This window comes from Aggregatibacter sp. HMT-949, assembly GCF_041734645.1.
GTDB lineage: Bacteria > Pseudomonadota > Gammaproteobacteria > Enterobacterales > Pasteurellaceae > Rodentibacter.
In genome coordinates this window covers 1,723,115-1,780,508 of the sequence record NZ_CP162010.1, presented here as the reverse complement: position 1 = coordinate 1,780,508, position 57,394 = coordinate 1,723,115, and the positions used below count along the sequence as shown (strand labels likewise).

Below are 57,394 nucleotides of genomic sequence, written 5' to 3'. Positions count from 1 at the left end.
TCGACAAAGCAGTAAGTGCGGTGGTTGCCGAACTTAAATCTCTTTCCAAACCTTGTGAAACCTCTAAAGAAATCGAACAGGTGGGTACCATTTCGGCAAACTCTGATAGCATTGTAGGTCAGTTGATCGCACAAGCCATGGAAAAAGTAGGTAAGGAAGGCGTGATTACCGTAGAAGACGGTACCGGTTTGGAAGACGAATTGGATGTGGTTGAAGGGATGCAATTCGATCGTGGTTACCTTTCTCCGTATTTCATCAATAAACCTGAAACAGCTACCGTGGAATTGGATAATCCGTTTATCTTGTTAGTAGATAAAAAAATCTCTAACATCCGCGAATTGTTGCCTGTGTTGGAAGGTGTGGCCAAAGCGGGCAAACCGTTATTAATTATTGCCGAAGATGTTGAAGGCGAAGCTTTGGCAACATTGGTCGTGAACACTATGCGCGGTATCGTAAAAGTGGCTGCGGTGAAAGCACCGGGTTTTGGCGATCGCCGTAAAGCAATGTTGCAAGATATTGCCATTTTAACTGCCGGTACAGTGATTTCCGAAGAAATTGGTATGGAATTGGAAAAAGCGACATTGGAAGATTTAGGTCAAGCGAAACGTGTTGTGATCAATAAAGACAACACCACAATTATTGACGGTATCGGCGATGAAGCACAAATTCAAGGTCGCGTGGCGCAAATTCGCCAACAAATCGAAGAATCCACTTCCGACTATGACAAAGAAAAATTGCAAGAGCGCGTGGCTAAATTAGCCGGCGGTGTTGCTGTGATTAAAGTCGGTGCGGCAACTGAAGTGGAAATGAAAGAGAAAAAAGCCCGCGTGGAAGACGCCTTACATGCAACCCGTGCTGCGGTGGAAGAAGGTATCGTTGCCGGCGGTGGCGTGGCATTAATTCGTGCGGCAAACAAAGTAGCTGGGTTACAAGGCGATAACGAAGAACAAAATGTGGGTATTAAACTAGCACTTCGTGCAATGGAAGCACCGTTACGTCAAATTGTGGCAAATGCCGGTGAAGAAGCTTCTGTAGTCGCTAATGCAGTGAAAAACGGCGAAGGTAACTTTGGTTATAATGCCGGCACTGAACAATACGGTGATATGATCGCAATGGGTATTTTGGATCCGACTAAAGTGACCCGTTCTGCTTTACAATTTGCAGCGTCCGTTGCAGGCTTAATGATCACCACTGAGTGTATGGTCACTGAATTACCAAAAGATGACAAAGCTGACCTAGGCGCCGCCGGCATGGGTGGTATGGGAGGCATGGGCGGAATGATGTAATTTCCCCCCTTATGAAATAAAAGTGCGGTCGTTTTTTCGAAAGGAAAAGCGATCGCTTTTTTATTTTTAAAGGATTACACTAAGGCTCACTTTTACTCTGGAAACAAATAATGGCGATTTCTCAAATTGAATTAAATCAACAACTTAAAACAGCCGGTGTAGGTATTAATGCTAGCGAGCTGCACGGTTTTTTAAGCGGCTTAATTTGTGGTGGCATAAAAGATCAAAGTTGGCAACCGTTACTTTATCAATTGACTCACGATAACCACGCTTATCCAACCGCACTTTTGGCGCAGGTTAGCGAGCTTTACCAACAAATTTCAGTGGAACTTGCTAATGTCAAAAGTTTTGCTTTTGAACTGGGTTTAACGGGAAATGAAAGTGTGTTTGCGCGCGCTGACAGCCTTTCCGAATGGGCGAATCATTTTTTATTAGGCTTGGGCCTGGCGCAACCACATTTAGAACAAGAAAAAGGCGAAATCGGTGAGGCCGTGCAGGATTTGCATGAGATTTGTCAACTTGGTTACGACGAAGATGATGACGAAGAAGAAATGAATGAAGCGTTGGAAGAGATTATCGAATATGTGCGTACGATTGTCGCGTTGTTTTATATTCGGTTTAACCAAACGTCGAATACAGTAAAGCCGATGTTGCATTAATTAAGAGGAAAAAGGGAAATGGATCTGGCTTATAGTGCAGCATTACCGCAAGAAGAATTTATTGAACGCCGTCGACGCGTTTGGGCGCAAATGCAGCCGAATTCGGCGTTATTGGTATTTTCTGAAATTGAAAAACGTCGTAATAACGATTGCGAATTTCCTTTCCGGCAAGACAGTTATTTTTGGTATCTCACCGGTTTTCATGAGCCCAATGCGGTGCTGTTATTGATAAACACCGAGCAAGCGAAAAAGGCGATAATGTTTCTTCGTCCGCGCGATCCGTTACTGGAAACATGGCACGGGCGTCGTTTAGGCGTGGAGCGCGCGCCACAGCAATTGGCACTCGACGATGCTTACTCCATTGATGATTTCAATGCGGTGCTCTCCGAAGAGTGCAACAATTTGAGCGTACTTTATCACGCGGCGGGGCTTCATCCTTGGGCGGATGAATTGCTTGCCGGTAGTGCCATTGATTTTGCAGAAGTGCTTGATTGGCGCCCATTTGTAAACGAAATGCGTTTAATTAAATCGCTCAACGAAATTCGTTTAATTCAACAAGCGGCTCAAATTAGCGCATTAGCGCATCTCAAGGCGATGCAGGAAACGCGCCCGAATCGCCTTGAGTACGAAATCGAAAGCGAAATTTTGCACGAATTCAATCGTCATGGCGCGCGCTTTGCGGCTTATAACTCAATTGTCGCTAGCGGTGAAAATGCTTGTATTTTGCATTACACGGAAAATGATCAAGTGTTGAAAGACGGTGATTTGGTATTAATTGATGCTGGCTGTGAATTTGCGCTGTATGCCGGTGATATTACTCGCACGTTCCCGGTAAACGGCAAGTTTACCCAAGCGCAACGTGAGGTTTATGCGTTGGTATTAAGTGCGCAAAAACGAGCCATAGAATTGTTAGTACCGGGCGCTTCCATCAAAAAAGCAAATGATGAAGTGATTCGCATTAAAGTGCAAGGTTTGATCGAACTTGGGATTTTGCAGGGTGATGTAGATGAACTTATCGAACAAAAAGCGTATCGTCGATTTTATATGCACGGGCTCGGGCATTGGTTGGGATTGGATGTGCATGATGTCGGCGAATATGGTGAGGAACGCGGGCGTACTCTGGAAATCGGTATGGTACTTACCGTAGAACCGGGGCTTTATATTCCAAAAGACGCGGACATCCCGACAGAGTATCAAGGTATTGGTGTGCGTATTGAAGATAATCTTTTGATAACGGAGTATGGCAATAAAATTTTGACGGCAGCGGTACCAAAAGAGATAGACGAAATAGAGTATTTAATGCAAAAAAACCAAGAATTTTCCAAAATGTGATCTAGTGCAAGTTTTTCCGATCTTTGGAGTGTTACTATACTGGCGGAAAAAGGGTAAACCAATCAGATAAGGAGTCGATTATGTATAAACACGTTTTAGTCGCAGTGGATCTTTCCGAGGAAAGTGAGTTTTTGCTAAAAAAAGCAGTTGGCGTTGCAAAACGTAATGATGCGAAACTTTCGATTATCCATGTAGATGTAAATTTTTCGGATCTTTATACTGGATTGATTGATGTGAATATGTCTTCTATGCAAGACCGCATTTCAAGTGAAACTCAAAAGGCTTTATTAGATCTCGCAGAAAATGCCGGTTATCCGATTCAGGAAAAATTGAGTGGTAGCGGCGATTTAGGTCAGGTGCTTACCGATGCGATAGAGCAATATGATGTAGATTTATTGGTGACAGGTCACCATCAGGATTTTTGGAGTAAATTAATGTCTTCAACACGTCAGGTGATGAATACGATTAAAGTTGATATGTTAGTTGTTCCGCTTCGTGACGAATAAGTAACATTTATTTATTAGAAGTTTAAAAGATAAATAAATTTTAACCGCACTTTCTCAATCGTGTAGTGAAGTGCGGTTTTTATTTTGTAGTACATTTCTTAATAAGGAAGTTATTTTCTCCAAATAAAGACTGGTTTAAAGAATAAACAAAGGTGGGCGCTCATCAGTAAAAAGCCTTTCTCTAAATAAGGAAAATATGTGAGAATAGGGCGGTTTATTTTAAGTAATTTTTTTAACAACAGGTTTATGATGAAAACAACAGCAGAAATTAGACAATCGTTCCTTGATTTTTTTCACAGCAAAGGGCATCAAGTCGTCGCAAGTAGCTCGCTTGTGCCTGAAAATGATCCGACATTACTTTTCACTAATGCGGGGATGAATCAGTTTAAAGATGTGTTTCTCGGTTTAGATAAGCGCGCTTATTCACGTGCTACAACGGCTCAGCGTTGTGTACGTGCCGGCGGCAAACATAATGATTTAGAAAACGTGGGCTATACCGCGCGTCATCATACATTCTTTGAAATGTTGGGTAATTTTAGTTTTGGCGATTATTTCAAACATGATGCCATTAATTTTGCATGGGAGTATTTAACTTCTCCGCAATGGCTTGGTTTACCGAAAGAAAAATTGTGGGTAACGGTGTATGAAACGGATGATGAAGCCTACAACATTTGGAACAAAGAAGTCGGTGTTCCGGTAGAGCGTATTATTCGTATTGGTGATAATAAGGGCGCGCCTTATGCTTCGGATAACTTCTGGGCAATGGGGGATACTGGTCCTTGTGGACCTTGTACCGAGATTTTCTACGATCACGGTGAGCATATTTGGGGGGGACCTCCGGGCTCACCAGAAGAAGACGGCGATCGCTATATTGAAATCTGGAACGTTGTATTTATGCAATACAATCGTCTTGCCGACGGTACTATGGAAAAATTACCGCGTCCGTCTGTTGATACCGGTATGGGCTTAGAGCGCATCTCTGCCGTATTGCAGCACGTAAACTCAAACTATGATATCGATATTTTCAAAATACTTATCGCGAAAACCGCAGAAATTGTGGGTTCTACCGATTTAACTAATAAATCGTTACGCGTAATTGCCGATCACATTCGTTCTTGCGCTTATTTAATTGCTGATGGCGTGATTCCGTCAAACGAGGGGCGAGGCTATGTTTTACGTCGTATTATTCGTCGAGCGGTACGTCATGGTCATTTGTTAGGGGCGAAAGAGGCGTTTTTCTATAAACTGGTTCCAACACTTATTGAGGTGATGGCGGACGCCGGTAAAGACGTAAAAAACAAACAAGCGGATGTTGAGAGATTGCTACGTTTAGAAGAAGAACAATTCGCTCGCACGCTTGAGCGAGGTTTAACACTTTTAGACGAGGCGCTTTCCGAAGTGAAAGATGGCATTCTTTCCGGCGAAGTTGCGTTCAAGCTTTACGATACTTATGGCTTTCCATTAGATTTAACTGCCGACGTGTGTCGCGAACGTAATATAGCAATAGATGAAGAAGGTTTTGAGCGTGAAATGGAAGCGCAACGTTTGCGTGCGCAAGCTGCCAGCCAATTTGGCGTGGATTACAACAATGTGGTTCGCGTCGAAGGTGAAACCAAATTTGAAGGCTACGGCGAATCGGAGTCTTTAGCGAAAATTATTGCACTTTTTTATGATGGTAAATCGGTAGAACAAATTTCTGCGGGGCAAAGTGCAGTGGTTGTGTTAGAAAACACACCATTTTATGCCGAGTCTGGCGGTCAAATCGGTGACCATGGCTACTTAACCGCGCAAGGCGTGATATTTAACGTAAAAGATACGCAAAAATATGGTCGAGTATTTGGGCATATCGGTGAGTTAGAACAAGGGACATTGTCCGTAGGGCAAACTTTGAATGCGGTGGTGGATAGCGAGCGCCGCAACCGAATTTCGCTTAACCACTCCGCAACCCACTTACTACACGCGGCATTGCGTCAATTACTTGGTACCCACGTTGTGCAAAAAGGCTCTTTGGTTTCAGATTCCGCATTGCGTTTCGATTTCGCGCATCCTGAAGCGATTAGTAAAGAACAACTTACTGACATTGAACGCCTCGTAAATCAAAAAGTGCGCGCCAATTTCTTGATTCAAACGGATATTATGGATGTTGAAGCCGCAAAAGCGAAAGGCGCTATGGCTTTATTTGGTGAAAAATATGCGGATCAAGTACGCGTGTTGACCATGGGGGATTTTTCCATTGAGCTTTGCGGCGGGATTCATGCAAAACGTACCGGTGATATAGGACTGTTCAAAATTATTTCGGAAACTGCAGTAGCGGCGGGAGTTCGTCGAATTGAAGCGGTGACCGGCGAAAATGCGATTGATTGGATGCTTAATCAACAACACGTTTTGGAACAATGTGCAGAATTATTGAAATCGGATGTAAATGTGCTCACTGATAAAATCCAGCAACTTCAAGATAAAGCGAAGAAAGCGGAAAAAGAACTTCAGGGCTTGAAAGAAAAAGCGGCAATGCAGGCCGGTTCTGATTTAGTCAAAAGTGCGATAAAAATCAACGGCGTTTCGATCATTGCACATCAATTTAATGGAATCGAAACAAAATCGCTCCGTGTTATGGTTGATGACTTAAAAAATCAACTTGGCTCGGGCATCATTGTATTCACATCGATTTTAGATGAAAAAGTCAACCTTGTCGTTGGCGTGACAAGTGATTTGACCGCCAAAGTAAAAGCCGGCGAACTGGTGAATTTAATGGCTCAACAGGTAGGCGGTAAAGGCGGTGGTCGCCCGGATATGGCAATGGCAGGAGGTTCCCGACCGGAAAATGCGGCGCAAGCAATTAAAGCGGCGCAAGACTGGTTAAATGAAAATCTGTAGTACAAGCCTTGGTCGGTGGGATGCCGACCGTTCCTTGATTGATAGGGATATCTAATAAATGCAAACTAAGGAGATAAAAGATGTTAATCTTGACTCGTAAAGTTGGCGAAAGTGTACTTATTGGAGATGATATTTCTATCGCGGTTTTGAGTGTACGTGGAAACCAAGTAAAGCTCGGTGTACAAGCGCCTAAAGAAGTATCCGTTCACCGAGAAGAAATTTACCAACGAATTAAACAGACACAAGATGAACCTGCAAATGGTTCAACTTAGTACAAATTAAATAATGGATTTTTAATTATGAAAGCAATTATTCCTGTTGCCGGTTTAGGCACACGTATGTTACCTGCTACCAAAGCAATTCCTAAAGAAATGCTCACTTTGGTAGATAAACCATTGATTCAATATGTGGTAAACGAGTGTATTTCCGCCGGTATCAAAGAAATCGTGCTAGTAACTCACTCCTCAAAAAACGCTATCGAAAACCATTTTGACACTTCTTTCGAACTTGAAACGATGTTGGAAAAACGTGTTAAACGTCAACTTCTTGAAGAAGTCCGTTCTATTTGTCCGAAAGACGTGACGATTATGCATGTTCGTCAAGGTAATGCCAAAGGATTAGGTCATGCCGTTTTATGCGGTCGTCCGCTTGTCGGCGATGAACCTTTTGCCGTGGTGTTGCCGGACGTATTACTGGCCGACTTCAGTGCGGATCAGAAAAAAGAAAATCTAGCGGCGATGATTCAACGCTTTAACCAAACTCAAACCAGCCAGATTATGGTGGCGCCGGTCGCCCAAGAAAGTGTGAGCAGTTACGGTATTGCTGATTGTGGCGGTGTGCAATTACATGATGGCGAAAGCGCTAAAATTGAAAGTATTGTTGAAAAACCCGCAGTAGATAAGGCGCCCTCTAATCTTGCCGTGGTCGGTCGTTATATTTTCTCCGCTGCAATTTGGGATTTATTAGAAAAAACGCCTGTTGGCGTAGGCGATGAAATTCAATTAACCGACGCCATTGATATGTTGATTGAAAAAGAAACCGTGGAAGCGTTCCATATGACCGGCGAATCGTTTGATTGCGGTGATAAGATCGGCTATATGGAGGCCTTTGTCGAGTACGGTATCCGTCACGCTAAACTTGGTAAGGAATTTAAAACCTTCATTAAGAATCTGGCGAAAACTTTATAAGGTCGGCGTTTTATATTAAAGAGCGGTTAATTTCCGCTCTTATCGTATTTAATGGTGAATGTATAAAACGACGGTCGAATCGTTACGGCTTTGCCATTGTCCTCGGAAAATAGCACCGCATTGGAGATTTCAATGCGGTGCTATTTTCGTTATACGATGTCGTCGTTTACTTATTACAAAAATGCCGCAACATTATGGAAACGGCATTTTTACTCTTAATTTGTTATTTGCGTCGTTTGTTTTAAGACGTAATAGCCTGCAAGCGCGGAAATCGTCGAGCCGAGCAAAATACCTAAACGCGAAAGAGCGTTGACGCTTTCTCCGGCAGCCGCATCAAAGGCGAGACTAGCGAGAAACATGGACATTGTGAAACCGATGCCGCATAACATCGCGACGGCAAAAATTTGTTTGAAGTTGATGCCTTGCGGCAATTTGGCGATACCTAGTTTTACTGCAAGGTAACTGAAGCCGAATACGCCGAGCGGTTTGCCGATGAGTAATCCCAACGTAATCGCAAACAATAGCGGCGAGGAAAGCATAGAGAAATCCAAACCATCGAAACTAACGCCGGCATTGGCGAAAGCAAACAGTGGCAAAATGAAGAAAGAGGCCCAAGGTGCGAGCATATGTTCAAATTCTTCCAATAGTTTTTTACCGTTTGCGGCTTTTAATGGAATACAAAAGCCAATAATCACGCCGGCAAGCGTGGCGTGTACGCCGGATTTTAATACGGAGGCCCATAAAATCGTACCGACCAGCATATAGGCGCCGAGTGAGGCGACTTTAAAGCGGTTTAATGCGAACAGTAAGATGATGGCAACGACAGCAGCAATGAGAGCCGGCACGCTTAACCCCTGCGAGAAGAAAAGGGCGATCACCACAATGGCGCCTAAGTCATCAATAATAGCGAGCGCAAGTAAAAAAACTTTTAACGACAACGGTACTTGTTTGCTGAGTAACGCCATAACGCCTAGCGCGAAGGCGATGTCTGTGGCCATTGGGATTGCCCAACCGTCGGCGAGCGTCGGATCTTGGCGGGCAATGAATAAGTAAACCAACGCAGGAATCAGCATCCCGCCGATTGCGGCGATAGCGGGAAAAATCGCTTGTTGGTAGTCGGAAAGGGAACCTTCAAGCAATTCACGTTTGACTTCTAAACCGACTAATACGAAAAATACCGCCATAAAACCGTCATTGATCCAGTGAATTAACGTTTTATCGATGGAAAATAGACCTACTCGTACGCTCACTGGTAAGTTGAGAAAATCATGGTACGCACCGTTTAAAGGCGAATTGGCGAATACCATGGCGATAAATGCGGAACAAAGCAGCGCGATGCCGCCGGCGGATTCAAGTTGAAAAAATCGTTTTATGCGCTGTAACACTAAAATCTCTCCAAAAAATTAAAAATAAAATAACAAAAATTTAATGAAGGCCGGATATTACCATAAATCTTCTACTGTGCAGAAAATATCGATTAGAAAGTTGAGGTGTCGGATCAGCACCGCATTGGAAGCCTGCATTGAAGGAATCGGCGAATGTTAAACGCGACAACGCATAAGTCTTGTTGAAATTTTGAAAAACCTATCTGATTAATTCTGCATTTTCGTAATGGGTCGGCGTGGAATTTGTAGTAAAATGGCGCACCTTTTTGTGACTAGAGAAAATTATGTTTACCGGTAAAGATATTGTCATTTTGGGCATGATGATTTTTGCGCTGTTTTTAGGTGCGGGGAATATTATTTTCCCGCCGATGGAAGGTTTTACTGCCGGCACGCACTGGGCAACAGCTTCTTTGGGGTTTGTGCTCACCGGCGTGTTAATGCCGTTTATTACGTTGGTCGTTGTTGCAGTGCTCGGGCGTGGGGAAGCGCTAACGCGAGATTTGCCGAAATGGGCTGAGGTGTTGTTTCTTGCCACCTTATATTTCGTCATCGGCTCTTTATTCGCGATGCCGCGGGTAACCAATGTTGCTTACGAAATGGCGTGGCAGCCGCTAAATTTAACGGAAGACAGCGCGACCGCGCATTTTGTTTTCTCCGTATTGTTTAACATTATTGGCATGCTTTTTATGCTACGTCCGAATACCATTATTTCCACAGTGGGCAAATTTATGACGCCGGCGTTGCTGGTATTGTTACTTATCGTGGCGACGACCGTATTAATTTTTCCGCTTTCTGATATCGTCGAACCGAGTAAAAGTTATGCCGCCGGTCCGGCGATTACGGCAGGACTTATCAGCGGTTATCAAACGATGGACGTATTGGCGGCGATTGCTTTCGGCGGCATTGTGGCGCGCGCATTGGCAGTGCGTAATGTGTCTTCCGTACAAAAAGTGATGAAATATACCATTTCCGCCGGTTTTATTTCGGTGTTGTTATTGGCTGCATTGTATTTTGCTCTGTTTTATTTGGGAGCGACCAGTGCGCAAGTCGCGCAAGATGCCTCTAACGGCGGACAAATTTTCGCCCGTTATGTAAATGCGTTGTTCGGTTCAGACGGCACTTGGATTATGGCCGGCATCATTATTCTGGCGAATCTTACTACGTTGGTCGGCGTCACTAGCGCCTGTGCGGATTATTTCTCGAAATTCCACGTGCGGTTATCCTATCCGTTTTGGGTGGTGCTCTTTACTGTTTTAACCACAACAGTGGCGCAAACCGGTTTAACGGAGCTCTTGCGCATCACTATTCCGGCGTTGTTATTGATTTACCCAGTAGCGATTATGCTGGTATTTCTACAAATCATTCGTCATAAACTGCCGAATATTAAAGCGAGCTATTACTTCACGTTATCCATAACCGTTTGCTTTAGCGCTTGCGACAGCTTGAAAAATATCGATTTACTGCCGCAGTTTCTGGAGAATTGGCTCACTCACTTACCACTGTATGCCGATGGTATGGCTTGGCTAATTCCGTCCTTGGCAGTATTGATTTTGTCTTTCTTGTTGAGAAGAAAAGCGCACCAAACAAAATAAAAAATACCGAGCGTTGGCTCGGTATTTTGTTTTATCCGAAGGTGATGCCTGCGTTTTCGGCGGATTTCTTATGCTTTTAGGGGCACGAGTAACAAGCATTGATCTTCCGCAATGACTTTAAACAGCAAATCAATATTCGGATGTTTGCCCGGATGGGCTTTCGCATCTTGCACATGTTCGGCAAACCAGACTATGCCTTGTTGTGCCGACGTGCGATCTAATCGACCGTTGAATTTTTCCGCCAGCGCATGATAAAGACGCAACGAACCTAGTTTGCCGGGCGCGGCGGGAATATGCCAAAGGATCTCGTCGCCGCATTTTATGTTTAGACCGGTAAGATGATCGATAGTGGGTAACTGGTCTAAAATTTCATCAAAATTCATTTTGCCTTCCTGTTAGTTTATGAAATGACTTGTTCTCCATTCACTTCCCCGTTTTGCCCGATAAAGCGTACTTCCGACTGTAAATAGACGCCGAATTCGGCCGCGACGGTTTGGCGTATATGGCGGGCGAGAGCAACCACCTCCGCCCCTGTGGCATTGCCCTTATTAATGAGCACAAGGGCTTGTTTTTCATGTACTGCGGCCGCGCCGATTCGGTAACCTTTGAGATTGCAGCGGTCGATTAACCAACCGGCGGCAAGTTTCACCGAACCATCAGATTGTGGGTAATGGGGAATTTCAAGTGCGTGATGTTCGGCGTGTTTTTTTAATTCGTTGAATTGCTGCACACTTACTATCGGATTTTTAAAGAAACTGCCTGCATTGCCCCATTCGTCCGGATTCGGCAATTTACTTTGACGGATGCGGCAAACTTCGTCGAACACTTGCTTGGCCGTGACGGTTTGCGCATTGAAATCGACCAAACTGCCGTATTTCAATATCGGCTGCCAATTTTTCGTCAGCTTCAGTCCCACCGCGGTAATCACATAGCCGTGTCGGTAACGATGTTTGAAAATGCTTTCGCGATAACCGAATTCGCATTGCCGCGCCGTTAAACGGAAGGTTTCAATGCGGTGCTGATCGAGCACCTCAACATACTCGCACAGATCTTTAAACTCTACACCGTAGGCACCGATATTTTGAATTGGTGCAGAACCGGCACAGCCCGGAATCAATGCTAAATTTTCCAAGCCGCGGATATTTTGTGTTAGGGACCATTGCACCAGATGATGCCAATTTTCCCCGGCATTGACATGTAAATAGTGAAAATCTTCGTCTTCGCGATGGGTGATGCCTTGCAGACGATTGACGATGACGACGCCATTAAAATCCTCCAAAAACAGTACGTTGCTGCCTTGTCCTAAAATCAGTGTCGGTAAATTTTCCGCTTGGGCTGCTTGCCAAGCTTGCTGCAGTTGTTCAAGCGTTTGCACTTGGATGATTTTGCGCGCCTGGGCGGCAATATGAAACGTGTGAAACGGTTGTAAATTCGGCATGCTCTTTCCTTAAAATAATGTGTGCGGCAATGTGATTTTTACCTGAGTGCCGCCTTGCGCGCGGCGACCGATATGCAATTCGGCGTTAAGTTGGTTACTGCGCTCGGTCATAATATTCAGGCCGTAATGACCTTCCGGCTCGTCTAAACTCGGAATACCGACGCCGTCGTCTTCGATTAAGATCTCGTATTCCCCTTCGGCATTAGTGCGGGCGTTAATTTCAATTGTGCTGCCTTGTGAATGTTTAATTGCGTTAAGCGCGGCCTCGCGCACGATTTGCAATAAATGCACCAGTTGTTGCGGATTCAAACTTTGCGACGGCAATTGGCTATTGACGCGCATTTGCATATCTGTTTGCGAACGTAAGGAATCAATTACCTGCTCCAGAGCCAGTTGCAAATTGGCTTCTTGCACGGTTAACCGGAAGGTCGCCAATAATTCGCGCAATTGTGCGTAGCCGCCGGAAAGGGCTTGTTCAAAGTCGGCGATGATCGCCAGACTTTTGTCTTTGGACGATTCGTCCTCTTTCTTTAAATTATGCTTTAACAGGGTCAGTTGGATTTGCAAAAAGGACAGCACTTGTGCCAGAGAATCATGTAGTTCTCGCGCGATAATGGAACGTTCTTCCATCAATAAAAGTTGTTCTTGCTGGCGTTGGTTGTGGTGGAAATATAAGGCACGCGATAGCATTTGAGCCAAGTTTTGCATCATTCGAGGATCGGGGCACGGTAGCCCGGCTTGCCAAGAAAGGACGCCAAAGGGCTTATTTTCTACCTTAAGCTCTTCAATTTGTAGAGTTCGGTCTTCTTGTTTTTCGCCGAAAGCGATATCCCAATGTTCTGCGCCTAGAACTTCCAATGCAATGTAACGTAAATGTTCGCTTACCCGAATGTGGTTGAGTAAGCGGCTGAGAATTTTATCGTTAATGGCATTGGCCGTAAGCAGTTGTGAACTTTGATAAAGCGTAGTCAAAGAACGGTTGGTTTGGCGCAATCTTTGCGTTTTTTCATTCACCGTTTCTTCTAAACGCGAATACAAATTGCCGAGTTCCGATGACATTTGGGTGAACACGCGGGATAGCGTTCCGAGCTCGTTATTTTTTTGCGTCTCCAACGGAATATGGCTAAATTGACGCATTTGCACTTGCATACTGGCGCGGGTCAGCAATTTTAGCGGTTTTACTACTTCGCGCTGAGTAAACCAAATTACATAAGACACCATGCCGACAATCAGCAGCATCGCAAAACAGAGTACCAAAACTGTAAACAGCCATTTTTGCTCGCTAAAGCGTTGCAGTTCGAACACGAAATAATCAACTTCGCCGACATAATTAGTCAGATTGGCACGATAGGCCTCAATGTTATGTTTACGTGCGAAATCCGCCATCGAGGCCCAATGTATAAGGAGCGATTGATAAGATTGTTTCACCGCATCGGGCGTGAAAATTTGATGCTGAATTCCATCTAGCACGGGGGCGTGCAAGCTTTTTTCATAACGTTGAAGATTGTTTTCCACACTTTCGGGATGATTTTCCATTTCATACAGCAAACGATAGCTTTGCATCCGCAAAGAACCGGAAATGTTAATGGACTCTGCATCCGATTTGTTGCCGGCCATAATTGCCAAGCTTAACGCGATGATTAGCCCGGCGGCGATAATAATTAGAAAAAGATACTTTGCGATGAGAATCGTAACGGAGCGTTTTGCTTGCACGGAAAGCCTTGGTAAAAAAGTGGCGTTAAAAATTGGCGCTAGTGTAGCACGAAAATATGAGGGGGGTTAGTCGGAAATCCGCCCCGATAAGAGGGCGGAGTTAAATATTTCGGAAGCCGCGGAATCGCGTTATTTCAGCGCTTTGCCTTTCAATTCGGGCACTAAAAACAGCGTAGCGAGCATATCGAGCGCATAAATAATCGCGAGGAATGCGATAGCGATACTGAAAGAATAAGCGGACACAATTGTGCCGACTACGACGGGACCAAAACCACCGACGGCACGCCCGATATTAAATAGCACGTTTTGTGCGGTGGCGCGCGCTTCGGTTGGATAAGCCTCAGCCATTAACGCGCCGTAGCCGCCCATCATGCCATTTACGAACATACCTAAAAATGCACCGGCAACAAGCATCGCCGTTGGATCGGTTAATTGCGAGTAGATGAGGATACTCAAAACAGCACCGCATTGAAACAGCAAGAAACTTGGTTTACGGCCAATTTTGTCGGCGAGGCGGCCGAAAATCCAAATACCCGCCATCATGCCGCATACAGTGACGGCCGTCCAAACGCCGGACTTGGTTAAACTAAAGCCAAGCTGTTTGGCGAGGAAGTTTGGCATCCAAATCATAATACCGTAATAACCGAAGTTTTGTACGGAGGTCAGCACGATGACGCCAAGGCTGATTTTGGTCGTTGCTTTATCTTTCACTAGCAGTTTGAAAGATGCCCATTTTGAATTTCTGTTGCCGGCAAGCGCGCTTTGTTTTTCGGTGAATATTTCCGGTTCGTGCAAATGGGAACGTAAATACCAAGCTGCAAATGCCGGAAAAATACCCAGCACGAACATGCCTCGCCAACCGATATACGGTAATAAAATCGGTGTTAATAATGCGGCGGCCAATACGCCTACTTGCCAGCCGAGCGCCACGTAAGATGCTGCTTTTGCGCGATGGCGTGCCGGCCAAGCTTCAATTGCCAGCGCCATACCGATGCCGAATTCGCCACCCAAACCGATGCCGGCGATAGTGCGGTAAATCAGTAAATCCCAGTAACCTTGCGCCATGGCGCATAAGCCGGTGAAGACTGCAAACAGTACGATCGTCCAAGTCAGTACGCGTACGCGTCCGTATTTGTCACTTAGCGCACCGAATAAGATACCGCCGAACACCGCACCGACTAGCGTCCAAGTCACGAGAGAACCGGATTGCGCCGGTGTCAAGTTGAGATCCGCCGAGATTGCGCTGAGCATAAAACCTAAAATGAGTAAATCGAAACCGTCCATTGCATAGCCGACGGCGGAGCCGATGAGGGCTTTCCAGCCATATTGATTGACTTTGGTTGTCATATTGATGTCCTTTTACTACTCACGGGTAGTGTTTAAAGTGAAGGTGGGACGATGATGATTATCGCCGAGTTAAACGGTTGCGTAGTTTAAAGAAATTCCGTCGTTTCGGCAAATAAAAAAGCACAGAAACGACTTCTGTGCTTTGCAAAACCATTTGGGTTTATTCTACGGTAACCGCTTTTGCCAAATTACGTGGTTGGTCGACATCGGTGCCTTTGATTAAGGCCACGTGGTAGGCTAACAATTGCATCGGCACGGTGTAGAAAATCGGTGCAACGATTTCGTTGATTTTTGGCATGGTGATAATTTTCATCCCTTCGTTTTCCGTGAATCCGGCGTCTTTATCGGCAAAAACATATAATTGACCGCCACGGGCGCGCACTTCTTCAATATTGGATTTCACTTTTTCCAATAAATCGTTATTCGGCGCTACCACAATAACCGGCATATCCGCATCAATTAATGCTAGCGGGCCATGTTTTAATTCACCTGCCGCATAAGCTTCTGCATGAATATAGGAAATTTCTTTCAATTTCAATGCGGCTTCCATGGCGATTGGGTAATATTCACCGCGGCCTAAGAATAACGCGTGATTTTTCTCGGCAAAATCTTCCGCCAAGGCTTCAATATCTTTATCAAACGCTAAACCTTTTTCGATTTCGGCCGGTAAAGATTGTAGCGCTTTTACGATTTCTTGTTCTTTTGCGTCGGAAATATGGCCGTTTAATTTACCGATTGCGGTAACTAACATCAGCATTGAGGCAAGTTGAGTGGTAAACGCTTTGGTCGATGCCACACCGATTTCCACGCCGGCACGGGTCATGAACGCAAGATCAGATTCGCGTACAAGCGAGGAGCCGGCCACGTTACAAATAGTCATCGCCGCCATGTAACCTTTTTCTTTCGCAAGACGAAGCGCTGCAAGCGTGTCGGCCGTTTCACCGGACTGGGAAAGCGTTAATAATAAGCTATTCGGACGCGTTACGAATTTACGGTAACGGAATTCGGAGGCGATTTCCACATCGCAACTCACACCGGCCAGTGCCTCGAACCAATAACGCGCTGCCATGCCGGAGTTGTAGGACGTACCGCAAGCCACGATTTGTACGTGTTGAACTTTTTCTAAAATTTCTTTTGCGCCGTTACCAATCGCTTCAATAATAACGTTATTGTGATTGATTCGGCCTTCCATGGTATTAATCAATGCAGTTGGTTGTTCAAAGATTTCTTTTTGCATGAAGTGACGGAATTTGCCTTTTTCCGCTGCATCATTTTCAAGATTAGATTCGTGCATTTCGCGTTCGGCTTTGTTGCCTTGTGCATCATAGATTTCAACGCTACGACGGCTGATTTCTGCAATATCACCTTCCTCCAAGAAAATAAAGCGACGGGTTACGTTCAATAACGCCAATTGGTCGGAGGCCAAGAAATTCTCGCCAATACCTAAGCCAATAACCAACGGACTGCCCGAACGCGCCGCCACCAAATGTTCCGGGTGCAGGCGATCCATCACCACCATACCATAGGCGCCGCTAAGTTGTTTTACCACATTTTGAACGGCGTTTAATAAAGAATCGGTACTGCGCATTTCCCATTCGACTAAGTGTGCGATGACTTCGGTGTCAGTTTGTGAAGTGAATACATAACCGCGGGATTTTAATAATTCACGCAGTTCTTCATGATTTTCAATGATACCGTTATGCACTACGGCAAAATTGCCCGAAACATGCGGGTGCGCATTGGCTTCAGACGGTTCGCCGTGAGTTGCCCAGCGGGTGTGCGCAATCCCTGTACCACCGATTAACGGTTTTACCGCTACCGCTTCGTCTAAAGCTTTAACTTTACCTAAGCAACGCACGCGTTGTAATTCATGTTGTTTATTTACGACGGCTAAACCCGCAGAATCGTAACCGCGATATTCCAAACGGTGTAAACCGTTGATTAAGATTTCTGCTACATCGCGTTGCGCCACTGCGCCGACAATACCACACATAAGCTTTCCTTTTTGTTGATTAATTTAAAATAGTGAGTTTTTAATCGCATTGAACGCAGATAACCTCTACGTCTTGCGCTTGAATTGCTTGTTTATCCTGTTCCGACAACCCGTTGTCCGTGATGAATACGTCAATTTGTTGCCAGGTTAATTCTAAGTTCGGCATTTTTCTGCCGATTTTTTGAGATTCCGCCATCACAATTACTTCGCGCGATACTTCGGCCATTACTCGACTCAGTCCAACTAATTCGTTGAAAGTTGTGGTTCCGCGTTCTAAATCAATACCGTCGGCGCCAATAAATAACTGGTCGAAGTCGTAAGAACGTAACACTTGTTCCGCAACACGGCCTTGGAAAGATTCTGAACGAGTATCCCAAGTGCCACCTGTCATTAGTAATGTCGGTTCATTTTCTAATGCTCGAAGCTCGGTAGCAACCGACAGCGAATTGGTCATCACAATTAAACCTTGTTTACGATTAAGTTGCTTAATTAAGGTTGCGGTGGTGCTACCGCTGTCCACGATGATGCGATTGTGATCACGAATTCGTTCCGCTGCAGCCTGGGCTATGACAAACTTTCGTTTCGAAAGTTCTTCATTTTCTGTTTCATCAATAATTTCTTTTGGCATTAAAATCGCACCACCGTATTTACGCAATAAAAAACCGCTATTTTCCAATGCGGTTAAATCCTTGCGAATAGTGACTTCAGAGGTGTCAAATAATTGAACTAATTGCTCCACGCTAACTTCGCCTTGCTCTTGCAAAATTTGCGTAATACTGTGACGACGTTGTTGAGTATTGCGAAATTGGCTGTTTCGTTTCATGAATATTTGTTTTAAAGCGGGTAATTAAATTTCGGTTCGAAAGTTTATAGAAGTGCAGTTGGGTTGTAAAGCTTATTTTAGCGAATAAAAAACCCTGCGACTGGGCAGGGTTTTTTCAATGCGGTGCTATTATTTGATCGCATCTTTTAATGCTTTACCGGAAACGAATGCAGGTACTTTAGAGGCGGCAATTTTGATTTCCGCGCCGGTTTGCGGATTACGGCCGGTACGTGCTGCACGTTGGTTTACTTTAAATGTACCGAAACCGATTAATTGTACCGGTTCACCTTTTTTAAGGCTTGCAGTGATCGCTTCTAAAGTTGCTTCTAATGCGGCTTTAGCTTGTTTTTTATTCAACTCTGCTGCACTTGCAATTGCATCAATTAAATCTGTTTTGTTCATGAACTTGTACCTTTTGTCAATTAAATCTGATTGTTTAAAACAGCGTTCCGACTAGGCCAGAACGGCTGCGCAAAGGATAATCTAACTTGCTTGGAAATAAAAGTAAGATTTTTGAAAATTGTGATAAATCTCACGCTATTGGTCGAATTTTATACCGATGTTGGAGATTCCTTCGGCCCTGATTTCATTTTTTAAATCTAAAATCAAATCAATATCTCGTTTTTCACAATCTTTTAACAAACGATAAATTTGCCATTGCACGTCTAATTCAGCTTGGATATCTTGGTTTTCTTTCAGTTCCGCCTCGGAAAAATCACGGCCGTTTTCCGTTGCCAATAACGCCGTTACCGTACTCAAAGAAATTCGACTGATTTCAATTGCTTTTTCTAAGGTTTCACCGGCAATGATGGCGTGTAAAATTTCCGCTAAAGCTTGACAAGCATCCAATGCCGGTACCACGCCGAAGTTATCATAGTCATTCACGTCAGGAATGATATTTTCGAGTTTTTCCAGCTGATTGTCGAAGTTGATTTTGGCATTTTTCACGGTCAAATATTCCCATACTAAATTGAGAATATTTTGATAAGTTTTTGATTCGCCTTCCAATTCATTCATTTGACAGAATAATTTGAAATTTGGTGCCATACGTTCACATAACGCGGCCATAAATGTGAAATGTTGCCAACTTTCGAGGTTTTCTAAGCGCTTATGGATGGGATTTCGCATTTAGGAGCCTTATTTATGATATGCCTTGGAATATTCGTGAACTGCATCAACAAAAATTTTCGGCGCACTTTCCGGCACATCTTGGTGAATACCGTGACCAAGGTTGAACACATGTCCGCTGCCGTTGCCGAAGTCTGCCAAAATTGAGCGCACTTCCTGTTCAATGCGCTCCGTCGGTGCATAAAGTACGCTTGGATCCATATTGCCTTGTAGCGCCACTTTGTGTCCGACGCGTGCTTTGGCATCGACAAGATTTACCGTCCAGTCCAATCCCACCGCATCGCAGCCGGTATCGGCAATGGCTTCCAGCCATAAACCGCCGCCCTTAGTAAACAGCGTTACCGGCACGCGCCGTCCGTCGTTTTCGGTTATTAAACCATCCACGATTTTGTGCATATATTGAAGTGAAAAATCCAAATATTCGCGATGACCCAATACACCGCCCCAAGTATCGAAAATCATCACGGATTGTGCGCCGGCTTTGATTTGCGCGTTGAGATAAAGGCATACGGAATCTGCCAGCTTGTCGAGCAATAAATGAAGGGTTTGTGGTTCCGCATACATCATTTTTTTAATTTTGCTGAAGGTTTTGCTGGAACCGCCTTCCACCATATAAGTGGCGAGCGTCCATGGGCTGCCGGAAAAACCGATGAGCGGCACAGCACCGTTGAGTTCGCGACGAATGGTGCGCACCGCATTCATGACGTATTGTAATTCTTGTTCAGGATCGGGAATCGGTAGGCTTCGTACCGCGCTTTGGTTTTCAATCGGGCGCGCGAATTTCGGGCCTTCGCCGGCGCCGAAATGCAAGCCTAAGCCCATTGCATCGGGAATTGTTAAAATGTCGGAAAATAAAATTGCGGCGTCTAAATCATAACGGCGTAGCGGTTGAAGCGTCACTTCACAGGCTAAATCGGCATTGCGGCAAAGGGACATAAAATCGCCCGCTTGTGCACGGGTGGCTTGGTATTCCGGTAAATAACGGCCTGCTTGGCGCATCATCCACACCGGCGTGTAGTCCACTGGTTCACGTAATAGCGCTTTTAAATAACGATCATTTTTTAATGCTGACATTTAGGCTTCCTTTTGATTGTCTTCTGCTCGGCAGAGCTCAAGGGTGGTGGAAATTAATTTGCGTGCGATAGTACCTGTTGGGGGTAATTCTGGCAAGGGCTGATTATAAGAAAACCATTGCGCGTCATGAATTTCCGAGGCTTGTGGCTGAATCTCGCCACTTTCATAGTCGGCTAAAAAGCCCGCCATTTGCGAATTAGGAAAGGCCCAAGGTTGGCTACCAAAATAACGAATGTTTTTAATTTGAATCCTGCTTTCTTCAAATACTTCGCGCCGTACTGCCTGTTCGAAGCTTTCGCCCGGTTCGACGAAGCCTGCCAACGTAGTGTACATTCCGCCGTGTGGCTGATAATGGCGTTTGTGGTTGGCCAGTAAAATCTTCGTACCGCGGCGCACGGCAACAATAATCGACGGATTGATGACAGGATAGCTACGCGCACCGCATCGAACGCATTGAACGGCGAGTTCGTCTTGGGTTTGTGCCGTTTCAGCACCGCATTGACCGCAGAATCGATGAGTGTTCAAGAAATGGTTAATTTCCACGCCACGACTTAATAAATGAAATTGTTGTTCAGGAAGATAAAGTAAATCGCGCAAACTGAAATAGTCGTGCGTATCGTTTGGTTGTTCGGCAACAAGCCACAGCGGACGATTTTCCCATTCACCGATTATCATGCCTTGCAAGCCGCTAAGTTGAAGACTGTGCGCTGTGCCGAAAGGCAATTTACCCGCGTTCAGATGCAAGGTAGAACCTCGCGTGAGCAACCAATAACCGGAATCCGTTGCGTCGATTCGTTGCATAAAAACTCCTTGAAAAATAATTTCGATTTTATGAACGCGGCATTATAGTGCGGATTCAACGCCATTGCCATGGCAATGGCCGCAGAATGGAGCCCTAAGGCGGGTTATGTTAAACTTCGTGGCATTTTTTTATCGGAGCATCCGTATGTCATTTTTCACTTATTTTTATTTAGAAAGCCGTATGTATTTTCAGGGTTATTTTAAATACATCGCGATTTTCGTTTCGCTCGGTGCGCTGTTCGTGGTGAGTTCGTTATATTTGCGTCATCGTTTGGAAAGCAAATATCGCGATCTCAGCATTATTTTTATGTTACTCATTATTTTGTTGGTGGGCGTGCAGTATAACCAATACGAACAAAATCAGGTTTACGCCAACGATACTTCGCGCATTGTGACGTTCTTAAATTCCGTGCGTGAAAATCAAAATTTAGAGGTTCAAGATCTGCGCGTAAATAGTCAAAAACTCATTAACGGCATGATCTTAAATATTCGCGATAAATATTACGAAGTACATTTCAACAACGATTTCAGCGCTTACGCATTGTCGGAAATCAACTTGGTGAACCCGAACATTAATATCGTGGACAAGGAGGCGAAATAATGGAAGGTTACACATTTCTCGCCGTTAAACTTGCCATCGGAATTTTGGGGTTGGTGTTGCAAATCAATTTAATGGGGAAAGGCAATTTGGCACCGACTTCGGCGATGGATCAGGTACAAAACTACGTACTGGGTGGAATTATCGGGGCAGTGATTTATAACGATAATATTGGCGTGTTGCAATTTTCGCTGGTATTGGTGTTATGGACATTACTGATTTTCACGCTGCGCTTTATTAAAAATTACAACCGTGTCGTGAAGACGATTATCGACGGTCGCCCGGTTTGGGTGATTTTAAACGGCAAGGTACAAACCGGCGAATGTATGAAAAACGGTATTTCTGCCCATGATTTAATGTTTAAGCTACGCGCCGCCGGCGTGTATGAAATCGCCACAGTAAAACGTGCGGTGCTGGAGCAAAACGGGCAGCTTTCTATCATTCAATACGGTGATCAAGATTTACGTTATCCGTTGATTATCGACGGTCAAATCGATCACGATATTCTCGACATTATCGGCCGCGATGAGGCTTGGGTTCACCAAGAACTTGAAGCACAACAAATGACGGTCAATCAGGTTTATATCGGTGAATATTTAAACGGACGTTTGATCGTGCATCCTTACGCACAAAGTTAAAATTAAAATGGAAGTCAAAAATAGCACCGCATTGGAACCGCTTTCAATGCGGTGCTGTTTTAGCAGGTCATCTTGCTACATTGGATTAGGATGAGAGCGCCTGCAATTTGCGTAAAATAATATTTAACGCCACGCCGTACGCCGGCACAAATAACAACATTCCCACCGATAGTTTGAATAAATAATCGACCAAACCCAATTCGACCCAATGAGCCGCCATAAATGGATCGGCGCTTTGATAAAATGCCACGCTGAAAAACACAAAAGTATCGGCCATCGAACCGAAAATCATCGAACTGCTCGGCGCGATCCACCAGGTTTTTAGTCGGCGTAACCGGTTGAACACGATGACATCCAATAATTGCCCCGCCACATAAGCGAAAAAGCTTGCCAATGCGATACGAAAAACGAACAAATTAAATTCGCTCAAAGTGGCAAAGCCCTGATATTGCGTGTCGGAAAATAGCACGGAAATCAAATAACTGACGACTAACGCCGGCAACATAACGACGATAATAATCCGACGCGCTTCTTTCGCACCGAATATGCGCACGGTTAAGTCAGTGGCGAGGAAAATGAACGGGAAGCTGAGCGTGCCCCAAGTGCTGTGGAAAGAAAAGTCTTCCGTTGCGCCGAGTGCGGTCAGTTTTAGCGTGACGGCAAAAGGAATTTGTACCAAGTAATTGCTTGCAGCGATGATAAAAATATGGAAAAGCGCCAGCCAAATTAAGGCGCGACGTTTTTGTCGCTCGTTAAAAAACGGGGGAAAGTTGTTCATGTCGGACCTTTTTAAACAAAAATCGGGGTGAGGGAACCCGAGCTAAAATAAGGGCAGGAATCATACGTATATTTACATTTTTTGCAAGAAAACAGCGTGACAAATCAGTGTATTTTATGGCGTACGGATTTCGTTTTTTGCATTTTTTATTGATTTTAGGCTTGACATAAAGCATTAAGAAAAACGATAATTATTCTCAACTTTTAATAGCCTATAGGAATAAAAAATGAGAAAAGCCAAGTTCGCTTTGTTACCTTTATCCGTTTTCGTTGCTATGAACGTGCACGCCGAAAAAACGGAACAACTCGATGTGATTAACGTCGTAACGGAAAACACGGGGGCAAAAAGTAAAACTAACGTCGTTACGCTTGCCGATTTAAACAAATCGACGAATCAGGATTTGCGTGGTGTATTGTCTAAAGAGCCGGCGGTGAATTTCGGCGGCGGCAACGGCGGTACTTCGCAATGGGTGACGATTCGTGGAATGGGGCAAGACCAAATTGATATTAAAGTGGACAACACCTCTAGCGATGCGCAATTATTCCATCATCAAAGTCGTTTTATGCTTGATCCTAGCTTGATTAAACGCATTGATATTCGCAAAGGTGCGGGTTCTGCCAGTGCCGGTATCGGCGCCACCAGTGGCTCGATTGAAGCGACTACGGTGGAGGCGAAAGATTTATTGCGCGAAGGGCAAGATTTCGGTTTTAAATTGAATGCGGGCGTGAGCAGTAATAAAGGCCATTCGCAAGGCGCTACGATTTACGGCAAAGCGGGCGTGTTGGATGCGTTATTTAGCGGCAATTGGCAAACCATTGAAAACTACAAAGGTGGTAAAGGCTATGTCAATAAAGAAGGTTCGCAAACGGTAAAAAATAGTGCCATTGGCGAACGTGGCCTCCTTGCGAAAATCGGCGTTGATCTCAACGAAGAGCACCGCATTGTATTAAGCCATCGTCAAGAACGTTATCACGGTTCGCGCGCATTACGCGAAGAGTTTGATTTTTCGCAAAGTTATCTATATGGCACGGCAAGTGATTTGAGACCGGGGCAAACCCTAAGTACGATTTTTACCGGAAAAAACAATCGCGGACAAAATACGTATTACATTTTAGATAGCAACGGACAATTTATCGTCAACGATGCCAATAATTCACCGCGCTACCGCATTACCACACAAAATACGACCAATCTTGAGTGGACGGGCAAGAAAATGGGCTTTATTAGCGAAGCCAAAGCCAATGCTTATTTAATGGAAATGTCGCGCAAAGAAATCGATTCCCATAGCGAATTAAAAATTGTCACGAAAGGCGCGAACGTGAATTTGGATTCCGAAATCGGCGAAAGCCATTGGGTTAAATACGGCGTGAATTATCGTCACCAAGAAGGCAAGCCGAACGCTTTAGCCAGTAATATCAAAGCAAATCAGAAAAAAGAAGATGTCGGTTTGTACCTAGAAGGCATTTGGGGATTCGGCCCCGTCACCTTAACCACCGGTGCGCGTTATGATCATTTTAAGTTTAAGGCGAATACCGGCAAAGAAGTCAGTCGTGGCGATTTCAACCCGAGTGCGGGGCTGATTTGGCAAGTCACGAATAATTTAAGTTTTAATACTAATTTGAACTATGCCAGTCGCAGTCCCCGTTTTTATGAAGTAATGCTTGCCGGTAGCCGAGTGCGCGACGTTGCCGATAATTTGCGTGCGGAAAAAGCACGTAATACGGAGATCGGCTTTAATTATGACGTGAATGAAAATCTCTCGTTCAACGGTAGCTATTTCTGGCAAAAAGTAAAAGACGCTCATGCGGTTAAAAACAATACAATCGTGAACTCGGCCTTGTTGCGTAATCAGGGTTACGAATTGGGCGCGGCTTATAAACTCGGCGCATTCAAATTCCGTTTAGGCGTGGCGGAAAGCAAGCCGGAGACCACCGCATTGAACGGTGCAACGTTGGATAATACGGTGCTTGCCGTGGCGATGGGGCGTACTTGGACGACGGCGTTGTCTTATAAATTCGAACAGCCGAGCCTTGAAATCGGTTGGAAAGGTCGTTTTGTAGAAGGTAAAACCGGTTCGCCAAGTCGTGGTTCCAACACCGGCGAAGCGGCAATTAAACAAGCCGGCTACGGCGTAAGTGATTTCTACGCGAGTTGGGATGTGAACAAAAATTTAACGCTAAACTTTGCGCTAAATAATGCATTCAATAAATACTATAAGAGCCATAGCCAACGCGCTGGGATTAATAGTTTGCCGGGCGCAGGACGCGATTTCCGTTTAACTGCAAATTATACTTTCTAGTTTTTATTTTTTACTTTACTCAAAACGGTCAGTTAAACACTGACCGTTTTTTTTATGCTATATACTGCTCCAATGCGGTGCTATTTTGGCACTTCAATGCGGTGTTATTTTAGCACTTCAATGCGGTGCTATTTCGGCACTTCAATGCGGTGCTATTTGGGCACTTCAATGCGGTGTTATTTTGACACTTCAATGCGGTGCTATTTTGGTACTTCAATGCGGTGCTATTTTGACACCTCAATGCGGTGCTATTTTGACACTTCAATGCGGTGCTATTTTGGTACTTCAATGCGGTGTTATTTTGGTACTTCAATGCGGTGCTGTTTTGGCACCTCAATGCGGTGCTATTTTGGCACTTCAATGCGGTGTTATATTGATACTTCAATGTGGTGTTATTACTAAAATGTGGTCAAAATTGACCGTGTTCGCCATGTTCACGGATAAAAGGCATAAAAAAAGTGGGCCGTTAAATCCCACTTTTTTCGTTTTCAGGTGTGAAATTATTTCACTGCGTTGTCCAATTCGGCAGCGATAATTTCCATAGATTCCAAGCCGCCGAAAGCAAGGTACCAATTGGCAGCGTCTAAGTAAACGATGTGTTTATTTTTAAAGGCTTTAGTTTGTTTGATGATGTCGTTATCCAATACGGTTTGTGCATTGTTTACTTTGTCGGTTACTGCTGCGGTGCGATCCACTACGAATAAATAGTCCGGATTTTTGTCCAGAATATATTCGAAACTGACGCTCATACCGTGCGTGGAGGATTTGATGTTCGGATCCGCCGGTTTAAAACCGAATTTTTGATAAACCATACCGTAACGGGAGCCATCGCCAAAGGCGCTGATTTTACTTTCGTTTACCAGCACCAGTAATGCGGTGCGATTTTTAGCGTCCTTTGCCACTTGCTCGACTTTTTTGCTCAAGGCAGCGAGTTTTTCATCGGCGATATTTTGTTTGCTAAAGATTTTACCTAAGGCTTTAACATTTTCTTCGAAACTTGGGTAGTAATTTGCATAGTCGTTTTGAACGTAAAACACCGGTGCGATTTCTTTTAGTTTCTCTAATAATTTTTGTTGGCGCGGCGCGGCGATAATCAAGTCTGGATTGAGCTCGTTGATTTGCTCGAAAGCAGGTTCCGGTAACGAGCCGACGTTTTGGAATTTGTCTTGCGCAAATTCGGCCAAATAGCTTGGAATATGACCGGATTTTGGAAACCCGACGATTTTGTCTTTTTCGCCTAATGCGCGCAAGGTATCCGCCACCCCAAAATCCAAGACGACAACTTTTTGCGGATTTTGCGGCACGCTTTGTTCGCCGGCAAAATTTTTCACAGTGATATTTTGAGCGTTCGCGATGCCGGCGGCGAAAGCGAGCGTGAGTATGCTCAGTTTTTTTAGTGTTTTTAAGGATTTCATTATTTCTCCTGGTTTGATTTAAAGTAAATGGCGATTTTTTGTCGATTGATTTCTTGAATTGGGATCGGCATGTCGTAGATCGCTTGCAACACCTCTTCGCGCATTATTTCGTCCACGTTTCCTTGTGCCACCAATTCGCCTTGTTTCATGGCGATAATATAGTCGGAATAACAAGAGGCAAAATTGATATCGTGAATCACAATCACGACGGTTTTGTTCAGTTCTGTCACCAGTTTGCGTAGCACTTGCATAATTTGCACGGAATGTTTCATATCCAAGTTATTAAGCGGTTCGTCCAGCAAAATATAATCCGTATCTTGGGCTAAGGTCATGGCAATATAAGCGCGTTGGCGCTGACCGCCACTTAAATTATCAATATATTGTTGGCGAATAGCACCTAAATCCATGTAATTGATGGCGTTGTCAATGAACGTACGATCGGTTTCGGTGAGGTTGCCTTTGCTGTAAGGAAAGCGGCCGAAGGCCACCAATTCTTCAACGGTAATGCGTAAATTGATGTGATTGGATTGTTTCAGAATCGCTAATTGGCGTGCGATGTCTGAACTTTTTTGGTCGTGCAAACGCCGTTGATTTAAATATACGTCGCCACTGTCGGCGGAAAGCAAGCGGCTGATAATCGCTAACACGGTACTTTTGCCGGCGCCATTTGGACCGATAAATGAAGTGATTTTACCGGTCGGGATGGTTAACGACAGATCATGCACTACTTTTTTGCCGCTGTAGGATTTGTGAAGATTTCGGATTTCTATTGCCATTTTTTATTTGCCCGCAATAACAGAGAAAGAAAATAGACGCCGCCGACAAAATTAATAATAACGCTTAGCGGCGTGCTGAAAGTGAAAACTTGAGATAACAAGAATTGTCCGCCAAGCAAGGTGAACACAGCAAGTAACATGGCGGCGGGAATTAGAATTTTGTGGCGATAATCGCGCATAAATTCAAAAGTGACGTTCATCACCAACAGGCCCAAAAAGGTCAAGGGACCAACCAATGCGGTGGAGACCGAGGTTAAAACGGCAACGATAATCAGCAATTTTTTAATGATTGACGAGTAATCAACACCAAGATTAATCGCTTGTTCGCGTCCAAGAGCGAGCACGTCCAAATACTTCCAATAGCGTAGGCTGACTAGAATGGCGATGAATAAAATTGCTAAAGCCAGCCATAAAATCGCGGTATTAATGCGATTAAAACTGGCGAAACCGATATCTTGTGAAATTTGGAATTCGTTCGGATCGATTAATACTTCCATGAACGTGGTGAGACTACCGAAAAAGGTACCGAAAACGATCCCGATTAACAGTAAAAAGAAAATATTCGGCGATTCTTTTTTAAAGAGAAAATGGTAGAGCGCCAGCATAAATAAAACCATGCAGCCGGTACTGCCGAGAAATAAAACGATCGGATGAATCGAAAGTAATGTATTGGAACCGAATAAAAATAAAATACCGGTTTGGATTAATAAATACAGTGAATCTAACCCTAGAATACTCGGCGTGAGAATGCGGTTGTTGACCACGGTTTGAAAAATCATGGTGGCGAGAGCGATTGCGATGCCGGTAATAATGATGGCACTAACGGCAAGGGCGCGGTTGTACAGCGCATATTGCCAGCGATTCGGTAGATTATAAGCAAGGTATAAGCAGACGGCGAGAGCGGCCAAAAGGCTTAGTACCGCAAGACGAAAAAAGGAAGACTTAGCCATGACGATACCGTTTCAGTAAGAAATACAAGAAAATACCGCTACCCATCACGCCGAGCACCGCATTGATGGAAATTTCGTAAGGATAAATCAAGCTACGTCCTAAAACGTCGCAAAAAAGTACGAATACGGCACCGAGCAGTGCGGTATGGGAAAGGATTTTTTTTAGGTTATCACCTAAATAAAGGGTCACGATATTCGGCACGATCAAACCCAAAAACGGAATCACGCCGACGGAAACGATCACAATGGAAGAAACGCTCGCGACGATAATTAGACCGAGATAGAGCACTTGGTTGTAATTCAGTCCGAGATTGACGGCAAAATCTTTCCCCATGCCAACAATAGAAAAACGATTGGCAAATAAATAGGCGATGATCAGTAGCGGTAAACTGAAATAAAGTAATTCATAGCGACCGGACATTACTAAGGAAAAATCGCCTTGGAGCCAGCCGGAAAGATTTTGTAGTAAGTCTTTTTGGTAAGCGATGAAGGCAGTGACAGCACTGATAATGTTACCGAACATCATTCCGACCAACGGTACGAAAATGGTATCTTTGAATTTCAAGCGCGACAAAATTGTCATAAACATCAGCGTGCCGAGAAACGACACGATGATGGCAACGGTCGTTTTTAATAACATCGATGCGCCGGGAAAAAATAAAATAGCTAAAAGAATGCCTAAACGAGCGCTGTCCATGGTTCCGGCGGTGGTGGGGGAGACGAAACGATTACGACTCAATTGCTGCATCACTAAACCGCAAATGCTTAACGATGCACCGGCAATTAAAATACTAATTAAGCGAGGGAGGCGGCTATCTAGGAGGATTTGCCATTGATTGGCATCAAAATTCAATAGACCTCGTAAATTTACAGTACTGACGCCAAGAAAAAGGGAAATAAAAGAAAATAGAAATAATAGAAAAACCAGATACCGTCTTTTGTACATTGCATTAAATGATAATAATTCGTAACAGCGGAAGGATAGCATACCGAGAATAGGAAGGAAAAGAGAAATTTGCTAAGTAAGCTGAAATGAGGCGAATATAGACGATTCCAATTACAATGATTTATAGCTTTATACTTTTAATTTCGGCAGAATACCGAAAATTTTACCTTCCTAAAAGGAGATATATATTATGACAAAACACTATGATTATATTGCAATCGGCGGCGGTAGCGGCGGTATCGCTTCTATCAACCGGGCGGCAAGTTACGGCAAAAAATGCGCCATTATTGAAGCGAAATATTTAGGTGGGACTTGCGTAAACGTCGGTTGTGTGCCGAAAAAGGTTATGTTTTACGGTGCTCAAATCGCCGAGGCTCTCAATCGCTACGCACCGGATTATGGTTTTGACGTGGAGATGAAAAAATTCGATTTCGGCAAATTGATTGAAAGCCGTCAGGCGTATATTGATCGCATTCACGCATCTTACAATAATGTTTTGGCGAAGAATAACGTGGATGTGCTTAGCGGTTTTGGTAAATTTGTTGATGCGCATACTATTGAGGTAACTTTCGCAGACGGTTCAAGCGAGCGCGTTACTGCGGATCATATTTTAATCGCCACGGGCGGTCGTCCGTTCCGTCCGCACTCGGTGAAAGGACAAGAGTACGGTATTGATTCCGACGGTTTTTTTGCGCTCACCGAATTGCCGAAGCGCGTGGCGATTATCGGCGCGGGTTATATTGCGGTGGAAATCGCCGGCGTATTGAACAGCTTGGGTTCTGAAACGCATTTAGTCGTGCGTCACCATGCGCCGATGCGTAATCAAGATCCGTTAATCGTAGATACATTGCTGGAAACCTTGGAACAAGACGGCATTATTTTGCATAAGCACACGACAATCCAAGAAATTGTAAAAAATAACGATGGCTCGCTCACCGCGGAATTCGGCCATGAGGGTAGCGTCACCGTCGATTGCGTGATTTGGGCAGCAGGACGTGAGCCGGCAACGGATAACCTTGGTTTGCAAAATGCCGGCGTAGAAACGAACGAACGTGGCTATATAAAAGTGGATAAATATCAAAACACCAATGTGAAAGGCATTTATGCGGTGGGCGATATTATCGAAGGCGGTATTGAATTAACGCCGGTTGCGGTGGCTGCGGGACGTCGTTTATCGGAACGTTTATTTAATAACAAACCGAACGAACATTTGGATTATAACTTGGTGCCGAGCGTGGTATTTAGTCATCCGCCAATCGGCACCTTAGGGTTAACTGAGCCGCAGGCTGTCGAACAATACGGCGAAGAAAACGTGAAAGTGTATAAATCGTCGTTCACCCCGATGTATTCCGCCGTGACACAACATCGTCAACCTTGCCGCATGAAATTAGTGTGCGTGGGTAAAGATGAAAAAATCGTCGGATTGCACGGTATAGGTTATGGCGTGGACGAAATGATCCAAGGTTTTGCAGTGGCCGTTAAAATGGGCGCGACCAAAGCCGATTTCGATAATACTGTCGCCATTCATCCGACCGGTTCGGAAGAATTTGTCACCATGCGCTAGCCTTTAAGATTAAAGAGGCGGATTGATTCGCCTCTTGAAGTCGGGTTTCATACTGTCTGGGAGGTAGCCGGTAAGATGCATTTTCAATGCGGTGCTATTTCGCCACTGCGATGAGATTTATCGGAAAATTCGGTAAAGCCTAGGAATTTCAACGGATAAATTTCTCTTGTAATATGCGGTAAATTGCGCGTTTTTTATTTTATTCGCATAAATTTCTTGCAAAGTTCCCGGCTTTTGTGTAGTATTCACCCGCTTTTGGTATGAGAGCCGTTTAATGTAATCATTTATTAAACGAGCGTAACAATTAGGTTACGTTGAACAATGTTTCCGATTTGGGGACTCTATAACAGGTAACTTGCACCTCCTTTTCTATTTTGAAGTTAGAACTGTGATGGTGTTAGTTTTTTTATTAGCTAAATTTATTGGAGCTCTGGTCTAATGCAGAACCAAAGAATCCGTATCCGCTTAAAAGCGTTCGATCACCGTTTGATCGATCAATCTACGGCGGAGATCGTAGAAACAGCTAAACGTACTGGCGCGCAAGTTCGTGGTCCGATTCCTTTGCCTACTCGTAAAGAGCGTTTCACCGTGTTGATTTCTCCGCACGTGAATAAGGATGCGCGTGACCAATACGAAATTCGTACTCACAAACGTTTAGTAGATATCGTAGAGCCAACAGAAAAAACTGTTGATGCATTAATGCGTTTAGATTTGGCTGCCGGCGTTGACGTGCAGATCAGCCTAGGTTAATTAAGAGGTTATTACAATGATTGGTTTAGTCGGTCGTAAAGTCGGTATGACCCGTATCTTCAATGAAGACGGCGTGTCAGTACCGGTTACTGTTATCGAAATTGAAGCCAACCGCGTAACTCAAGTTAAAACTCTTGAAAACGATGGCTATACTGCAGTCCAAGTTACTACCGGTTCTAAAAAAGCGAATCGTGTAACTAAACCGGAAGCAGGCCATTTCGTGAAAGCAGGTGTTGAAGCTGGTCGCGGTTTATGGGAATTTCGTACTGAAGGTGAAGAATTCACTTTAGGTCAAGAAATTAACGTTGACATCTTTGCAGATGTTAAAAAAGTTGATGTTACCGGTACTTCTAAAGGTAAAGGTTTCCAAGGTGGCGTTAAACGTTGGAACTTCCGTACTCAAGATGCTACCCACGGTAACTCTTTATCACATCGTGTTCTCGGTTCTATTGGTCAAAACCAAACTCCGGGTCGTGTGTTTAAAGGTAAAAAAATGGCAGGACATTTAGGTGCGGAACGCGTAACCGTTCAATCACTTGAAGTTGTTCGTGTAGATGCTGAGCGTAAATTGCTATTAGTTAAAGGTGCCGTTCCAGGTGCTACCGGTAGTGATGTTATCGTTAAGCCAGCAGTTAAAGCATAAGTCTAGGAGATAGAGATGGAATTACAAGTTGTAGGTGCAAATGCACTAACTGTATCTGAAACTACCTTCGGACGTGAGTTTAACGAAGCATTGATCCACCAGGTTGTTGTTGCTTATGCGGCAGGTGCGCGTCAAGGTACTCGTGCGCAAAAAACTCGTGCTGAAGTGTCTGGTTCGGGTAAAAAACCTTGGCGTCAAAAAGGTACAGGTCGAGCTCGTTCCGGTGATATTAAATCGCCAATTTGGCGTTCTGGTGGTACAACCTTTGCGGCTAAACCACAAGATCACAGCCAAAAAGTGAATAAGAAAATGTACCGCGGTGCTATCAAAAGCATTCTTTCCGAATTAGTTCGTCAAGAGCGTTTGGTTGTTGTTGAAAAATTCGAAATTGATACACCAAAAACCAAAGTTTTAGTACAAAAATTAAAAGATTTAGCAGTTGAAGATGCGTTAATTATCACAGCAAGCTTAGATGAAAATCTATTCTTAGCTGCACGTAACTTATATAAAGTTGACGTACGTGATGTGCAAGGTATCGATCCGGTGAGCTTAATCGCTTTCGATAAAGTGATCGTTACTGTTGATGCTGTGAAACAAATTGAGGAGATCTTAGCATGAGTCAAGAACGTTTGCTGAGCGTGCTTCGTGCACCGCACATCTCTGAAAAAGCAACTAACAATGCTGAAAAATCTAACACTGTTGTACTTAAAGTTGCTTTAGATGCAAATAAAGCTGAAATTGCTGCTGCGGTTGCTCAATTATTTGAAGTAAAAGTTGACTCAGTGCGTACTGTGGTTGTGAAAGGTAAAACTAAACGCCGTGGTAACAAAATGGGTCGCCGTAGCGACTGGAAAAAAGCTTATGTAACTTTAGCCGAAGGCCAAAACTTGGACTTCGTGGACAGTGCAGAGTAATCGGAGGAAAATAGAGAATGGCTATCGTTAAATGTAAGCCGACCTCCGCTGGTCGTCGTCACGTTGTTAAAATCGTGAACCCTGAATTACACAAGGGTAAACCTTACGCACCACTTCTAGATAGTAAATCTAAAACCGGTGGTCGTAACAACTATGGTCGTATTACTACTCGTCACATCGGTGGTGGTCACAAACAGCACTATCGTTTAATTGATTTTAAACGTAATAAGTTAGACATTCCGGGTGTTGTTGAGCGTTTAGAATATGATCCGAATCGTTCTGCTAACATCGCGTTGGTGCTTTATAAAGACGGTGAACGCCGTTACATCTTAGCGCCTAAAGGTTTGTCGGTGGGGGATCAAATCCAAGCTGGTGTAAACTCACCAATTAAGGTGGGTAACGCGTTACCTATGCGTAACATTCCGGTTGGTTCTACCGTGCACAACGTTGAATTAAAACCGGGTAAAGGCGGTCAAATCGCTCGTTCTGCCGGTGCATATGTACAAATTATCGCGCGTGAAGGCAACTATGTTACTTTACGTTTACGTTCAGGTGAAATGCGTAAAGTATTGGCGGAATGTGTTGCGACAATTGGTGAAGTCGGTAACTCAGAACATATGCTTCGCGTATTGGGTAAAGCTGGTGCTAATCGCTGGAGAGGCGTTCGTCCTACAGTTCGTGGTACTGCAATGAACCCAGTAGATCACCCACACGGTGGTGGTGAAGGTCGTAACTTTGGTAAACACCCAGTAACTCCTTGGGGCGTTCAAACTAAAGGTAAGAAAACTCGTCACAACAAACGTACTGATAAATATATCGTACGTCGTCGTGGCAAATAATAGATTTAATTAAGAGGATTAACCATGCCACGTTCTCTCAAGAAGGGTCCTTTCCTTGACCTACACTTGTTGAAGAAGGTAGAGAAGGCGGTGGAAAGCGGGGATAAAAAACCAATTAAAACTTGGTCCCGTCGTTCAATGATCATTCCATCAATGATCGGATTGACCATCGCAGTCCATAATGGTCGTCAGCACGTTCCTGTTTATGTATCTGATGAAATGATCGGCCATAAATTAGGTGAATTTGCACCGACTCGTACGTACCGCGGTCACGCGGCAGATAAGAAAGCTAAGAAATAAGAGGTAAAGAGATGGAAACTATTGCAAAACATCGTTACGCTCGCACTTCTGCCCAAAAAGCTCGCTTAGTTGCCGATTTGATTCGTGGTAAAAAAGTAGCACAAGCATTAGAAATTTTAACTTTCACTAACAAAAAAGCAGCGACTTTAGTGAAGAAAGTTTTAGAGTCAGCTATTGCTAATGCAGAGCATAATGACGGTGCAGATATCGATGATCTTAAAGTTGCTAAAATCTTCGTTGACGAAGGTCCGAGCATGAAGCGTGTTATGCCACGTGCTAAAGGTCGTGCAGATCGTATTTTAAAACGTACTAGCCACATTACTGTGGTTGTGTCGGATCGTTAATAAGTAGAGGAATAGCAATGGGTCAAAAAGTACATCCACATGGTATTCGCTTAGGTATTGTTAAACCTTGGAGCTCTACTTGGTTCGCGAATACACAAGACTTCGCCGACAATCTTGAAGGCGATTTCAAAGTGCGCAAATTCTTAAATAAAGAATTAGCAAATGCTTCGGTTTCACGTATTACTATTGAGCGTCCGGCTAAAAGTATTCGTGTTACCATTCATACGGCTCGCCCCGGTATCGTAATTGGTAAAAAAGGCGAAGATGTTGAAAAATTGCGTAACGCGGTGTCTAAAATTGCCGGTGTTCCTGCTCAAATCAACATCGCTGAAGTGAAAAAACCTGAATTAGATGCCAAATTAGTTGCTGATGGTATCGCTTCTCAATTAGAGCGTCGCGTAATGTTTCGTCGCGCAATGAAACGTGCGGTGCAAAGCGCAATGCGTTTAGGTGCCAAAGGTATCAAAGTTGAAGTTAGCGGTCGTTTAGGTGGTGCGGAAATCGCACGTTCAGAATGGTATCGTGAAGGTCGAGTACCTCTCCATACTCTTCGTGCGGACATTGATTATAACACTGCAGAAGCTCACACTACTTACGGCGTGATTGGCGTGAAAGTGTGGATCTTCAAAGGTGAAATTCTTGGTGGAATGGCTGCCGTTGCGCAATCAGAACAACAACCTGCCGACAAGCCTAAAAAGGCGCCACGCGGTAAAGGTCGTAAGTAAGGAGAAACGCTAAATGTTGCAACCAAAACGTACAAAATTCCGTAAAGTTCACAAAGGCCGTAACCGTGGTATTGCAGGCGGTACGGAAGTTAGCTTCGGTACTTACGGTTTAAAAGCAGTCGGTCGTTGTCGTTTAACCGCTCGTCAAATCGAAGCAGCACGTCGTGCAATGTCACGTGCAGTAAAACGTCAAGGTAAAATCTGGATCCGTGTGTTCCCAGATAAACCGATCACTGAAAAACCATTAGAAGTCCGTATGGGTAAAGGTAAAGGTAACGTTGAGTACTGGGTAGCCTTGATCCAACCGGGTAAAGTGCTTTATGAAATGGACGGTGTATCTGAAGAAGTGGCAAGAAACGCGTTTGCATTAGCAGCGGCGAAATTGCCAGTTAAAACCACTTTCGTAACTAAGACGGTGATGTAATGAAAGCTCAAGATTTACGTACAAAAAGTGTTGAAGAGCTGAATGCTGAATTGTTAAACCTTTTGGGAGAACAATTCAAGTTGCGTATGCAGACAGCCACCGGTCAGCTTCAACAAACCCATCAGGCTAAACAAGTGCGTCGTGATATTGCACGTGTGAAAACTGTATTAACCGAGAAGGCGGGTGAGTAATGACTGATAAAATTCGTAGCGTACAAGGTAAAGTTGTTAGCGACAAAATGGAAAAATCTTTCGTTGTTGCTATTGAACGTAAGGTAAAACACCCGTTATACGGTAAGTTTATCCGTCGTACAACCAAATTACATGTACACGATGAGAATAATGAAGCCAAAGTTGGTGATATTGTAGAGATCCGCGAATGTCGCCCTCTGTCGAAAACCAAATCTTGGACTTTAGTTCGCGTTGTTGAAAAAGCGGTTATCGCTTAATTAACGATGTAAAAATAAAAAGCCAATGGTTTATGCCGTTGGCTTTTTTTGTATCTATTCATCAGCACCGCATTGAAATCCTCTAGGTTACATTGAACTACCGTTTTGGCACCGCATTGGAAGCTATATTTGTCTTATCAAAATAAAAATCCCTTAGCCGTTAAGCCAAGGGATTGATTAAAAGAAAAAGGTGAGAAATTACCAACCTTTTACTACGCCGTCTTTAAAGTGTTTTTTGGCTTCATCGTACACTTCTTCGGTTTGGTAAGATTTCACAAAATCTTGTACCGCTTTGCTGTCTTTATTATCGGTACGCGCAACGATAATATTGACATAAGGGGAATCTTTATCTTCCACAAACACGCCGTTATCTTGCGCATTTAAACCCACTTGACCAGCATAAGTGTTATTCACTACGGCTAAATCAACATCATCTAATGCACGTGCAGCAACGGAAGTGTCCACTTCGGTGATATTTAAATTTTTCGGATTTTCAACAATGTCTAATACGGTTGAAAGTAGGTTGCTCGCATCTTTTAATTTAATCAAGCCTTGTTTTTCAAGAAGAATTAATGCACGGCCACGGTTTGTCGGATCGTTTGGAACCACGACTTTTGCACCGTCTTGTAATTCGCTGACATTTTTAATTTTTTTAGAATAGCCGGCTAACGGGTACACGAAAGTGTTACCTACAATCACCAAGTTGGTTAAGTTTTTCGCTTTTGTATCTTCATCTAAGTAAGGCTTGTGTTGCATTGCGTTGGCATCTAAATCTCCTTTAGAAACTGCTTCATTTGGTAATGCGTAGTCGTTGAATTCAACGAATTGAACGTCTAAACCGTATTTTTCTTTTGCGACTTTCGCTGCGATTTCAGCCACTTGGTGTTCTGGACCGGACATTACGCCCACTTTGATTTTAAGTGGTGTGGCGGCTGCCGCTTCAGGTTTTTTGTCTTCTTTACAGCCGGTTAAAATAAGGGCTGATGCGATCGCTGTCACAGTAAATAGGTGTTTTAATTTCATAGGTTTTCCTTTCTGTTAGTTAAGTTGTGTTTGAATTAACGATGATCCACTTTTTTCGCAAGTGTATCGCCGAGTTTTTGGCTAATCATCACGAATAGCACAATAATAATGGTCGCCACCCAAGTGACATAAGGCATATTACGGTATACGCCATAGTTAATAGCAAGACTACCTAAACCGCCGCCGCCTTGTGTGCCCGCCATCGCGGAGTAGCCGACTAAGGTCACGAGCGTCAGAGTAATGCCGTTAATGAGCGTTGGTAAGGCTTCCGGCAAATAGAATTTCCGTACGATTTGCCATTTTGTTGCGCCCATAGCTTGTGCAGCTTCGGTTAAACCGTTTGGAATTTCCATTAGTGCATTAGCGGTTAAACGCGCCACAAAAGGCATTGCACAAATGCTTAATGGAATAATCGCCGCAGTGGTTCCGAGCACGGTTCCCACGATAAAACGTGTTACAGGTAATAAAATTAATAACAAAATAATGAACGGAATTGAACGCCCAATATTAATAATTGTATTCAAGACAAAGTGTGTGCGGTTATTTTGCAGAATTTCATTTTTGCCGGTTAAGAATGTCCATACGCCCACAGGTAAGCCCACGATCACCGCAAGTAAGGTGGAGGCAAAACTAATATAAACGGTTTCATATGTTGCTGTTGCCACCACACTCCACATTTGAGGTGTTAATTGCTGGCTAAATGTTGCCCAGAAATCATTGAACATAACCGAGCACCTCCACGCGCACGTTGTTTTCCATTAAATAAACTTTGGCTTGTGTAATTGCGTCTTCACCGCCTTCCACTTCTGCAATGGTGTAACCGAATTTCACCCCGCCGGCATAATCAATTTGTGATGTCAGAATACTAAGTTCTACGCCAAATTTTTTTGAGGCTTGAGAAAGCAATGGTGCATCCACAGAACGGCCAGTAAATTCAAATTTGATAATAGGATAAGCTTTGCTGTGTTTTGGCGTATCAGTCAGGTTTTCTAAATATTCATCCGGTAAGCTGATATGGAAAGTGGAACGAATAAATTCTTGCGCAAGCTCGGTTTTCGGATTGGAGAAAATTTCGCCAACTGTACCTTGCTCTACTAAGCGACCTTGGTCGATCACCGCCACTTGATCACAAATTTGTTTTACCACTTCCATTTCATGGGTGATGAGCAAGATCGTGATGCCCAAAGTGCGGTTGATTTCTTTCAATAATTTTAAGATCGATTGTGTCGTCGCCGGATCAAGCGCGCTGGTCGCCTCATCGCATAATAAGACTTTTGGATCGCTCGCTAAAGCGCGGGCGATAGCTACACGCTGTTTTTGCCCGCCGGAAAGGTTGGTCGGATAGATATCTTGTTTATCGCTCAAGCCGACAAGGGATAAAAGTGCGGTCGTTTTTTCCTGAATTTTTGTTTTGGGCGTCCCTTCTAATTCTAACGGTAGTGCAACATTTTCAAATACTGTGCGCGAGCTTAGTAAATTGAAATGTTGAAAGATCATGCCGATTTGACGGCGAGCTTTCACTAATTCGCCTTCGGAAAGTTGGGTCAAATCGACACCATCAACGACTACGCTGCCGAAAGAAGGTTTTTCTAATAAATTTACACAACGGATTAAAGTACTTTTGCCCGCACCGGAGGCACCTATCACACCGCAAATTTGTCCCTTGGGTATAGACATCGATACATTGTCGAGTGCGGTCAATTTTTTATCCGGGAGCGTAAAGATTTTTGTAATATTGCTTAGCTTAATCATATAAGCCCTATTCTTGGTTAAAGTTTAAATAGCCTTTGTATTCTAGAGGTCTAGACTGCCGTGTCAACCGTTATTGTTCATCTTTTTAGATTGATCCGTTATGACTTATTATTGCCAATTAAAAGGATAATAGAGATAATTTCACACGTTATAAAACAAATTGAGAAACAATAAAATGAACAAGGCCATATTTTTAGATCGTGACGGAACAATAAATATTGATCATGGATACGTTCATCAAATTGATGATTTTGAGTTTATTGAAGGCAGCATTAATGCATTGAAAAAATTAAAAGAAATGGGGTATTTACTCGTCTTGGTAACAAATCAATCCGGCATTGCCCGAGGTTATTTTACGGAAGCGCAATTTTTACAGCTAACCGAATGGATGGATTGGTCATTGGCCGAACAAGGTGTTGATTTTGATGGAATTTATTATTGCCCCCATCATCCCGACGGAAAAGGGGAATTTAAAGAAGATTGCTCGTGTCGGAAGCCGAAACCGGGTATGTTGCTAGATGCCATGAAAGCGTTAAATATTGATCCGCAGCAATCAATTATGGTTGGCGATAAAATAGAGGACATTAAAGCCGGGATTAATGCGAAAGTGAAGATAAATGTATTAGTAAGAACAGGAAAACCGGTAACAAAAGAGGGAGAACGGTTAGCCAATGCGGTGCTGGATTCGATAGTCGATTTACCTGATGTGATAAAAGCTTTAGTGAGCAATAGTGATTGTGCATTCTTTAACCAATGAGATGAAAGAATCGCCAAATAATAAAAAAATCAAATTTTTTTGTAAAAAGTGCTTGCGTGAGGTTCGAAAATTCCTATAATACGCGGCACACAACGACGCATGGTTGTGAAATAGTCAAATTTACACATGCGTCGTTGTTTTTTGCTCTTTAACAACGAATCAGACAATCTGTGTGGGCACTTGTTGATTGACTTGTTTTAAAACTATTTTTAATTTTGAAGTCTTAATAGGTGCTAACTAGAAATTCATAAAACTTACTTTAAATTTAATTTATAAGTGAGAAGCGAAAACTTTTAGCAAGCAGTTTATTGAGCGATTAAACTTGAATTGAAGAGTTTGATCATGGCTCAGATTGAACGCTGGCGGCAGGCTTAACACATGCAAGTCGAACGGTAGCAGGTAAGTACTTGTACTTATGCTGACGAGTGGCGGACGGGTGAGTAATGTTTGGGAATCTAGCTTATGGAGGGGGATAACGACGGGAAACTGTCGCTAATACCGCGTAGAATCGGAAGATGAAAGTGTGGGACCGCAAGGCCACATGCCATAGGATGAGCCCAAGTGGGATTAGGTAGTTGGTAGGGTAAAGGCCTACCAAGCCTGCGATCTCTAGCTGGTCTGAGAGGATGGCCAGCCACACCGGGACTGAGACACGGCCCGGACTCCTACGGGAGGCAGCAGTGGGGAATATTGCGCAATGGGGGCAACCCTGACGCAGCCATGCCGCGTGAATGAAGAAGGCCTTCGGGTTGTAAAGTTCTTTCGGTGTTGAGGAAGGTTGTTGTGTAAATAGCGCAACAAATTGACGTTAAACACAGAAGAAGCACCGGCTAACTCCGTGCCAGCAGCCGCGGTAATACGGAGGGTGCGAGCGTTAATCGGAATAACTGGGCGTAAAGGGCACGCAGGCGGCTATTTAAGTGAGGTGTGAAAGCCCCGGGCTTAACCTGGGAATTGCATTTCAGACTGGGTAGCTAGAGTACTTTAGGGAGGGGTAGAATTCCACGTGTAGCGGTGAAATGCGTAGAGATGTGGAGGAATACCGAAGGCGAAGGCAGCCCCTTGGGAATGTACTGACGCTCATGTGCGAAAGCGTGGGGAGCAAACAGGATTAGATACCCTGGTAGTCCACGCTGTAAACGCTGTCGATTTGGGGGTTGGACTTTAAGTTTGGCGCCCGAAGCTAACGTGATAAATCGACCGCCTGGGGAGTACGGCCGCAAGGTTAAAACTCAAATGAATTGACGGGGGCCCGCACAAGCGGTGGAGCATGTGGTTTAATTCGATGCAACGCGAAGAACCTTACCTACTCTTGACATCCATGGAATCCTGTAGAGATACGGGAGTGCCTTCGGGAACCATGAGACAGGTGCTGCATGGCTGTCGTCAGCTCGTGTTGTGAAATGTTGGGTTAAGTCCCGCAACGAGCGCAACCCTTATCCTTTGTTGCCAGCGCGTAATGGTGGGAACTCAAAGGAGACTGCCGGTGACAAACCGGAGGAAGGTGGGGATGACGTCAAGTCATCATGGCCCTTACGAGTAGGGCTACACACGTGCTACAATGGCGTATACAGAGGGTAACGAAGCTGCGAGGTGGAGTGAATCTCAGAAAGTACGTCTAAGTCCGGATTGGAGTCTGCAACTCGACTCCATGAAGTCGGAATCGCTAGTAATCGCGAATCAGAATGTCGCGGTGAATACGTTCCCGGGCCTTGTACACACCGCCCGTCACACCATGGGAGTGGGTTGTACCAGAAGTAGATAGCTTAACCGCGAGGGGGGCGTTTACCACGGTATGATTCATGACTGGGGTGAAGTCGTAACAAGGTAACCGTAGGGGAACCTGCGGTTGGATCACCTCCTTACCAAAAATGAGCGACAGCGAGTGTTCACACAGATTGTCTGGTGTATTGTAGACAAATGAGCAGAAGAAACTACCCTTGGGTCTGTAGCTCAGGTGGTTAGAGCGCACCCCTGATAAGGGTGAGGTCGGTGGTTCAAGTCCACTCAGACCCACCACTCTGACGAGTGAGTGAAGTGGAAGCGGTAGTGATGATGAAATGGGGATATAGCTCAGCTGGGAGAGCGCCTGCCTTGCACGCAGGAGGTCAGCGGTTCGATCCCGCTTATCTCCACCAGTTATCATCGTTAAGTAAATTTTAAAATGTACTATAAGTTTCAAAATATAGTAAAAGTTTATTTAACGATAATAACTAAAAAATTTTATCAAACTGTTCTTTAAAAAATTGGAAACAAGCTAAAAACGAGAGATTTTCGAAAGAAAGTCTGAGTAAAACAAAATAACGACATGTTTTGTTAAAAACTCTGAATTGAACAAAAGCAATTTAAGAGTGTTAGTTGAATTAAAGATAGCTATTAAATGCAAATCGTAAGAAGAGCATTTGAGGTTGTATAGTTAAGCGACTAAGCGTACAAGGTGGATGCCTTGGCAATCAGAGGCGAAGAAGGACGTGCTAATCTGCGAAAAGCTTGGATGAGTTGATAAGAAGCGTTTAATCCAAGATATCCGAATGGGGCAACCCAGTGGGTGAAGAGCCCACTATCAACGAGTGAATACATAGCTTGTTGAGGCAAACCGGGAGAACTGAAACATCTAAGTACCCCGAGGAAAAGAAATCAACCGAGATTTCGTCAGTAGCGGCGAGCGAAAGCGAAGTAGCCTGTTAATGATAGCGACAGAGACAGAGGAATGTGCTGGGAAGCACAGCGACACAGGGTGATAGCCCCGTACTCGAAGTCCAGGTCGTGGTACTAAGTTAACGACAAGTAGGGCGGGACACGTGATATCCTGTTTGAAGAAGGGGGGACCATCCTCCAAGGCTAAATACTCCTGATTGACCGATAGTGAACCAGTACTGTGAAGGAAAGGCGAAAAGAACCCCGGTGAGGGGAGTGAAATAGAACCTGAAACCTTGTACGTACAAGCAGTGGGAGCCCGCAAGGGTGACTGCGTACCTTTTGTATAATGGGTCAGCGACTTATATTTTGTAGCGAGGTTAACTAAATCAGGGAGCCGAAGGGAAACCGAGTCTTAACTGGGCGAAGAGTTGCAAGGTATAGACCCGAAACCCGGTGATCTAGCCATGGGCAGGTTGAAGGTTGGGTAACACTAACTGGAGGACCGAACCGACTAATGTTGAAAAATTAGCGGATGACTTGTGGCTGGGGGTGAAAGGCCAATCAAACCGGGAGATAGCTGGTTCTCCCCGAAATCTATTTAGGTAGAGCCTTGAGCGGACACCTTCGGGGGTAGAGCACTGTTTCGGCTAGGGGGCCATCCCGGCTTACCAACCCGATGCAAACTACGAATACCGAAGAGTGATACTCAGGAGACACACGGCGGGTGCTAACGTTCGTCGTGGAGAGGGAAACAACCCAGACCGCCAGCTAAGGTCCCAAAGTCTATATTAAGTGGGAAACGAAGTGGGAAGGCTTAGACAGCTAGGATGTTGGCTTAGAAGCAGCCATCATTTAAAGAAAGCGTAATAGCTCACTAGTCGAGTCGGCCTGCGCGGAAGATGTAACGGGGCTCAAATATAGCACCGAAGCTGCGGCATCAGGCGAAAGTCTGTTGGGTAGGGGAGCGTTGTGTAAGCGGACGAAGGGAGTTCGAGAGGGCTGCTGGACGTATCACAAGTGCGAATGCTGACATAAGTAACGATAAAACGGGTGAAAAACCCGTTCGCCGGAAGACCAAGGGTTCCTGTCCAACGTTAATCGGGGCAGGGTGAGTCGGCCCCTAAGGCGAGGCTGAAAAGCGTAGTCGATGGGAAACGGGTTAATATTCCCGTACTTGGTAAAGCTGCGATGTGGGGACGGAGCAGGTTAGGTTAGCGTGCTGTTGGATATGCACGTTTAAGTTGGTAGGTGGGAAGTTTAGGCAAATCCGGACTTTCTTAACACTGAGAAATGATGACGAGGCCTCAAGGGGCTGAAGTAACTGATACCACACTTCCAGGAAAAGCCACTAAGCGAAAGGCTTTACTAAACCGTACTGAAAACCGACACAGGTGGTCAGGTAGAGAATACTCAGGCGCTTGAGAGAACTCGGGTGAAGGAACTAGGCAAAATAGCACCGTAACTTCGGGAGAAGGTGCGCCGGCGTAGATTGTAATCCCTTGCGGATGAAGGTTGAACCGGTCGAAGTGACCCGCTGGCTGCAACTGTTTATTAAAAACACAGCACTCTGCAAACACGAAAGTGGACGTATAGGGTGTGATGCCTGCCCGGTGCTGGAAGGTTAATTGATGGTGTTATCGAAAGAGAAGCACCTGATCGAAGCCCCAGTAAACGGCGGCCGTAACTATAACGGTCCTAAGGTAGCGAAATTCCTTGTCGGGTAAGTTCCGACCTGCACGAATGGCATAATGATGGCCAGGCTGTCTCCACCCGAGACTCAGTGAAATTGAAATTGCCGTGAAGATGCGGTGTACCCGCGGCTAGACGGAAAGACCCCGTGAACCTTTACTATAGCTTGACACTGAACATTGAATTTTGATGTGTAGGATAGGTGGGAGACTTTGAAGTCGTCACGCCAGTGATGATGGAGTCGACCTTGAAATACCACCCTTTAACGTTTGATGTTCTAACGAAGCGCCCGGAACGGGTGTTCGGACAGTGTCTGGTGGGTAGTTTGACTGGGGCGGTCTCCTCCCAAAGCGTAACGGAGGAGCACGAAGGTTTGCTAATGACGGTCGGACATCGTCAGGTTAGTGCAATGGTATAAGCAAGCTTAACTGCGAGACGGACAAGTCGAGCAGGTACGAAAGTAGGTCATAGTGATCCGGTGGTTCTGAATGGAAGGGCCATCGCTCAACGGATAAAAGGTACTCCGGGGATAACAGGCTGATACCGCCCAAGAGTTCATATCGACGGCGGTGTTTGGCACCTCGATGTCGGCTCATCACATCCTGGGGCTGAAGTAGGTCCCAAGGGTATGGCTGTTCGCCATTTAAAGTGGTACGCGAGCTGGGTTTAGAACGTCGTGAGACAGTTCGGTCCCTATCTGCCGTGGGCGTTGGAGAATTGATTGGGGCTGCTCCTAGTACGAGAGGACCGGAGTGGACGCATCACTGGTGTTCCGGTTGTGTCGCCAGACGCATAGCCGGGTAGCTACATGCGGAAGAGATAAGTGCTGAAAGCATCTAAGCACGAAACTTGCCAAGAGATGAGTTCTCCCACACATCAAGTGAGTAAGGGTTGTTTAAGACGAAGACGTAGATAGGCGCGGTGTGTAAGTGGTGTGAGCCATTGAGCTAACGCGTACTAATTGCCCGAGGGGCTTAACTATACAACGCTCAAATGTTTTTAAGAGAGCAGTGAAGCTAACGAAAAAAACGAAATAAAACAAAACAGAATAAAAGTTTAGCTTGTAGCCAATAAAAGTGCGCATAAAGCATAAAGACGACAAAGACAACAAAGACAAAGACGAAGAGGTAAAGCTAACGTCCAAGGTCTAAAGTCTAAAACCGAATAATCCTGGCGGCGATAGAGCGGTGGTCCCACCTGACCCCATACCGAACTCAGAAGTGAAACGCCGAAATGCCGATGGTAGTGTGGGGCTTCCCCATGTGAGAGTAGGGCACCGCCAGGTTTTTTTATTTCTTTAGTTTATTCAATGATGAGTAAATTTAAGAAATAGAATTTTTTGGCAGAAATAGTGCAACAGACCCACCTGACTCCATATCGAACTCAGAAGTGAAATGTTGTAACGCCGATGGTAGTGTGGGGCTTCCCCATGTGAGAGTAGGACACTGCCAATTACCATATTTAGCGGAGTGGTAGTTCAGCTGGTTAGAATACCTGCCTGTCACGCAGGGGGTCGCGGGTTCGAGTCCCGTCCATTCCGCCAATTCTTATCTATATTAAGATTCTCATACCTACAGGGGCGTAGTTCAATTGGTAGAGCACCGGTCTCCAAAACCGGGTGTTGGGAGTTCGAGCCTCTCCGCCCCTGCCATTCAATTAATATTAATTTTCTTTATCTTTAAATAAATCTTATACTAATAAGCGTTTTTTATTTTTTGAGATTTATTTATGAGCTATTCTATTCAAGATTTTATTCGACTTATCGCTCGACTTCGTAATCCTAACGGTGGCTGTCCTTGGGATCTTAAACAAAATTATACCTCAATGATTCCTTGTTTGATTGAAGAAACCTATGAAGTTATTGAGGCGATTCAAAAGAAAGATATGGTCAATTTACGTGAGGAACTCGGCGATCTTCTTCTTCAAGTCGTGTTTTTCAGTCAACTTGCCTCGGAAGATCATTATTTCACTTTTGATGATGTACTCAATGATGTGGCGCAGAAAATCGTTCGTCGTCATCCTCATGTATTCGGAAATTTGAATGCTGGAAACGAGGAGGAAGCGCTTGCCCGTTGGAACGAAATTAAAGCGCAAGAAAAATCCGGCAAGGTCGTTCATTCGATTCTGGATTCAATTCCTCATGCCTTTCCGGCGTTGCTTCGTGCACAAAAATTACAAAAACAATGTGCTAAAGTTGGCTTTGATTGGCGTGAAATTCCTCCGGTTATCGGGAAAATAGAAGAAGAATTGCAAGAAGTGAAAACGGAACTGCTTCAAACACCGCAAAATGCCGAGCGTTTGGAAGAAGAGATCGGCGATTTGATTTTTGCAACGGTGAATCTTGCCCGCCATATAAAATGTGATGCCGAAGAGAGTTTGCGCAAAGCCAATTATAAATTTGAGCAACGTTTCCGCAACATCGAACGAAAAGCAAATGCGCTAGGGACCTCGCTTGAAGCGCTTTCCTTAGCCGAAATGAATAGGTTGTGGGATGAAGTGAAAAACGAAGAAAAATAAGTAAGGAGAAGGTTTACGCCTTCTCCTTCGTTCATTTGATCTCTTGATTTAGCACCGCATTGAAGGCAAGTGCGTAGCGCGCTTTAATAATTGTCTGCGCGGTCGGCGGTTTGACCGATAATTGCAATGCCCGCACTGGCGCCGATTCGTGTGGCACCCGCCTTAATCATCGCTAATGCGGTGTCGGTATCGCGGATGCCGCCGGAGGCTTTCACGCCGATATCGCCGACGGTTCGCTTCATTAGCGCTACATCTTCTACCGTCGCCCCGCCCTTGTTGAATCCGGTCGAAGTTTTTACAAAGGCAACACCGATTTCTTTACAAATTTCGCAAGCCTTTACGATTTCTTCTTTATTGAGCAGGCAAGTTTCTAAAATCACTTTGAGTGGAATACTTCGGCAAGTGTCGAATACGGCTTGAATATCCGCTTTTACCGCTTCCCATTTATTCGATTTTATCCAACCAACGTTAATCACCATATCAATTTCGTTTGCACCGGCTTTTATCGCTTTTGCCGCTTCAAAGGCTTTCACGGAAGTTAAATTTGCACCTAACGGAAACCCCACTACGGTACAGATTTTCACTTTTGTGTTGGCCAGTTTCTTTTTTGCAAGAGGAATATAGCCGGAATTAATGCATACGGAATAAAAACCGTACCGAATCGCCTCATCGCACAGCGTTAAAATATCTTGTTCGGTTTTCTCAGCAGCCAGTGCGGTGTGATCAATATATTGAGCAAGTTGTTTCATATTCACAGATTCTCCTTTTTCTTGGTTTTGCTATATAATACGCCAAATTTTTTTTAAAGGACTATATTATGATTATCGTAACAGGCGGCGCGGGCTTTATTGGTAGTAACATCGTCAAAGCATTAAACGATATAGGGCGCAAAGATATTTTAGTTGTGGATAATTTAAAAGACGGCACGAAATTTGCTAATTTAGCGGATTTGGATATTGCCGATTATTGCGACAAAGATGATTTTATCGCCGCCATTATTGCCGGCGACGATTTTGGTGACATTGATGCGGTGTTCCATGAAGGGGCTTGTTCTGCCACCACCGAATGGGACGGCAAATACATCATGCATAATAATTATGAATATTCCAAAGAATTGTTGCATTATTGTCTTGATCGCAAAATTCCATTTCTTTACGCTTCCAGCGCGGCAACCTATGGCGATACTAAAATCTTCCGTGAAGAGCGCGAATTTGAAGGCCCGTTGAATGTGTACGGCTATTCTAAGTTCTTATTTGATCAATATGTACGTAACATTTTGCCGGAAGCGAAATCACCGGTATGCGGATTTCGTTATTTTAACGTGTATGGGCCGCGCGAAAGCCACAAAGGCGCGATGGCAAGCGTCGCATTCCATTTAAATAATCAAATCTTAAAAGGTGAAAACCCGAAATTATTTGCCGGTAGTGAAAATTTCCGTCGTGACTTCGTGTATGTCGGCGATGTGGCTGCAGTGAACCTTTGGTGTTGGCAAAATGGTATTTCCGGTATTTATAATCTCGGCACGGGTAACGCAGAAAGTTTCAAAGCGGTTGCCGATGCGGTGGTGAAATTCCATGGCAAAGGTCAAATCGAAACAATTCCGTTCCCGGAACATTTGAAATCTCGCTATCAAGAATATACCCAAGCGGATTTAACCAAACTTCGCTCAACCGGCTACGATAAACCGTTTAAAACGGTGGCGGAAGGCGTAGCCGAATACATGGCATGGTTAAATAAATAATTTCTTTTTTCTGGCTTGTGTAAGAAAGAAGCAAAGAATGCCCTAGACTAATTTGCTTTTTTCACTAAGTTAGAAAAATTCTAAGTCGCTTAGGCGAGTTAAACGGGACTTTAATTAAGTGTGGTTGAAAACTTCGAAATTATGTAGCAGTTGCACAACGCTAAAATTACCCTTGCAAAATAGCACCGCATTGGAGCCGCTTTCAATGCGGTGCTGTCGTTTGATGCAAACTCATGCTTATTCAAATGGTTTTGTGCATTTGCTACATAATTATCGAAAACTTTAGCGTTTTTAACCGCCCTTTTAGCATAGGTAGCATAAGGCAGTGAATATTTTAATTATTGGCCCGTCCTGGGTCGGCGATATGATCATGTCGCACAGTTTGTATCAACAGCTCAAACAGCAATATTTGAATTGCCAAATCGATGTAATGGCACCGAATTGGTGTAAGCCGTTGTTGGCGCGCATGCCGGAAGTGCGTAAGGCGATTGAAATGCCGTTAGGGCATGGTAAATTCGCGTTATACGAACGTTATCGTTTGGGCAAAGCCTTGCGTCACCAATATGATATGGCGATTGTGTTACCAAACTCATTGAAGTCTGCATTTATTCCGTTTTTTGCCAAAATCCCATATCGTCGCGGTTGGAAGGGGGAAAGCCGTTATATTTTGTTGAACGATTTGCGTGCCAATAAAAAAGATTATCCGATGATGGTGCAACGTTATGTGGCGTTGGCGTTTGAATCCAATGCGGTGCCAAAAGCAGATGACATTCCCGTGCGCAAACCCTATTTAGTTGTTGAGCCGCAGCAACAGACGGCGACTTTCAAAACCTTTGAAAAACAGACCGCACTTTTAGGCGGTCGCCCGATTATCGGCTTTTGTCCCGGTGCGGAATTCGGTCCGGCGAAGCGTTGGCCGCATTATCATTACGCTGCATTAGCCAAAATGCTGATTGAACAAGGCTATGCCGTGGAACTGTTCGGCTCGCTGAAAGATATGGATGCCGGCGAGCAAATTCGCCATGCGTTGCCGTTCGAACTACAACCATTTTGTTTGAATTTAGCGGGGCAAACCAATTTAAATCAAGCGGTCGATTTGCTTGCAAATTGTACCGCAGTCGTTACTAATGACAGCGGCTTGATGCATGTTGCTGCCGCCACCGACCGCCCACTGGTCGCGTTATACGGTCCAACCAGTCCGACTTATACACCGCCGCTTTCCGAGAAAGCAGTGATTATTCGCTTGATTGAAGGTGATTTGATCAAAGTGCGTAAGAGCACTGATAGCACGGAAGGGTATCATCAAAGTTTGATTGACATTACGCCCGACATGGTAATGGAAAAATTGCATATTTTATTAGGAAATAAATGAATCCGTTACGCATCCATTTACAGTTACTCGGCATGGCGATCCTGTGGGGCGCTTCTTGGCCTTGGGGGCGCGTGGTGGCGCAGGCGATGCCTACTTTTGTGGCATCAAGCATGCGCTTTTTTATCGCGATTATTCCACTGGTTATCTGGCTGTACGCAGCAAATCGTTTTCGTTACGCCAAAAAACTCCGCCCTAATCAATGGCTCGGCTTATTTCTTACCGCCTTGCTTGGTGTATTCGGCTATTCCACGTTTTTTATTTGGGGGTTGAAATATGTGCCGGCGGGACAAGCGACGGTAATTGTGGCAACCAATCCGGTATTCACCACAATTTTTGCTATTTGGTTATTTAAAGAAAAATGGAACAAGTGGGTGGCGAACGGTATGGTGATTGCCGTTGCCGGTTCCCTGTTAGCGATGACAAAAGGCGAGCCCACACAAATGTTGACAAACTTTGGCTTCGGGCAATTGTTATTGCTCGGCGCACTCGTCTGCTGGGTGGCGTACACCTTGTTGGCACGCAAAGTCTTGGTGGGGATTGATTCGTTAACCGCCACTACGATTTCTTCAATTTTTGGCTTTTTATTGTTATTTATTGGGGCGTTAATTGCAGAAAATTGGCAAGACTGGGCGATTGTTCTCACCTTGGATCAAAGCACATGGTTTAGTTTACTCGGCTTAGCGCTTGGCGCGACCGTATTGGCTTATGCATGGTATTTTGATGGTGTGAAGTATCTCGGTGCCGGCAATGCGGCGGCATACATCATTCTCGTACCGATTCTCGGTATTTTATTTTCGGCCATTTGGTTGAACGAACAAGTAGATTCCTCGCTGCTTATCGGCGGCACGCTTGCGGTTTCCGGCTTGGGAATTATGCATTGGGGGCGGCGTCGAATTAAATGAAAATTTGTTTAGTCAAAACCTCCTCCATGGGCGATGTTATCCATACGCTTCCCGCATTAACCGATGCACAACGCGCAATTCCAAACTTACAAGTGGATTGGGTGGTGGAAGAAAATTTTGCTGAAATTCCGCGCTGGCATACCGCGGTGAATCAAGTGATTCCTATTGCATTGCGTCGTTGGAAAAAGTCGCCCTTTTCCGCGCAAACAAAAAATGAGTGGAAAAATTACCGTGCTTTGCTTCAAACAGCGCATTACGATGCGGTCATTGACGCACAAGGGTTGATTAAAAGCGCTTTTTTTGCCGCGCGGTTAGCGCGTGGAATTAAACACGGTTACGATTGGCACAGCATTCGAGAGCCGCTCGCTTCACTTTTCTACGATAAAAAATATGCCGTTTCTTATCAGCAACACGCAGTCGAACGAGTTCGTCAATTATTCGCCCAAAGCTTGGGCTATTCCTTGCCGCGTTCGCAAGGTGATTATGCTATCGCCGCTCATTTTTCGTCCGAGCCCGACACCACGCCCTATGCGCTTTTTATTCACGGTACAACGCGGGAAGACAAGTGTTGGCCGGAAAGCGAATGGCAAAAATTAATTGAAAAGATGCGCGCCGTTCCCTTGCAAATTCGTTTGCCTTGGGGGAATGAGAAGGAAAAAGCGCGTGCTGAACGTTTGGCGCGCGGAAGAGAATATGTGCGGGTATTGCCGCGTTTATCTTTAACCGAATTAGCCAGCCAAATTGCCACCTCCAATGCGGTGCTCTCGGTGGACACCGGCTTAGCTCATTTAACCGCAGCGCTAAGTAAGCCGAATATTACGCTTTACGGTGCGACGGATCCTAAGTTGGTCGGCACTTATGGTAAGCATCAATGGCATTTGAATGCATCAAAAATGGCGGAAATTTCAGCAGAACAGGTTTTTGCTAAAATCGAAGCATTGCAAGAAAGTTTATTTTAAACGTATCAATTTCATACGATTGATTGGTTTTTATCAAAAAAATCGTCCCCATTATACTGAACATGCTAGAAATGCATCAGCAAAATTTAATCGAAATCCCGGTTTCCTCGGTTTCATTGACGTGCTTTTAGTTCACTTATCATTAGGAATAACAAATGAATTACACTCAAGACAACGACAAACTTTACCGCTATCTCTTTCAAAATCGTGCCGTGCGCGGCGAATGGGTACGTTTAAACCAAAGTTTTACGGATACTTTAAATACGCATCATTACCCACAAGCGGTACAAAATTTGCTCGGTGAAATGATGGTGGCGACTGCGTTATTAACCGCTACGTTGAAATTTGAAGGCAATATTACCGTGCAGATTCAAGGTGATGGCCCGCTCCGTTTGGCTTTAGTTAACGCTAACGATCGACAACAAATTCGCTCCTTGGCGCGCATTGAAGGCGAACTTGCACCGAATATTGGTTTGCACGAAATGGTTGGCAAAGGCGTATTGGTGATAACGATTGCGCCAAAAGAAGGCGAACGTTACCAAGGCGTAATTGGTTTGGATAAACCGACGATCGGTGAATGTTTAGAAGATTATTTCGCCCGTTCCGAACAGTTACAAACCCAACTGATTATTCGCACCGGCGAATACGAAGGCAAACCTGTGGCGGCGGGAATGTTGCTGCAAATTATGCCGGACGGCGAAGGCTCGCCGGGCGATTTTGAACATTTGGCGACACTCGCGGCAACCGCGAAAAACGAAGAATTATTTGGCTTGAGCGCGGAAGAAATGCTTTATCGTTTATATCACGAAGAGCGTGTAGAAGTGTATCCGCCGCAAGATGTCCAATTCTTCTGCGGTTGTTCGGCGGAACGTTCCGGTGCAGCGCTGTTATTAATTTCTGATGCGGAAATCGAAGAGATTTTGCAAGAACACAAAGGCAGTATCGATATGCAATGCGAATGTTGCGGCACCCACTACTTCTTCAATAAAGACGCGATTGAGAAATTAAAAGCGGCGACGCAGGCGGAAGCTTAACTAATAAAATCCCGATTTTTATCGGGATTTTGTTTTTTTAATGGAAGTAAAAATCAGCACCGCATTGAAGCCTGTCGTTTCGTTTTATTTTCCACCGGTTATTCCGGTGTAATCCATTCCACAGTCCAGCTGCCGGTACCTTCCGGCACTAATGTTTTCACCAAATAAGGCAACATTGCTTTCATTTGGTTTTCCAACGTCCAAGGCGGATTAATTACTGCCATGCCACTGGCGGTCATGCCGCGTTGATCGCTGTCCGGACGCACGGCAAGTTCAATTTTCAGAATTTTACGTATGCCGCTGGCTTGCAAGCCTTTAAAAATACGTTTGGTTTGTTGACGTAAAACCACCGGATACCAAATGGCATAAGTGCCGGTAGCGAAGCGTTTGTAGCCTTCTTCCGCTGCTTTCACGACCAAATCGTAGTCTTCCTTAAGTTCATACGGCGGATCGATTAGCACCAAGCCACGGCGTTCCTTCGGCGGAAGCGTGGCTTTCAGCTGTTGGAAGCCGTTATCGCATTTCACGCTGACGTTTTTAAACTCTTTGAAATTATTACGCAGCAGCGGAAAATCACGCGGGTGCAATTCGGTTAGTAAGGCGCGATCTTGCGGGCGTAATAATTGTGCGGCGATCAACGGCGAACCCGCGTAATAACGAAGCGTCTTAGCGCCAAAATTTAAGTGTTTAATTAAATCAACATAGCGGCTTATTTCTTGTGGTAAATCTGTTCGTTCCCATAATCGCCCGATACCTTCTTTGTATTCGCCGGTTTTTTCCGCTTCGTCGGAAGATAGCTGATAACGTCCCACGCCGGCATGCGTATCGAGATAATAAAAGCCTTTGTCTTTCAGTTTGAGGTTTTCCAAGATCAGCATCAATACGATGTGCTTTAGTACATCGGCATGGTTGCCGGCGTGGAAAGAATGACGATAGCTTAACATTATTGCTCCTTAACTAAAAAAGTGTGATGAAAACAACCACACTTTCGGGATGATGAAATTATGTCGCTGTTACGCAAGGCTGAAATGACCTCACAAAATAGCACCGCATTGAAGCGACCTCCAATGCGGTGCTGTTTGTGAGTCGAACTTAAATTCACGCCAATGGTTTTGCGCATTTACGGCATCATACCGGATGATTAGAATAATTCTTCCGGTTGCGCTGCCGGGGTAGCGTCTTGCGTTTTACCGGTGCCGCCGTTTAAGCGTTGTTGCAATTCGGAGGGAACATAATAACCGCGTTCTTGCATTTCCGCTGCATAGGTGCGTTTCGGTTCGCTGCCGACGATAAAGTATTCTTTGCGTCCGCCGTATTCGGAAAGTAAGCCGGAGTTGCTGTCGATGGTTTTTTCTATGATGTTTGGCGGTAAATTTAATTTACGTTCCGGCAAATCCGCCAACGCCACTTTCATATAAGATACCCAAGCAGGCATAGCGGTTTTCGCACCGGCTTCGCCACGTCCTAATACGCGTTTGTTATCGTCAAATCCTACATAAGTCGTTGTCACCAGATTCGCTCCGAATCCGGCATACCACGCCACTTTGGAATTATTGGTGGTTCCGGTTTTACCGCCAACATCGCTACGCTGTTTGATGTCTTTAGCGATGCGCCAACTGGTTCCTCTCCAAGTTAAACCTTGCTCGCCATAAATCGCCGTATTTAATGCGCTACGAATTAAGAAAGCCAATTCGCCGCTAATTACTCGAGGCGCGTATTCCACTTTTGATGAAGCGTCTTTGGCACTCGCCATTAAGTCGATCGAACCGTCGTTTAATGCACTGTTTTGCGTTTGTAATTCAGGTAAATCCGGCACGTTTTCCGGTTGCACGTCGCCTTCTTCCGTCTCTGTGTTGGTATTGCCTTGCGCCGCTTTTAAATCCTCGGGCTTGGCCACTTCGGCAATATTTTGGAAACCGTCGATTTTATCTTTGGTTTCGCCATAAATGACAGGAATATTGTCACAGCTAATGCAGGCAATTTTCGGATTTGCCACGAATAAATCTTTGCCTGTGTTATCTTGGATTTTCTCAATGATGTAAGGATCGATCAAAAAACCACCGTTGTCGAATACTGCATAAGCGCGCGCCATTTCAAGCGGGGTAAAGGACGCTGCCCCGAGCGCTAAGGCTTCGCTAGCGAAATATTGCTCGCGTTTGAAACCGAAGCGTTGTAAGAAATCGGCGGTAAAGCTGATACCCGCGGTTTGTAGCGCGCGAATCGCAATCATATTTTTCGATTGGCCTAAACCGACGCGTAAACGCATCGGGCCATCGTAACGATCCGGTGAATTTTTTGGGTTCCACACCGGTTGTCCCGGCTTGGCGATGGAAATCGGACTGTCTTGTAATACGCTGGAAAGGGTTAGGCCTTTTTCTAATGCCGCCGCATAAATAAACGGTTTAATGGAAGAACCCACTTGTACTAAGGATTGGGTTGCACGATTAAATTTGCTTTGTTCAAAACTAAAACCGCCGACCAAGGCTTCGATCGCACCGTTATCTGAATTTAGCGAAACCAATGCGGAGTTAGCCGCTGGAATTTGCCCTAGCACCCATTCGCCGTTGTCGCGTTGTCGAAGCCAAATTTGTTCGCCGATTTTCACCGGATTGGCGCGACCCGTCCAACGCATTGCTGCGGAAGAAAGCGTCATTTTTTCACCGGAGGCAAGTAATAATTCTGCTCCGTTTTTGCTAACGCTTAATACGGCCGCCGGAATGAAGGGCTCGGAATTCGGTAATTTTTTCAAAAAGGCAATGATACGTTCGTTATCCCAAACTGCTTCGTTTTTTTGCCATAAAGGTGCACCGCCGCGATAACCATGACGCATATCGTAATCGATTAAGTTATTGCGTACCGCTTTTTGCGCTTGTTCTTGGTCTTTGGAGAGTACGGTGGTAAACACCTTATAGCCGCGGGTGTAAGCTTCTTCTTCGCCGAATCGTTTTACCATTTCTTGGCGCACCATCTCCGTAACGTAATCCGCTCGAAAATCAAATTTGGCGCCGTGGTAACTCGCTACAATCGGTTCTTTAATTGCCGCATCGTATTCGTCTTTAGTGATGTATTTTTCATCCAACATACGCGCTAATACTACGTTGCGACGTTCTTCCGCACGTTTCGGTGAATATAACGGATTCATCGTGGAAGGCGCTTTCGGCAGGCCGGCAATAATTGCCATTTCGGATAAGGTCAGCTCATCTAAGGATTTGCCGAAATAGGTTTGCGCTGCCGCTGCAACGCCGTAAGAACGATAACCCAAGAAGATTTTATTTAGATAAAGTTCCAAAATTTCTTGTTTACTGAGAGTATTTTCAATCTCGATGGCCAGCACCGCTTCGCGCGCCTTACGAATAATGGTTTTTTCCGGCGTTAAGAAGAAGTTGCGGGCTAATTGCTGGGTAATCGTACTCGCTCCCTGCGATGCCCCACCGTTAGTTACCGCCACCCATAATGCGCGAGCGATACCTACCGGATCTAAACCGTGATGATCATAAAAACGGCTATCTTCCGTTGCTAAAAAAGCCTCCAGCAAGCGTTGCGGGACGTTTTCCAACTTCACCGGAATGCGGCGCTGTTCGCCCACTTCGCCGATAAGTTTGCCGTCCGCCGTATAAATTTGCATCGGCTGTTGCAATTCCACAGTTTTTAAACTTTCCACCGAAGGTAAGGCTGATTTAAGGTGAATGTAAAGTATGCCGCCGGCTACTAATCCTAAAATACACAGGGTTAATAGGCTGCTTAATATTAATTTTGCGATCCGCATCGTAAAATTCTCTCTTGCTTGATGATTTATCTTGGAGTCATAACTATATTCAGCCGCTAAGTATAAAAGATTCACCGCCTAAATAATAGGAAAAGCATATGCTGATGCCTTATAAAAAACGGCAAGTAATTCAAATTGGCGTGTACCGACAACACGAACGATTCCAGGTCGTTTGGCTCAATCCTCAAAAACTAGTTCAATTTCTTTCTTTTTCTATCGAAGAAACGAACCTCTATGCCAAATTGACGGCACGTTTAACGGCAGATTTTCCGCAAATACGCATACAGCTTAGAGTGGTTGGCTGCATTTCACCGCATTTGACTTGGTCTAAAACGCTGATTTTGCCGCATTCGTTAAGCGTACAAGAATGCGAGCGACAATGTCAGTTTGTCTTGCAAAAAGAATTGCCTATCGCGTTAAACGAACTTTGGTTCGATTATCGGGCAAAGCCTCTGAAACAAGGTTTTCGTTTAGATATTCACGCCGTTCGCCGCCAAACGGCAATGGATTTTCAATGCGATTATGACAAATTGCCTCTTCAGGTTTTAGATCTCATGCCGCACGCGATTTTACGTGCGTTTCATTTTGTTTTGAGTGAACGATGTGAAAATTCGCTTTATTTGTATCAAGACGTGCAACATTGTTTTGCCCTTATGGAAGCCGCTCATCAGCCGCAAATGTTACAAGCAACGGGAAATTTGATTACGCTTTTCGAGCAATTTTGTCGGCGTTTTGAGTCAAAGATTGAACGGG

Annotated in this window: 54 protein-coding genes, 4 tRNA genes and 4 rRNA genes (2 of these 62 cut by a window edge); 39 read left to right on the top strand and 23 right to left on the bottom strand. The window is 44.6% G+C overall.

The window, feature by feature from the left end; genetic code table 11:
- From groL to galU, 7 genes are all read left to right on the top strand, one after another.
- Positions 1–1,286 carry the 3' portion of a chaperonin GroEL gene (gene groL / locus AB3F25_RS08445; protein WP_373603384.1) on the top strand. The gene continues 358 nt to the left of window position 1, outside the view, so the window shows 1,286 of its 1,644 coding nt (coding positions 359–1,644); the start codon falls outside the window, past its left edge; the stop codon is at positions 1,284–1,286.
- 110 nt (positions 1,287–1,396) lie between these two features.
- Positions 1,397–1,945 (top strand): YecA family protein, encoded by a 549-nt coding sequence (locus AB3F25_RS08440; RefSeq protein ID WP_373603383.1) that lies wholly within the window; start codon positions 1,397–1,399, stop codon positions 1,943–1,945.
- Positions 1,946–1,963: 18 nt separating this feature from the next.
- Positions 1,964–3,277, top strand: a complete 1,314-nt coding sequence (pepP, locus tag AB3F25_RS08435) for a Xaa-Pro aminopeptidase (protein ID WP_373603382.1) — start codon at positions 1,964–1,966, stop codon at positions 3,275–3,277.
- An 80-nt stretch (positions 3,278–3,357) separates the two neighbouring features.
- Positions 3,358–3,783 carry a universal stress protein UspA gene (gene uspA, locus AB3F25_RS08430; protein WP_373603381.1) on the top strand — a complete coding sequence of 142 codons (426 nt, stop codon included), beginning with the start codon at positions 3,358–3,360 and terminating at the stop codon, positions 3,781–3,783.
- 249 nt (positions 3,784–4,032) lie between these two features.
- Positions 4,033–6,657, top strand: coding sequence for an alanine--tRNA ligase (gene alaS / locus AB3F25_RS08425; RefSeq protein WP_373604357.1), 2,625 nt, complete (start codon positions 4,033–4,035; stop codon positions 6,655–6,657).
- Between the two features lie 80 nt (positions 6,658–6,737).
- Positions 6,738–6,929 carry a carbon storage regulator CsrA gene (gene csrA, locus AB3F25_RS08420; RefSeq protein WP_373603380.1) on the top strand — a complete coding sequence of 64 codons (192 nt, stop codon included), beginning with the start codon at positions 6,738–6,740 and terminating at the stop codon, positions 6,927–6,929.
- A gap of 27 nt (positions 6,930–6,956) precedes the next feature.
- Positions 6,957–7,844, top strand: coding sequence for a UTP--glucose-1-phosphate uridylyltransferase GalU (gene galU / locus AB3F25_RS08415; protein WP_373603379.1), 888 nt, complete (start codon positions 6,957–6,959; stop codon positions 7,842–7,844).
- A gap of 215 nt (positions 7,845–8,059) precedes the next feature.
- On the opposite strand, the gene nhaA is transcribed toward galU, so the two are convergent.
- On the bottom strand, positions 8,060–9,229 hold the full coding sequence (nhaA, locus tag AB3F25_RS08410; RefSeq protein WP_373603378.1) for a Na+/H+ antiporter NhaA: 1,170 nt from the start codon (positions 9,227–9,229) through the stop codon (positions 8,060–8,062).
- A gap of 284 nt (positions 9,230–9,513) precedes the next feature.
- On the opposite strand from nhaA, the gene brnQ reads away from it, so the two are divergent.
- A complete protein-coding gene (gene brnQ, locus AB3F25_RS08405) occupies positions 9,514–10,821 on the top strand; it encodes a branched-chain amino acid transport system II carrier protein (RefSeq protein ID WP_373603377.1) in 1,308 nt (435 codons plus the stop codon).
- 68 nt (positions 10,822–10,889) lie between these two features.
- Here brnQ and AB3F25_RS08400 read toward each other — a convergent pair whose 3' ends face one another.
- From AB3F25_RS08400 to nudC, 10 genes are all read right to left on the bottom strand, one after another.
- Positions 10,890–11,204, bottom strand: a complete 315-nt coding sequence (locus AB3F25_RS08400; protein ID WP_373603376.1) for a DUF2322 family protein — start codon at positions 11,202–11,204, stop codon at positions 10,890–10,892.
- Between the two features lie 17 nt (positions 11,205–11,221).
- On the bottom strand, positions 11,222–12,259 hold the full coding sequence (murB, locus tag AB3F25_RS08395; protein ID WP_373603375.1) for a UDP-N-acetylmuramate dehydrogenase: 1,038 nt from the start codon (positions 12,257–12,259) through the stop codon (positions 11,222–11,224).
- A gap of 9 nt (positions 12,260–12,268) precedes the next feature.
- Positions 12,269–13,972, bottom strand: coding sequence for a nitrate/nitrite two-component system sensor histidine kinase NarQ (narQ, locus tag AB3F25_RS08390; RefSeq protein WP_373603374.1), 1,704 nt, complete (start codon positions 13,970–13,972; stop codon positions 12,269–12,271).
- A gap of 129 nt (positions 13,973–14,101) precedes the next feature.
- Positions 14,102–15,319 (bottom strand): MFS transporter, encoded by a 1,218-nt coding sequence (locus AB3F25_RS08385; RefSeq protein ID WP_373603373.1) that lies wholly within the window; start codon positions 15,317–15,319, stop codon positions 14,102–14,104.
- Between the two features lie 160 nt (positions 15,320–15,479).
- Entirely contained in the window at positions 15,480–17,312 is a 1,833-nt protein-coding gene (gene glmS, locus AB3F25_RS08380; RefSeq protein ID WP_373603372.1) for a glutamine--fructose-6-phosphate transaminase (isomerizing), read from the bottom strand.
- 40 nt (positions 17,313–17,352) lie between these two features.
- Entirely contained in the window at positions 17,353–18,135 is a 783-nt protein-coding gene (locus AB3F25_RS08375) for a DeoR/GlpR family DNA-binding transcription regulator (RefSeq protein ID WP_373603371.1), read from the bottom strand.
- 129 nt (positions 18,136–18,264) lie between these two features.
- Positions 18,265–18,537, bottom strand: coding sequence for an HU family DNA-binding protein (locus AB3F25_RS08370; RefSeq protein ID WP_373603370.1), 273 nt, complete (start codon positions 18,535–18,537; stop codon positions 18,265–18,267).
- A gap of 135 nt (positions 18,538–18,672) precedes the next feature.
- A complete protein-coding gene (locus AB3F25_RS08365; protein WP_373603369.1) occupies positions 18,673–19,263 on the bottom strand; it encodes a YjaG family protein in 591 nt (196 codons plus the stop codon).
- A gap of 9 nt (positions 19,264–19,272) precedes the next feature.
- On the bottom strand, positions 19,273–20,337 hold the full coding sequence (gene hemE, locus AB3F25_RS08360; protein WP_373603368.1) for a uroporphyrinogen decarboxylase: 1,065 nt from the start codon (positions 20,335–20,337) through the stop codon (positions 19,273–19,275).
- On the bottom strand, positions 20,338–21,138 hold the full coding sequence (gene nudC / locus AB3F25_RS08355) for an NAD(+) diphosphatase (RefSeq protein ID WP_373603367.1): 801 nt from the start codon (positions 21,136–21,138) through the stop codon (positions 20,338–20,340). It abuts the gene before it with no gap.
- 145 nt (positions 21,139–21,283) lie between these two features.
- Here nudC and AB3F25_RS08350 point away from each other — a divergent pair, with 145 nt between their 5' ends.
- Together AB3F25_RS08350 and AB3F25_RS08345 are read left to right on the top strand one after the other, a co-directional pair.
- Positions 21,284–21,739 carry a DUF3290 family protein gene (locus AB3F25_RS08350; protein ID WP_373603366.1) on the top strand — a complete coding sequence of 152 codons (456 nt, stop codon included), beginning with the start codon at positions 21,284–21,286 and terminating at the stop codon, positions 21,737–21,739.
- The gene (locus tag AB3F25_RS08345; protein WP_373603365.1) at positions 21,739–22,374 is read left to right on the top strand and encodes a DUF421 domain-containing protein; all 636 of its coding nucleotides are present in this window, start codon (positions 21,739–21,741) and stop codon (positions 22,372–22,374) included. The genes AB3F25_RS08350 and AB3F25_RS08345 overlap by 1 nt, the downstream gene beginning before the upstream one ends.
- 85 nt (positions 22,375–22,459) lie before the next feature.
- Here the strand turns inward: AB3F25_RS08345 and AB3F25_RS08340 are convergent, their stop codons facing one another.
- Entirely contained in the window at positions 22,460–23,152 is a 693-nt protein-coding gene (locus tag AB3F25_RS08340) for a 7-cyano-7-deazaguanine/7-aminomethyl-7-deazaguanine transporter (RefSeq protein ID WP_373603364.1), read from the bottom strand.
- Positions 23,153–23,378: 226 nt separating this feature from the next.
- Here AB3F25_RS08340 and AB3F25_RS08335 point away from each other — a divergent pair, with 226 nt between their 5' ends.
- On the top strand, positions 23,379–25,451 hold the full coding sequence (locus AB3F25_RS08335) for a TonB-dependent receptor domain-containing protein (RefSeq protein ID WP_373603363.1): 2,073 nt from the start codon (positions 23,379–23,381) through the stop codon (positions 25,449–25,451).
- Positions 25,452–25,560: 109 nt separating this feature from the next.
- On the opposite strand, the gene AB3F25_RS08330 is transcribed toward AB3F25_RS08335, so the two are convergent.
- From AB3F25_RS08330 to AB3F25_RS08310, 5 genes are all read right to left on the bottom strand, one after another.
- On the bottom strand, positions 25,561–25,836 hold the full coding sequence (locus AB3F25_RS08330; RefSeq protein WP_373603362.1) for a hypothetical protein: 276 nt from the start codon (positions 25,834–25,836) through the stop codon (positions 25,561–25,563).
- A 115-nt stretch (positions 25,837–25,951) separates the two neighbouring features.
- Positions 25,952–26,866 (bottom strand): siderophore ABC transporter substrate-binding protein, encoded by a 915-nt coding sequence (locus AB3F25_RS08325; RefSeq protein WP_373603361.1) that lies wholly within the window; start codon positions 26,864–26,866, stop codon positions 25,952–25,954.
- Positions 26,866–27,642: an ABC transporter ATP-binding protein gene (locus AB3F25_RS08320; RefSeq protein WP_373603360.1), complete on the bottom strand. Its 777-nt coding sequence runs from the start codon at positions 27,640–27,642 to the stop codon at positions 26,866–26,868. Before AB3F25_RS08320 ends, AB3F25_RS08325 begins: the two co-directional genes overlap by 1 nt.
- Entirely contained in the window at positions 27,633–28,592 is a 960-nt protein-coding gene (locus AB3F25_RS08315) for an iron chelate uptake ABC transporter family permease subunit (protein ID WP_373603359.1), read from the bottom strand. The genes AB3F25_RS08320 and AB3F25_RS08315 overlap by 10 nt, the downstream gene beginning before the upstream one ends.
- Entirely contained in the window at positions 28,585–29,538 is a 954-nt protein-coding gene (locus AB3F25_RS08310) for an ABC transporter permease (RefSeq protein WP_373603358.1), read from the bottom strand. Before AB3F25_RS08310 ends, AB3F25_RS08315 begins: the two co-directional genes overlap by 8 nt.
- 190 nt (positions 29,539–29,728) lie before the next feature.
- Between AB3F25_RS08310 and gorA the strand changes: the two genes are divergently transcribed.
- The 12 genes from gorA to rpsQ all read left to right on the top strand — a co-directional run bounded on the left by gorA (position 29,729) and on the right by rpsQ (position 36,489).
- Entirely contained in the window at positions 29,729–31,102 is a 1,374-nt protein-coding gene (gorA, locus tag AB3F25_RS08305; RefSeq protein WP_373603357.1) for a glutathione-disulfide reductase, read from the top strand.
- Between the two features lie 438 nt (positions 31,103–31,540).
- Positions 31,541–31,852, top strand: coding sequence for a 30S ribosomal protein S10 (gene rpsJ / locus AB3F25_RS08300; protein WP_001181005.1), 312 nt, complete (start codon positions 31,541–31,543; stop codon positions 31,850–31,852).
- 16 nt (positions 31,853–31,868) lie between these two features.
- Entirely contained in the window at positions 31,869–32,495 is a 627-nt protein-coding gene (gene rplC / locus AB3F25_RS08295) for a 50S ribosomal protein L3 (RefSeq protein WP_314117121.1), read from the top strand.
- A 15-nt stretch (positions 32,496–32,510) separates the two neighbouring features.
- The gene (gene rplD, locus AB3F25_RS08290; protein WP_373603356.1) at positions 32,511–33,113 is read left to right on the top strand and encodes a 50S ribosomal protein L4; all 603 of its coding nucleotides are present in this window, start codon (positions 32,511–32,513) and stop codon (positions 33,111–33,113) included.
- On the top strand, positions 33,110–33,409 hold the full coding sequence (gene rplW / locus AB3F25_RS08285) for a 50S ribosomal protein L23 (RefSeq protein WP_005632756.1): 300 nt from the start codon (positions 33,110–33,112) through the stop codon (positions 33,407–33,409). Before rplD ends, rplW begins: the two co-directional genes overlap by 4 nt.
- Positions 33,410–33,426: 17 nt before the next feature.
- Positions 33,427–34,248, top strand: a complete 822-nt coding sequence (gene rplB / locus AB3F25_RS08280; protein WP_373603355.1) for a 50S ribosomal protein L2 — start codon at positions 33,427–33,429, stop codon at positions 34,246–34,248.
- A gap of 24 nt (positions 34,249–34,272) precedes the next feature.
- Positions 34,273–34,548 (top strand): 30S ribosomal protein S19, encoded by a 276-nt coding sequence (gene rpsS, locus AB3F25_RS08275; protein WP_005539416.1) that lies wholly within the window; start codon positions 34,273–34,275, stop codon positions 34,546–34,548.
- 11 nt (positions 34,549–34,559) lie between these two features.
- The gene (gene rplV, locus AB3F25_RS08270; RefSeq protein WP_114892932.1) at positions 34,560–34,892 is read left to right on the top strand and encodes a 50S ribosomal protein L22; all 333 of its coding nucleotides are present in this window, start codon (positions 34,560–34,562) and stop codon (positions 34,890–34,892) included.
- A gap of 17 nt (positions 34,893–34,909) precedes the next feature.
- Entirely contained in the window at positions 34,910–35,617 is a 708-nt protein-coding gene (gene rpsC, locus AB3F25_RS08265) for a 30S ribosomal protein S3 (protein ID WP_373603354.1), read from the top strand.
- Positions 35,618–35,630: 13 nt separating this feature from the next.
- Positions 35,631–36,041, top strand: coding sequence for a 50S ribosomal protein L16 (gene rplP / locus AB3F25_RS08260; RefSeq protein WP_005625890.1), 411 nt, complete (start codon positions 35,631–35,633; stop codon positions 36,039–36,041).
- Positions 36,041–36,232, top strand: a complete 192-nt coding sequence (gene rpmC / locus AB3F25_RS08255) for a 50S ribosomal protein L29 (RefSeq protein ID WP_018356233.1) — start codon at positions 36,041–36,043, stop codon at positions 36,230–36,232. Before rplP ends, rpmC begins: the two co-directional genes overlap by 1 nt.
- Entirely contained in the window at positions 36,232–36,489 is a 258-nt protein-coding gene (gene rpsQ, locus AB3F25_RS08250; RefSeq protein WP_179225080.1) for a 30S ribosomal protein S17, read from the top strand. Before rpmC ends, rpsQ begins: the two co-directional genes overlap by 1 nt.
- Positions 36,490–36,687: 198 nt before the next feature.
- Here the strand turns inward: rpsQ and AB3F25_RS08245 are convergent, their stop codons facing one another.
- The 3 genes from AB3F25_RS08245 to metN are packed head-to-tail and all read right to left on the bottom strand — an operon-like array spanning position 36,688 to position 39,264.
- Complete coding sequence (locus AB3F25_RS08245) at positions 36,688–37,512, bottom strand: MetQ/NlpA family lipoprotein (protein WP_373603353.1); 825 nt, start codon at positions 37,510–37,512, stop codon at positions 36,688–36,690.
- A 35-nt stretch (positions 37,513–37,547) separates the two neighbouring features.
- The gene (locus tag AB3F25_RS08240) at positions 37,548–38,237 is read right to left on the bottom strand and encodes a methionine ABC transporter permease (RefSeq protein ID WP_373603352.1); all 690 of its coding nucleotides are present in this window, start codon (positions 38,235–38,237) and stop codon (positions 37,548–37,550) included.
- On the bottom strand, positions 38,227–39,264 hold the full coding sequence (metN, locus tag AB3F25_RS08235) for a methionine ABC transporter ATP-binding protein MetN (protein WP_373603351.1): 1,038 nt from the start codon (positions 39,262–39,264) through the stop codon (positions 38,227–38,229). Before metN ends, AB3F25_RS08240 begins: the two co-directional genes overlap by 11 nt.
- Before the next feature lie 175 nt (positions 39,265–39,439).
- On the opposite strand from metN, the gene gmhB reads away from it, so the two are divergent.
- The 10 genes from gmhB (at position 39,440) to mazG (ending at position 46,867) form a co-directional block, all read left to right on the top strand.
- Positions 39,440–40,021 carry a D-glycero-beta-D-manno-heptose 1,7-bisphosphate 7-phosphatase gene (gene gmhB / locus AB3F25_RS08230; protein ID WP_373604356.1) on the top strand — a complete coding sequence of 194 codons (582 nt, stop codon included), beginning with the start codon at positions 39,440–39,442 and terminating at the stop codon, positions 40,019–40,021.
- A 324-nt stretch (positions 40,022–40,345) separates the two neighbouring features.
- Positions 40,346–41,886, top strand: a 16S ribosomal RNA gene (locus AB3F25_RS08225).
- Positions 41,887–41,963: 77 nt separating this feature from the next.
- Positions 41,964–42,040 (top strand) — tRNA-Ile (locus tag AB3F25_RS08220).
- A gap of 43 nt (positions 42,041–42,083) precedes the next feature.
- A tRNA-Ala gene (locus tag AB3F25_RS08215) sits at positions 42,084–42,159 on the top strand.
- Between the two features lie 276 nt (positions 42,160–42,435).
- A 23S ribosomal RNA gene (locus AB3F25_RS08210) occupies positions 42,436–45,332 on the top strand.
- 187 nt (positions 45,333–45,519) lie between these two features.
- Positions 45,520–45,635 (top strand): 5S ribosomal RNA (gene rrf / locus AB3F25_RS08205).
- Between the two features lie 53 nt (positions 45,636–45,688).
- Positions 45,689–45,804, top strand: a 5S ribosomal RNA gene (gene rrf, locus AB3F25_RS08200).
- Together the 16S, 23S and 5S rRNA genes with 4 tRNA genes alongside form the textbook arrangement of a ribosomal RNA operon.
- A 12-nt stretch (positions 45,805–45,816) precedes the next feature.
- Positions 45,817–45,893, top strand: a tRNA-Asp gene (locus AB3F25_RS08195).
- 32 nt (positions 45,894–45,925) lie between these two features.
- Positions 45,926–46,001 (top strand) — tRNA-Trp (locus AB3F25_RS08190).
- A 77-nt stretch (positions 46,002–46,078) separates the two neighbouring features.
- On the top strand, positions 46,079–46,867 hold the full coding sequence (gene mazG / locus AB3F25_RS08185) for a nucleoside triphosphate pyrophosphohydrolase (RefSeq protein WP_373603350.1): 789 nt from the start codon (positions 46,079–46,081) through the stop codon (positions 46,865–46,867).
- A gap of 83 nt (positions 46,868–46,950) precedes the next feature.
- Here mazG and deoC read toward each other — a convergent pair whose 3' ends face one another.
- On the bottom strand, positions 46,951–47,622 hold the full coding sequence (deoC, locus tag AB3F25_RS08180) for a deoxyribose-phosphate aldolase (protein WP_373603349.1): 672 nt from the start codon (positions 47,620–47,622) through the stop codon (positions 46,951–46,953).
- 62 nt (positions 47,623–47,684) lie between these two features.
- Here deoC and rfaD point away from each other — a divergent pair, with 62 nt between their 5' ends.
- From rfaD to hslO, 5 genes are all read left to right on the top strand, one after another.
- Entirely contained in the window at positions 47,685–48,608 is a 924-nt protein-coding gene (gene rfaD / locus AB3F25_RS08175) for an ADP-glyceromanno-heptose 6-epimerase (protein WP_373603348.1), read from the top strand.
- Positions 48,609–48,933: 325 nt separating this feature from the next.
- A complete protein-coding gene (gene waaF, locus AB3F25_RS08170) occupies positions 48,934–49,980 on the top strand; it encodes a lipopolysaccharide heptosyltransferase II (RefSeq protein ID WP_373603347.1) in 1,047 nt (348 codons plus the stop codon).
- Entirely contained in the window at positions 49,977–50,882 is a 906-nt protein-coding gene (locus tag AB3F25_RS08165) for a DMT family transporter (RefSeq protein WP_373603346.1), read from the top strand. The genes waaF and AB3F25_RS08165 overlap by 4 nt, the downstream gene beginning before the upstream one ends.
- Entirely contained in the window at positions 50,879–51,841 is a 963-nt protein-coding gene (gene rfaC / locus AB3F25_RS08160; RefSeq protein ID WP_373603345.1) for a lipopolysaccharide heptosyltransferase RfaC, read from the top strand. Before AB3F25_RS08165 ends, rfaC begins: the two co-directional genes overlap by 4 nt.
- A gap of 155 nt (positions 51,842–51,996) precedes the next feature.
- Positions 51,997–52,875, top strand: coding sequence for an Hsp33 family molecular chaperone HslO (gene hslO, locus AB3F25_RS08155; protein ID WP_373603344.1), 879 nt, complete (start codon positions 51,997–51,999; stop codon positions 52,873–52,875).
- Between the two features lie 98 nt (positions 52,876–52,973).
- Here the strand turns inward: hslO and AB3F25_RS08150 are convergent, their stop codons facing one another.
- Positions 52,974–53,819, bottom strand: coding sequence for a 23S rRNA (adenine(2030)-N(6))-methyltransferase RlmJ (locus AB3F25_RS08150; RefSeq protein WP_373603343.1), 846 nt, complete (start codon positions 53,817–53,819; stop codon positions 52,974–52,976).
- A gap of 197 nt (positions 53,820–54,016) precedes the next feature.
- Complete coding sequence (locus tag AB3F25_RS08145) at positions 54,017–56,641, bottom strand: penicillin-binding protein 1A (protein ID WP_373603342.1); 2,625 nt, start codon at positions 56,639–56,641, stop codon at positions 54,017–54,019.
- A 98-nt stretch (positions 56,642–56,739) separates the two neighbouring features.
- Between AB3F25_RS08145 and AB3F25_RS08140 the strand changes: the two genes are divergently transcribed.
- Positions 56,740–57,394, top strand: the 5' portion of a protein-coding gene (locus tag AB3F25_RS08140) for a competence protein ComA (RefSeq protein WP_373603341.1). The gene runs 176 nt beyond the window's last position; only the first 655 of its 831 coding nucleotides appear in the window; the start codon lies at positions 56,740–56,742; its stop codon lies beyond the right edge, outside the window.

What these genes read in the sequence shown, in the direction of transcription:
- AB3F25_RS08150 (WP_373603343.1), bottom strand. Translation starts at nt 53,819, where the DNA reads ATGTTAAGCTATCGTCATTCTTTCCACGCCGGCAACCATGCCGATGTA.
- csrA (WP_373603380.1), top strand. Translation starts at nt 6,738, where the DNA reads ATGTTAATCTTGACTCGTAAAGTTGGCGAAAGTGTACTTATTGGAGAT.
- AB3F25_RS08440 (WP_373603383.1), top strand. Translation starts at nt 1,397, where the DNA reads ATGGCGATTTCTCAAATTGAATTAAATCAACAACTTAAAACAGCCGGT.
- AB3F25_RS08350 (WP_373603366.1), top strand. Translation starts at nt 21,284, where the DNA reads ATGTCATTTTTCACTTATTTTTATTTAGAAAGCCGTATGTATTTTCAG.
- AB3F25_RS08345 (WP_373603365.1), top strand. Translation starts at nt 21,739, where the DNA reads ATGGAAGGTTACACATTTCTCGCCGTTAAACTTGCCATCGGAATTTTG.
- AB3F25_RS08365 (WP_373603369.1), bottom strand. Translation starts at nt 19,263, where the DNA reads ATGCGAAATCCCATCCATAAGCGCTTAGAAAACCTCGAAAGTTGGCAA.
- AB3F25_RS08145 (WP_373603342.1), bottom strand. Translation starts at nt 56,641, where the DNA reads ATGCGGATCGCAAAATTAATATTAAGCAGCCTATTAACCCTGTGTATT.
- rfaD (WP_373603348.1), top strand. Translation starts at nt 47,685, where the DNA reads ATGATTATCGTAACAGGCGGCGCGGGCTTTATTGGTAGTAACATCGTC.
- uspA (WP_373603381.1), top strand. Translation starts at nt 3,358, where the DNA reads ATGTATAAACACGTTTTAGTCGCAGTGGATCTTTCCGAGGAAAGTGAG.
- mazG (WP_373603350.1), top strand. Translation starts at nt 46,079, where the DNA reads ATGAGCTATTCTATTCAAGATTTTATTCGACTTATCGCTCGACTTCGT.
- nudC (WP_373603367.1), bottom strand. Translation starts at nt 21,138, where the DNA reads ATGCAACGAATCGACGCAACGGATTCCGGTTATTGGTTGCTCACGCGA.
- AB3F25_RS08320 (WP_373603360.1), bottom strand. Translation starts at nt 27,642, where the DNA reads ATGGCAATAGAAATCCGAAATCTTCACAAATCCTACAGCGGCAAAAAA.
- rplW (WP_005632756.1), top strand. Translation starts at nt 33,110, where the DNA reads ATGAGTCAAGAACGTTTGCTGAGCGTGCTTCGTGCACCGCACATCTCT.
- AB3F25_RS08370 (WP_373603370.1), bottom strand. Translation starts at nt 18,537, where the DNA reads ATGAACAAAACAGATTTAATTGATGCAATTGCAAGTGCAGCAGAGTTG.
- rplC (WP_314117121.1), top strand. Translation starts at nt 31,869, where the DNA reads ATGATTGGTTTAGTCGGTCGTAAAGTCGGTATGACCCGTATCTTCAAT.
- hemE (WP_373603368.1), bottom strand. Translation starts at nt 20,337, where the DNA reads ATGTCAGCATTAAAAAATGATCGTTATTTAAAAGCGCTATTACGTGAA.
- AB3F25_RS08165 (WP_373603346.1), top strand. Translation starts at nt 49,977, where the DNA reads ATGAATCCGTTACGCATCCATTTACAGTTACTCGGCATGGCGATCCTG.
- rpsJ (WP_001181005.1), top strand. Translation starts at nt 31,541, where the DNA reads ATGCAGAACCAAAGAATCCGTATCCGCTTAAAAGCGTTCGATCACCGT.
- rpsS (WP_005539416.1), top strand. Translation starts at nt 34,273, where the DNA reads ATGCCACGTTCTCTCAAGAAGGGTCCTTTCCTTGACCTACACTTGTTG.
- AB3F25_RS08245 (WP_373603353.1), bottom strand. Translation starts at nt 37,512, where the DNA reads ATGAAATTAAAACACCTATTTACTGTGACAGCGATCGCATCAGCCCTT.
- AB3F25_RS08385 (WP_373603373.1), bottom strand. Translation starts at nt 15,319, where the DNA reads ATGACAACCAAAGTCAATCAATATGGCTGGAAAGCCCTCATCGGCTCC.
- rpsC (WP_373603354.1), top strand. Translation starts at nt 34,910, where the DNA reads ATGGGTCAAAAAGTACATCCACATGGTATTCGCTTAGGTATTGTTAAA.
- rfaC (WP_373603345.1), top strand. Translation starts at nt 50,879, where the DNA reads ATGAAAATTTGTTTAGTCAAAACCTCCTCCATGGGCGATGTTATCCAT.
- AB3F25_RS08240 (WP_373603352.1), bottom strand. Translation starts at nt 38,237, where the DNA reads ATGTTCAATGATTTCTGGGCAACATTTAGCCAGCAATTAACACCTCAA.
- glmS (WP_373603372.1), bottom strand. Translation starts at nt 17,312, where the DNA reads ATGTGTGGTATTGTCGGCGCAGTGGCGCAACGCGATGTAGCAGAAATC.
- rplP (WP_005625890.1), top strand. Translation starts at nt 35,631, where the DNA reads ATGTTGCAACCAAAACGTACAAAATTCCGTAAAGTTCACAAAGGCCGT.
- AB3F25_RS08375 (WP_373603371.1), bottom strand. Translation starts at nt 18,135, where the DNA reads ATGAAACGAAACAGCCAATTTCGCAATACTCAACAACGTCGTCACAGT.
- rplV (WP_114892932.1), top strand. Translation starts at nt 34,560, where the DNA reads ATGGAAACTATTGCAAAACATCGTTACGCTCGCACTTCTGCCCAAAAA.
- hslO (WP_373603344.1), top strand. Translation starts at nt 51,997, where the DNA reads ATGAATTACACTCAAGACAACGACAAACTTTACCGCTATCTCTTTCAA.
- rplB (WP_373603355.1), top strand. Translation starts at nt 33,427, where the DNA reads ATGGCTATCGTTAAATGTAAGCCGACCTCCGCTGGTCGTCGTCACGTT.
- brnQ (WP_373603377.1), top strand. Translation starts at nt 9,514, where the DNA reads ATGTTTACCGGTAAAGATATTGTCATTTTGGGCATGATGATTTTTGCG.
- AB3F25_RS08335 (WP_373603363.1), top strand. Translation starts at nt 23,379, where the DNA reads ATGAGAAAAGCCAAGTTCGCTTTGTTACCTTTATCCGTTTTCGTTGCT.
- gmhB (WP_373604356.1), top strand. Translation starts at nt 39,440, where the DNA reads ATGAACAAGGCCATATTTTTAGATCGTGACGGAACAATAAATATTGAT.
- murB (WP_373603375.1), bottom strand. Translation starts at nt 12,259, where the DNA reads ATGCCGAATTTACAACCGTTTCACACGTTTCATATTGCCGCCCAGGCG.
- AB3F25_RS08325 (WP_373603361.1), bottom strand. Translation starts at nt 26,866, where the DNA reads ATGAAATCCTTAAAAACACTAAAAAAACTGAGCATACTCACGCTCGCT.
- metN (WP_373603351.1), bottom strand. Translation starts at nt 39,264, where the DNA reads ATGATTAAGCTAAGCAATATTACAAAAATCTTTACGCTCCCGGATAAA.
- rpsQ (WP_179225080.1), top strand. Translation starts at nt 36,232, where the DNA reads ATGACTGATAAAATTCGTAGCGTACAAGGTAAAGTTGTTAGCGACAAA.
- AB3F25_RS08315 (WP_373603359.1), bottom strand. Translation starts at nt 28,592, where the DNA reads ATGGCTAAGTCTTCCTTTTTTCGTCTTGCGGTACTAAGCCTTTTGGCC.
- AB3F25_RS08400 (WP_373603376.1), bottom strand. Translation starts at nt 11,204, where the DNA reads ATGAATTTTGATGAAATTTTAGACCAGTTACCCACTATCGATCATCTT.
- rpmC (WP_018356233.1), top strand. Translation starts at nt 36,041, where the DNA reads ATGAAAGCTCAAGATTTACGTACAAAAAGTGTTGAAGAGCTGAATGCT.
- AB3F25_RS08310 (WP_373603358.1), bottom strand. Translation starts at nt 29,538, where the DNA reads ATGTACAAAAGACGGTATCTGGTTTTTCTATTATTTCTATTTTCTTTT.
- gorA (WP_373603357.1), top strand. Translation starts at nt 29,729, where the DNA reads ATGACAAAACACTATGATTATATTGCAATCGGCGGCGGTAGCGGCGGT.
- AB3F25_RS08340 (WP_373603364.1), bottom strand. Translation starts at nt 23,152, where the DNA reads ATGAACAACTTTCCCCCGTTTTTTAACGAGCGACAAAAACGTCGCGCC.
- pepP (WP_373603382.1), top strand. Translation starts at nt 1,964, where the DNA reads ATGGATCTGGCTTATAGTGCAGCATTACCGCAAGAAGAATTTATTGAA.
- rplD (WP_373603356.1), top strand. Translation starts at nt 32,511, where the DNA reads ATGGAATTACAAGTTGTAGGTGCAAATGCACTAACTGTATCTGAAACT.
- alaS (WP_373604357.1), top strand. Translation starts at nt 4,033, where the DNA reads ATGAAAACAACAGCAGAAATTAGACAATCGTTCCTTGATTTTTTTCAC.
- galU (WP_373603379.1), top strand. Translation starts at nt 6,957, where the DNA reads ATGAAAGCAATTATTCCTGTTGCCGGTTTAGGCACACGTATGTTACCT.